43 protein-coding genes and 1 pseudogene are annotated in these 51,168 nt (G+C 41.8%); 16 read left to right on the top strand and 28 right to left on the bottom strand.

Annotated features, from left to right (window positions below; all coding sequences use genetic code 11):
- Nucleotides 1–252: 252 nt before the first annotated feature.
- On the top strand, nt 253–600 hold the full coding sequence (locus VB693_RS09160) for a hypothetical protein (RefSeq protein ID WP_323265988.1): 348 nt from the start codon (nt 253–255) through the stop codon (nt 598–600).
- Nucleotides 601–687: 87 nt separating this feature from the next.
- Here VB693_RS09160 and VB693_RS09155 read toward each other — a convergent pair whose 3' ends face one another.
- Nucleotides 688–1,323: an HAD-IA family hydrolase gene (locus VB693_RS09155; RefSeq protein ID WP_323265987.1), complete on the bottom strand. Its 636-nt coding sequence runs from the start codon at nt 1,321–1,323 to the stop codon at nt 688–690.
- The gene (gene queG, locus VB693_RS09150; RefSeq protein ID WP_323265986.1) at nt 1,298–2,272 is read right to left on the bottom strand and encodes a tRNA epoxyqueuosine(34) reductase QueG; all 975 of its coding nucleotides are present in this window, start codon (nt 2,270–2,272) and stop codon (nt 1,298–1,300) included. Before queG ends, VB693_RS09155 begins: the two co-directional genes overlap by 26 nt.
- Before the next feature lie 188 nt (nt 2,273–2,460).
- Between queG and VB693_RS09145 the strand changes: the two genes are divergently transcribed.
- A complete protein-coding gene (locus tag VB693_RS09145) occupies nt 2,461–2,889 on the top strand; it encodes a nuclear transport factor 2 family protein (RefSeq protein ID WP_323265985.1) in 429 nt (142 codons plus the stop codon).
- 93 nt (nt 2,890–2,982) lie between these two features.
- On the opposite strand, the gene VB693_RS09140 is transcribed toward VB693_RS09145, so the two are convergent.
- The 4 genes from VB693_RS09140 to VB693_RS09125 all read right to left on the bottom strand — a co-directional run bounded on the left by VB693_RS09140 (nt 2,983) and on the right by VB693_RS09125 (nt 7,324).
- Complete coding sequence (locus tag VB693_RS09140) at nt 2,983–3,414, bottom strand: anti-sigma regulatory factor (protein WP_323266030.1); 432 nt, start codon at nt 3,412–3,414, stop codon at nt 2,983–2,985.
- Between the two features lie 3 nt (nt 3,415–3,417).
- Nucleotides 3,418–5,091, bottom strand: coding sequence for a SpoIIE family protein phosphatase (locus VB693_RS09135; protein WP_323265984.1), 1,674 nt, complete (start codon nt 5,089–5,091; stop codon nt 3,418–3,420).
- A gap of 193 nt (nt 5,092–5,284) precedes the next feature.
- The gene (locus VB693_RS09130; protein WP_190697099.1) at nt 5,285–6,004 is read right to left on the bottom strand and encodes a response regulator; all 720 of its coding nucleotides are present in this window, start codon (nt 6,002–6,004) and stop codon (nt 5,285–5,287) included.
- A gap of 81 nt (nt 6,005–6,085) precedes the next feature.
- Nucleotides 6,086–7,324, bottom strand: coding sequence for a transposase (locus VB693_RS09125; RefSeq protein ID WP_323265983.1), 1,239 nt, complete (start codon nt 7,322–7,324; stop codon nt 6,086–6,088).
- A 589-nt stretch (nt 7,325–7,913) separates the two neighbouring features.
- Between VB693_RS09125 and VB693_RS09120 the strand changes: the two genes are divergently transcribed.
- Together VB693_RS09120 and ftsE are read left to right on the top strand one after the other, a co-directional pair.
- On the top strand, nt 7,914–8,666 hold the full coding sequence (locus VB693_RS09120; protein ID WP_323265982.1) for a WecB/TagA/CpsF family glycosyltransferase: 753 nt from the start codon (nt 7,914–7,916) through the stop codon (nt 8,664–8,666).
- Nucleotides 8,667–8,821: 155 nt separating this feature from the next.
- Nucleotides 8,822–9,577, top strand: a complete 756-nt coding sequence (gene ftsE / locus VB693_RS09115; protein ID WP_323265981.1) for a cell division ATP-binding protein FtsE — start codon at nt 8,822–8,824, stop codon at nt 9,575–9,577.
- 54 nt (nt 9,578–9,631) lie between these two features.
- On the opposite strand, the gene VB693_RS09110 is transcribed toward ftsE, so the two are convergent.
- Both VB693_RS09110 and VB693_RS09105 read right to left on the bottom strand, forming a co-directional pair.
- Nucleotides 9,632–10,393: an armadillo-type fold-containing protein gene (locus VB693_RS09110; protein ID WP_323265980.1), complete on the bottom strand. Its 762-nt coding sequence runs from the start codon at nt 10,391–10,393 to the stop codon at nt 9,632–9,634.
- A gap of 275 nt (nt 10,394–10,668) precedes the next feature.
- Nucleotides 10,669–11,271 carry a hypothetical protein gene (locus tag VB693_RS09105; RefSeq protein ID WP_323266029.1) on the bottom strand — a complete coding sequence of 201 codons (603 nt, stop codon included), beginning with the start codon at nt 11,269–11,271 and terminating at the stop codon, nt 10,669–10,671.
- Between the two features lie 579 nt (nt 11,272–11,850).
- Between VB693_RS09105 and VB693_RS09100 the strand changes: the two genes are divergently transcribed.
- Complete coding sequence (locus tag VB693_RS09100; RefSeq protein WP_323265979.1) at nt 11,851–12,753, top strand: alpha/beta hydrolase; 903 nt, start codon at nt 11,851–11,853, stop codon at nt 12,751–12,753.
- A 121-nt stretch (nt 12,754–12,874) separates the two neighbouring features.
- Here VB693_RS09100 and VB693_RS09095 read toward each other — a convergent pair whose 3' ends face one another.
- The gene (locus VB693_RS09095) at nt 12,875–13,918 is read right to left on the bottom strand and encodes an anthranilate phosphoribosyltransferase family protein (RefSeq protein WP_190697116.1); all 1,044 of its coding nucleotides are present in this window, start codon (nt 13,916–13,918) and stop codon (nt 12,875–12,877) included.
- A gap of 84 nt (nt 13,919–14,002) precedes the next feature.
- Nucleotides 14,003–14,944: a LysR family transcriptional regulator gene (locus VB693_RS09090; protein WP_323265978.1), complete on the bottom strand. Its 942-nt coding sequence runs from the start codon at nt 14,942–14,944 to the stop codon at nt 14,003–14,005.
- A 244-nt stretch (nt 14,945–15,188) separates the two neighbouring features.
- Here VB693_RS09090 and VB693_RS09085 point away from each other — a divergent pair, with 244 nt between their 5' ends.
- Nucleotides 15,189–16,916, top strand: a complete 1,728-nt coding sequence (locus VB693_RS09085) for an ABC transporter ATP-binding protein (RefSeq protein ID WP_323265977.1) — start codon at nt 15,189–15,191, stop codon at nt 16,914–16,916.
- A gap of 62 nt (nt 16,917–16,978) precedes the next feature.
- Here the strand turns inward: VB693_RS09085 and VB693_RS09080 are convergent, their stop codons facing one another.
- Together VB693_RS09080 and VB693_RS09075 are read right to left on the bottom strand one after the other, a co-directional pair.
- Complete coding sequence (locus tag VB693_RS09080; protein ID WP_190697121.1) at nt 16,979–17,707, bottom strand: peptidylprolyl isomerase; 729 nt, start codon at nt 17,705–17,707, stop codon at nt 16,979–16,981.
- A 238-nt stretch (nt 17,708–17,945) separates the two neighbouring features.
- Complete coding sequence (locus VB693_RS09075) at nt 17,946–18,320, bottom strand: c-type cytochrome (protein WP_190697123.1); 375 nt, start codon at nt 18,318–18,320, stop codon at nt 17,946–17,948.
- A gap of 210 nt (nt 18,321–18,530) precedes the next feature.
- Here VB693_RS09075 and petG point away from each other — a divergent pair, with 210 nt between their 5' ends.
- Nucleotides 18,531–18,644 carry a cytochrome b6-f complex subunit V gene (gene petG / locus VB693_RS09070; RefSeq protein WP_010995538.1) on the top strand — a complete coding sequence of 38 codons (114 nt, stop codon included), beginning with the start codon at nt 18,531–18,533 and terminating at the stop codon, nt 18,642–18,644.
- A gap of 507 nt (nt 18,645–19,151) precedes the next feature.
- Here the strand turns inward: petG and VB693_RS09065 are convergent.
- The 5 genes from VB693_RS09065 to carA form a co-directional block, all read right to left on the bottom strand.
- Nucleotides 19,152–19,454 carry a DUF1816 domain-containing protein gene (locus tag VB693_RS09065; RefSeq protein WP_323265976.1) on the bottom strand — a complete coding sequence of 101 codons (303 nt, stop codon included), beginning with the start codon at nt 19,452–19,454 and terminating at the stop codon, nt 19,152–19,154.
- A 97-nt stretch (nt 19,455–19,551) separates the two neighbouring features.
- Nucleotides 19,552–20,511 (bottom strand): 23S rRNA (guanosine(2251)-2'-O)-methyltransferase RlmB, encoded by a 960-nt coding sequence (rlmB, locus tag VB693_RS09060; RefSeq protein WP_190697128.1) that lies wholly within the window; start codon nt 20,509–20,511, stop codon nt 19,552–19,554.
- Nucleotides 20,512–20,609: 98 nt separating this feature from the next.
- Nucleotides 20,610–21,089: a Mini-ribonuclease 3 gene (locus tag VB693_RS09055; RefSeq protein WP_323265975.1), complete on the bottom strand. Its 480-nt coding sequence runs from the start codon at nt 21,087–21,089 to the stop codon at nt 20,610–20,612.
- A gap of 480 nt (nt 21,090–21,569) precedes the next feature.
- On the bottom strand, nt 21,570–21,941 hold the full coding sequence (locus tag VB693_RS09050) for an STAS domain-containing protein (protein ID WP_190697503.1): 372 nt from the start codon (nt 21,939–21,941) through the stop codon (nt 21,570–21,572).
- 155 nt (nt 21,942–22,096) lie between these two features.
- Nucleotides 22,097–23,263, bottom strand: a complete 1,167-nt coding sequence (gene carA, locus VB693_RS09045) for a glutamine-hydrolyzing carbamoyl-phosphate synthase small subunit (RefSeq protein WP_323265974.1) — start codon at nt 23,261–23,263, stop codon at nt 22,097–22,099.
- A gap of 316 nt (nt 23,264–23,579) precedes the next feature.
- Between carA and VB693_RS09040 the strand changes: the two genes are divergently transcribed.
- Nucleotides 23,580–24,665, top strand: coding sequence for a retropepsin-like aspartic protease (locus VB693_RS09040; RefSeq protein ID WP_323265973.1), 1,086 nt, complete (start codon nt 23,580–23,582; stop codon nt 24,663–24,665).
- On the opposite strand, the gene trpD is transcribed toward VB693_RS09040, so the two are convergent.
- Complete coding sequence (gene trpD / locus VB693_RS09035) at nt 24,595–25,665, bottom strand: anthranilate phosphoribosyltransferase (protein ID WP_323265972.1); 1,071 nt, start codon at nt 25,663–25,665, stop codon at nt 24,595–24,597. The two genes, VB693_RS09040 and trpD, sit on opposite strands and share 71 nt — an antisense overlap.
- 80 nt (nt 25,666–25,745) lie before the next feature.
- Nucleotides 25,746–26,633 carry a DNA adenine methylase gene (locus tag VB693_RS09030; protein WP_323265971.1) on the bottom strand — a complete coding sequence of 296 codons (888 nt, stop codon included), beginning with the start codon at nt 26,631–26,633 and terminating at the stop codon, nt 25,746–25,748.
- A 58-nt stretch (nt 26,634–26,691) separates the two neighbouring features.
- Here VB693_RS09030 and VB693_RS09025 point away from each other — a divergent pair, with 58 nt between their 5' ends.
- On the top strand, nt 26,692–27,393 hold the full coding sequence (locus VB693_RS09025; protein WP_323265970.1) for a cytochrome b/b6 domain-containing protein: 702 nt from the start codon (nt 26,692–26,694) through the stop codon (nt 27,391–27,393).
- Nucleotides 27,394–27,592: 199 nt separating this feature from the next.
- Here the strand turns inward: VB693_RS09025 and VB693_RS09020 are convergent, their stop codons facing one another.
- The gene (locus VB693_RS09020) at nt 27,593–28,294 is read right to left on the bottom strand and encodes a tetratricopeptide repeat protein (protein ID WP_323265969.1); all 702 of its coding nucleotides are present in this window, start codon (nt 28,292–28,294) and stop codon (nt 27,593–27,595) included.
- A gap of 439 nt (nt 28,295–28,733) precedes the next feature.
- Between VB693_RS09020 and VB693_RS09015 the strand changes: the two genes are divergently transcribed.
- The 3 genes from VB693_RS09015 to VB693_RS09005 all read left to right on the top strand — a co-directional run bounded on the left by VB693_RS09015 (nt 28,734) and on the right by VB693_RS09005 (nt 31,311).
- On the top strand, nt 28,734–29,195 hold the full coding sequence (locus VB693_RS09015) for a hypothetical protein (RefSeq protein ID WP_414577120.1): 462 nt from the start codon (nt 28,734–28,736) through the stop codon (nt 29,193–29,195).
- A gap of 12 nt (nt 29,196–29,207) precedes the next feature.
- Nucleotides 29,208–29,771 (top strand): glutathione S-transferase family protein, encoded by a 564-nt coding sequence (locus tag VB693_RS09010; protein WP_323265967.1) that lies wholly within the window; start codon nt 29,208–29,210, stop codon nt 29,769–29,771.
- A 796-nt stretch (nt 29,772–30,567) separates the two neighbouring features.
- A complete protein-coding gene (locus VB693_RS09005; RefSeq protein ID WP_190697154.1) occupies nt 30,568–31,311 on the top strand; it encodes a response regulator transcription factor in 744 nt (247 codons plus the stop codon).
- 519 nt (nt 31,312–31,830) lie between these two features.
- Here VB693_RS09005 and chlP read toward each other — a convergent pair.
- Entirely contained in the window at nt 31,831–33,051 is a 1,221-nt protein-coding gene (gene chlP / locus VB693_RS09000; protein ID WP_323266028.1) for a geranylgeranyl reductase, read from the bottom strand.
- Between the two features lie 266 nt (nt 33,052–33,317).
- Here chlP and VB693_RS08995 point away from each other — a divergent pair, with 266 nt between their 5' ends.
- The 4 genes from VB693_RS08995 to hetI all read left to right on the top strand — a co-directional run bounded on the left by VB693_RS08995 (nt 33,318) and on the right by hetI (nt 38,613).
- Nucleotides 33,318–34,334: a sulfate/molybdate ABC transporter ATP-binding protein gene (locus VB693_RS08995; RefSeq protein ID WP_323265966.1), complete on the top strand. Its 1,017-nt coding sequence runs from the start codon at nt 33,318–33,320 to the stop codon at nt 34,332–34,334.
- A 1,040-nt stretch (nt 34,335–35,374) separates the two neighbouring features.
- On the top strand, nt 35,375–36,025 hold the full coding sequence (locus tag VB693_RS08990) for a hypothetical protein (protein WP_323265965.1): 651 nt from the start codon (nt 35,375–35,377) through the stop codon (nt 36,023–36,025).
- A 99-nt stretch (nt 36,026–36,124) separates the two neighbouring features.
- Nucleotides 36,125–37,423 carry a hypothetical protein gene (locus tag VB693_RS08985; protein WP_323265964.1) on the top strand — a complete coding sequence of 433 codons (1,299 nt, stop codon included), beginning with the start codon at nt 36,125–36,127 and terminating at the stop codon, nt 37,421–37,423.
- Between the two features lie 452 nt (nt 37,424–37,875).
- Nucleotides 37,876–38,613: a 4'-phosphopantetheinyl transferase HetI gene (gene hetI / locus VB693_RS08980; RefSeq protein WP_323265963.1), complete on the top strand. Its 738-nt coding sequence runs from the start codon at nt 37,876–37,878 to the stop codon at nt 38,611–38,613.
- Nucleotides 38,614–38,655: 42 nt separating this feature from the next.
- On the opposite strand, the gene VB693_RS08975 is transcribed toward hetI, so the two are convergent.
- The 7 genes and pseudogenes from VB693_RS08975 to VB693_RS08945 all read right to left on the bottom strand — a co-directional run.
- Nucleotides 38,656–39,510 (bottom strand): SDR family NAD(P)-dependent oxidoreductase, encoded by an 855-nt coding sequence (locus VB693_RS08975; RefSeq protein ID WP_323265962.1) that lies wholly within the window; start codon nt 39,508–39,510, stop codon nt 38,656–38,658.
- Between the two features lie 512 nt (nt 39,511–40,022).
- Nucleotides 40,023–41,552, bottom strand: a complete 1,530-nt coding sequence (locus VB693_RS08970) for a thioester reductase domain-containing protein (protein ID WP_323265961.1) — start codon at nt 41,550–41,552, stop codon at nt 40,023–40,025.
- Between the two features lie 79 nt (nt 41,553–41,631).
- Nucleotides 41,632–43,287, bottom strand: a complete 1,656-nt coding sequence (locus VB693_RS08965; RefSeq protein WP_323265960.1) for a PfaD family polyunsaturated fatty acid/polyketide biosynthesis protein — start codon at nt 43,285–43,287, stop codon at nt 41,632–41,634.
- Between the two features lie 101 nt (nt 43,288–43,388).
- A complete protein-coding gene (locus tag VB693_RS08960; RefSeq protein WP_323265959.1) occupies nt 43,389–46,739 on the bottom strand; it encodes a type I polyketide synthase in 3,351 nt (1,116 codons plus the stop codon).
- Nucleotides 46,740–46,841: 102 nt separating this feature from the next.
- Nucleotides 46,842–48,191 (bottom strand): polyketide synthase, encoded by a 1,350-nt coding sequence (locus VB693_RS08955; RefSeq protein WP_323265958.1) that lies wholly within the window; start codon nt 48,189–48,191, stop codon nt 46,842–46,844.
- A gap of 216 nt (nt 48,192–48,407) precedes the next feature.
- Nucleotides 48,408–50,141: an SDR family NAD(P)-dependent oxidoreductase gene (locus tag VB693_RS08950; protein WP_323265957.1), complete on the bottom strand. Its 1,734-nt coding sequence runs from the start codon at nt 50,139–50,141 to the stop codon at nt 48,408–48,410.
- A gap of 139 nt (nt 50,142–50,280) precedes the next feature.
- Nucleotides 50,281–51,168, bottom strand: a pseudogene (locus VB693_RS08945) (polyketide synthase); the annotation flags it as partial.

Genomic DNA, 51,168 nt, shown 5'->3' with positions numbered 1-51,168 from the left:
TATCCAAACTGTAGGGTGCATCAGTGCGATAAAACCTAACTATACTCAGAAATTATTCATACTGACGCACCCTACCCAACCATTAATTGCGGATAATTTATTTTTTGGTGTTCCCTAAGCGCAGTAATCGCCATTCGCCATATTTATCTACCCTTTAATAGAGGTAGAAATATTTCCCAAGGGTGTTAAAAACTAGCTAACTCAGTTGTTACGATCACCGCAGCAATAAAAAAATTACTTAAGGTGTTAGTTATGACTGATGAAGTGAAGCCTAATCCTAGTGAAGCTCCTACCCATAATGCACAATTAGTTGCTGAAAGTATAGCTAGTGGTGAAGCAAAAGCACCCCAGGTTGATTTTGAGACTGACTATGCAGCTGCACAGCAATTGAGTGAAGGTGTTGCAGTGGAAGCAGCTACTACACCTGAAGAGAAAAAAGCTGAAAGTGAAGTAACAAAAACACAAATTCCATCCACTGGTAACCCTGATGATTATTTAGAATTAGCCAAGGAAGTAGGAGCTTCAAAGAATGAGGCTGTAACTACAGTCAGTGACGATTTAGTCCAAAAAGCTCTGGAAAAGGGTCAACCTAAGAAATAGTCAATTGGTCGGTAAACTGTCGTCAGCTAAAAACCCGCCTACGCGGGTTTATTTTGTATAGCAAAGATTTCCCATCGTCCAGTGTTTCTAACAATTTTGTACGACTTGCAGCAATTCACTAGGTTTGTGAATTAAAAAATCAGGATTTTGTTTAGCTAGTATTTCCGGAGAATTAAATCCCCAAGTGACGGCAACTACTTTAATATTAGCTTTTTTTGATGCTTCAATATCTCTGGTTTCATCACCTACATAAATAACTGTTTGCGGCTTGAGTTGTTTCTGTTTAAGCACATTATTAATAATGGTGGTTTTGCCGAAAATTGTCACTCCTGAATAGATGAATTCAAATAAATTATCTAATTCATTAATTGTGAGAAAAGCTGTAACGTTATCTTTGGAGTTGGATGTAATAATTCCTAGCTGATAACCATGATATTTTAGTTCTACTAAAGATTCTTTCATCCCAGGAATTGGTTTCAATCCCTGGATTTTATTTTTTAATTCAGCTTTTACCTTTTTAACTAGAAACGGGATTTTAAATAGAGAAACTCCTGAATATTTAATAATTTCTCTCGATGATAAATTTTTCAGGAGGGTTAATTGATCTGGTGTAATTTGAATATAACCAAACTCGATAGCCAAACGATTGGCAATACTTACAAGTGCATCTACAGTATCTGCAATTGTGCCATCAAAATCAAAGATAATTACTTTCTGTGTCATTACATTGCCTAGATGCGTCAAGATTAGCACGGGCATTCCGTTTTAACATTTCTGGCTTAATCCGCCGCAACGCTGATGCCGGAAATCTTCTTTCCCACTCCTCATTTGAGATTTGCGCTAATTCTATCAGCTTCGGGGCGATATTTTCAGGATAGGGCTGAAAATCTACCACATCTGTGTCTTGCGCAAAACGCTGATTCCAAGGACAAACATCTTGGCATATGTCGCAACCAGCTACCCAACCTTGCATATGGGATGCGATCGCCTCTGGTAATTTTTCTGCCCGGTTCTCAATCGTATGATAAGCTATGCAGCGATTAGCATCTACTACAAATGGCTCGGTAATTGCCCCAGTAGGACAAGCCGCCAAACAACGTGTACAACTACCGCAGTGTTCTGTGTGGGGGCGATCGCTTTCTAGTTCCAGATTTGTCAACACCTCACCCAAAAATACCCAAGAACCATACTCTCTAGTGATCACATTGCCATTTTTAGCAATCCAACCAATCCCGGCTCGTTGCGCCCACACTTTATCTTGGATGGGGCCAGTATCTGCATAGTAACGAGCTTGAACCCCTGGATCTAGGGATTGTAACCAAGTAGCCAGGGCTTTGAGTTTCTTGTGCATCACTTTGTGATAGTCTCTCCCCCAGCCATAACGGGAGATTTTGGCGTACTCTTCCCCTTCAGGGCGTTGGTGGGGGGTGTAGTAATTGAGTGCTACACAAATAAGCGATCGCGCTTCTGGCATGACTAAGTTAACATCCTGACGCTTCGGGTTATTCATCCACTCCATATCAGCGTGATAACCCAGCATTACCCATGCTTGCAGCCTCTCTGCTTCTGTATTATTTCCCCTATCTACAGCAGCAATGCCAATCTTGTGAAAACCCAACTCTTTGGCTTTTTCTTTTACCACACTGCTGCTAACTACGGAACAGTAGTTCATTCGTATAACCAAAATGGCCGTCTATCGATTATACCTAACTCGTTCAATGTTCCCATGTAAAAGCTTGGGAATACATTCTGTCTCTGGTGAGATTTATTTATTTGGTAATACACTCCAATAGCAGCTTTTTTTCTGTCTGCTTTTTTATTTTAATTGATCTTCAGCGATCATTATTTTAGGTACTTTTTATGAAAGCTCCTGAATATTCATCTTATACCGCAAAAACTGCACCTGAGATTCCAGGAATTACAGAATCTACAATCATAGAGTATTTCACAACTTTAAACGCTGGAAACTTTACAGCAACTGGGGCTTTATTTGCCGCCGAGGGTGTGATGTATCCACCCTTTGAATCTGGTATTGTGGGGACAGATGCGATCGCGCGTTATTTACAACAAGAAGCCCAAAATATCAAAGCTGACCCTTACCAGGGAATAGCTGAACCCTTAGAAAATGGGCTGATCCAAATACAAGTTAGGGGCAGAACACAGACCTCTTGGTGTAGCGTCAATGTCCTGTGGCTATTTATGCTCAACCAGCAACAGCAAATCCTCGAAACTCATATCAAACTTCTAGCATCGCCTCAAGAGTTACTGGCTTTGCGCCCTGAAAAATAGTCACCACATAGGAAGCAGTAAATTAGGACGGGATTAGGTTGTATGGGAGCAGAGGAGATTTTACACCCATACCCAATTCCCAATTCCCCACAACTATTGAGTATTAGCAAGTTCCGGGATAGTGGCTTCTAATTTTAGACAGTTAGCACCATCAACTTGTAACTGATATTCCACTTTATCCATCAAACGACTCATAATCAGCCACCCGTAACCACCTTCTTGTTTGTCTACAGGATTAGGTGGAAAATAAGTAGACAAATCAAAGCCAGTACCGTAGTCCCAAACCTCCAGAGAAATATCTCGCTCCCTGAGTTCCAAACGCAACAAAATAGGTATATTAGACTGCTCCTTGTGAGCATGACGGACTACATTAGAGTAGGCTTCGACCAATGCTAGACGCAAACGACTGGACTGTCTTGACCAATCAACAGATTCCCCCAATTGGATTTTTAGACATCCCAGTAACCAGTTTTCTACAATATTTAAATAATTCAAGTCACTTGGTACGTGCAACTCACTTTTCATCACTTACAAGACCTCCAGAGAGAGTATAGTTTGATCATCTTCTTGTACGGGGTTATCTGCCTGGATGCAAGCTAGTAAATGGTTCAGAGACAGTGGTTGTGGTTCGTCTTGCAATATTTGCCACAGACCATCTTGTTTCAGCATAGAACGACTTACTGGGAAAACGCCATCCACGGTTTTTGCGGTTGATAAGAATTTATTTGATACCATTGCTTCTGTAATTCCATCACTAGCAAGCAGTAATGTATCTCCAGGGGAGAGAACTAAGCGACCTGACTGGGCTTGCCATTCCGGTAATATTCCGATAGGAATACCTCGGACTTTGAGATAGTTTGGTTCATCTGCTCTTGTCGCTTGTTGTGACCAAACCATTGGATAAATGTGTCCAGCATTCGCATATACCAAATCTCTAGTAGTCGGGGTGAAACAAGCTAAGACAAGAGTAATGAAGCAATTGTTGCTAATTAAGTCAGTACATAAAGCATTATTGAGATTATGTATAACTACATTGGGATCAGCAGGTGTTTCCTGAGATAATTCCCGACGCAATACAGAAATAGCACTAGCCATAAATAAAGCAGCTGGTACACCCTTACCAGAAACATCTCCCACGGCTAACCACAAGTCCCCTTTGGGGTGGACAAAGACTTCAAAAAAATCACCGCCTACTTCTCGTGCTGGGTAGCAGCAAGCTTGTAACTTCCCACCTTTAATATCAGGTAGAGTTTGGCGCAGCAGATTGTTTTGAATTTGGCGAGCAACTTCTAACTCAGCTTTAATTTGCTCTTGCTTTTCCTGGAGACATTGGTAAAGTTTGGCTTGAGAAACAGCTAAAGCAGCTTGTTCTGCGACGCCTGTAATTAGTTGAATTTCTTCATCATGCCAAGGCTCATCTTGACCCCATTGGTATAAGGCCAGCACCGCCAATAGGTCTTGTTGGTAAGATAGGGGGACAACTAAGTAGTTACAAGATTTGTCGTCATATATTTCTTGATAAATTTGACATTCATGAGTTGCTAGCACCTTTTCAATTAAGAAACTGGGGTCAAAAGCATTATCGGGAGTATGGAATACTGGATTTTGATAAGAAAACTCATTTGGTAAGAGAAGATCATCTTCTACTGGTTTAAGTAGACAACAAGTAGCATCAAAGGTTTGTCCAATGGTAGCGACAATCTTTTGCAGCATACTTTCATAATCCAATGACTCTCGAATAGCTGTTGTCACTGCATTAAATAAAGATTCCCGCCGTAAAGCTCGACTTAACTCTTGGGTACGCTTTTTGACTATGCGATATGTTTCAGTAGCCTGCTCAACTAGAACTTTTAACCGTTCTGGATTCCAAGGTTTGGTGATGTACTTGAAGACTTGACCAGAGTTAATGGCATCTACCAAATCTTCGACATCAGTAAAACCAGTTAGTAAAATCCGAATGGTGTCAGGAAATCGCTCTACTGTTTGACTGAGAAATTCCGTACCGTTCATTTCTGGCATTCGTTGGTCGGAGATAATGACCGCCATTTCTCCTTCTTTCTCCAGAATTGCCAATGCGCCACGGGCATTATTGGCTTTGTATACTTGAAAATCTCGCCTAAAAGTGCGGTAGAGTAAATCTAAGTTATCTGGCTCATCGTCTACGACCATGAGCTTAAGTCTTTCTACCTCGGTTTGCGTCATATTTGACTTTTATTTGCAGGTAAATCTGTGGCAAAACAATATAATTTTGATTTTGCCCAACTAAAAATTTACTGAAAAAGTAGTTTTTTCCAGCAAAATCATTTGTTTTTACGAGTATAACTTTACTCTCGATTTTCTGTACCCTTGTATTGAATTTCAAGGGGTGAAATTTGAGAAAATTGAGAGATTAAATTCATCCAACTAATCCAGAACGTAAGGCACGGACAGCAGCTTGGGTACGGTCATCAGCGCACAGCTTATTCAAAATATTGCGGACGTGAGTTTTAACAGTCCCCACGGTGATGTAGAGACGTTCGGCAATAAGTGCATTGCTGCAACCCTCGACAATTAATTGTAAAACCTCTAATTCTCTTTCTGTGAGGGTGTAGGAGTCAGGATTCTCCTGATTATCTGAAGAGTCTGAGCGTGAGCCAAGATATTTGCGGTCTGCTGCCAGATTATCGGGCTGGGGCGGATTTTGTTGTGCTTGTTGTAATACAATGCGAGCGATCGCCGGATCGATCCAAGCATTGCCATCGTGAGTGACTCTCACCGCTTCCAACAAATTATCAAACTTAATATCTTTCATACAGTAGGAATCAGCCCCAGCCGCAAAAGCCGCTAACACCGCTTCTTTATTATCTTGAAGCGTTAAAATTAATACTTTTGTTTCTAGCTCGTCTCCATTCCTAATGGCATTGAACTCCCGTGTAAGTTCAATGCCATCTTTATCCGGTAATCCAATATCGACAATAGCAATATCTGGATGTACCATTTTTAACATTTTCAATCCTTCGACAGCATTAGCCGCTTCTCCGACAATTTCAATTTCTTCATTTTGTAGCAGAGCTGTGCGAATACCCATACGGGTAAGGTCGTGATCTTCAATCAGCACAATCCGAATTTTATTCATAGTCAACTTCTACCCGTTACGCTGCCTTAACTTTAAAACTGAGTTTACTAAAAAAGACTTAATAGATGCAGTGTGAACTACCTACACTGACCTTGCGGTACAGTGTAGGCTTCCCAATTCATTGGGGACTGCCTCAACCTTAGTGGATTTTTTACGTCCTGAAGATTTTGGTCTTACATCCCCTCCAAGGGCAGAGAAGCTCGTTCCTAACTCCAAAAGTCGCAATCCTTCATTTTTAATATTTATCGCAGCGTTAATGTCTCTATCGTGTTGCTTTGTGCAGTGTGGGCAATCTACAAACCTAACACCTAAAGAATCATAGCCTTTCTGTAGCATAGGAATAGGTAGTAGAGTCTCACTACAAAGTTGAGAAGATGGGAAGAAGCGACCTATTTCAATATAGATATGTCCAAAACTCTCAGTTTTGTATTTGAGCATGGTTTGAAACATTCCCCATCCTTGGTCTGATATCGCTTTTGCCAAGTTAGGATTTTTAACCATGTTCTTAACTGCTAGATTTTCTATACAAATAACTTGGTTTTCGTATGCTATTTTGCGAGATAGCTTGTGTAGAAAATCTTCTCTAACTCTAGCTATTTTACTAGAGACTTTTGCAACTAAACGTTTTGCTTTACGACGTTTGTTAGATGTTTTATCAGTTTTTTTAGCGAGTTTTTTCTGTTTGCGTTTTCTATTCTTTTCTAATTTCGCTAATTGTTTTTTTGGAAGGTCATATTTAGAACCTTCGGAAGTTATAGCAAAATTCTTTAACCCTAAATCAACTCCTATAGCCTCTCTAACTGCTACGACCGGGGTATCTTCCTGGTTAAATAGTATAGACGCATAATATTTACCATCTGCATTTCTCGATATTGTGACAGTCGTGAATTTAGCGTCAGGTAGTTGTTTGTGAAACACAGTTTTCATTAACCCCAGATTACCGGGAAACTTAATAACAGAATCCTCTGGCATCAGTTTTATATTTTGGGGGTATTGAATCGATTGCTTACCATGCTTAGGTTTAAAGTTAGGGAATTTAGTACGCCCCTCAAAGAAATTGACAAACGCACTTGAAAGATTGAACGTTACTCGTTGTAAAACTTGGCTGTAAGCTAGTCCCAACCATTCAAATTCTTTTTTTAGTCCCGGAAGCAACTTATCCATAGCTGCTTTAGAAAGCCCTTTGCCTGTTTCTTTGTACGCGGTGGTTGTTGCATTAAGCATATAATTCCACAACCATCTAGTATTACCAAAACATTGAGCTAGATATGATTCTTGCTCATCAGTGGGATAAATCCTAACTTTAATTGCTCTATACATGGTATCGACCTTACCGTGTTCACGTATTCATGGTAACACATATTTTGATGATTGTTTCACCAAAAAACATCATATTTTGCTCGTTTCGTCGTCGTAGTCTTCCCGGTTTTCGCTGCGCTCAAATATGGTCAGACTACACTCCGGGCGAGTACGCCCCGCTTCGCTAACAACTCACGCGCAATTCATCTCGACACTGACCTGAGTACAGGTACAGTGTGAGCCTTCTTGCTGTTCAAGGTAAATAATTGTGTACGCAGATAAATATAGAATGTTTACCATTGAGTGCATTTGTAGGGACATAAGGCACTACGCCTTAACCACGCTATGATACTAGCCTCTTGATTAGTAGAAAGGGGATGATCTTGCTAAGAATTTATCAAAAATCGATGATAAAACTCTGCTGATGAATTATAAGCTGTTTTTATCATCGGCAGTAGGCAAAAAAACTATCTAGCGCATGGGGTCATTTTCACCAGATGGATAGCTTCCCTATTTTTACTTTGGCCAAAAAGTAAGAGACACCCTATTAAAAAATTTGATAAACTATCGTTCTAGATCATCTGGTGTGAGACTAATTCAGATAAAGGCTATGTTTCAAACCCCTAAAGTGTTTTCGGTTTTGGGAATACCTGTTCATGTGATGAATGACTATCCAACTTGGTTGCTAGAATGCTGGCAACACAGCCGAGGGACTCATGTCATCACCCTCAATGCAGAAATGACTATGCAAGCACAGCAAAATCCTACTTTGGCGAAAATCATTCAAAGTGCGGAATTAGTTATTCCAGATGGTGCAGGGGTAGTTCTGTATTTAAGATGGCTACTGTGGCAAAAGATCAACCGTTGTCCAGGTATTGAACTAGCAGAAATGCTGTTGCGTGGGATTGGGCAACAGCAGACAGACAAAACAATATTTTTCTATGGTGGTGCGCCAGGAGTAGCGGCAAAAGCAGCAGAGTTTTGGCAGCAGCAAAATCCTGGTTTGAATATAGCTGGTAGTCATTCTGGCTACCACTCTGCTGAAGAAGAACAGCAACTGCAACAAACTTTAGCGCAATTGCAACCGCAATTAATTTTGGTGGGTTTGGGTGTACCACGTCAAGAATTATGGATTGCCCAAAACCGTCATTTGTGTCCCCAAGCCATTTGGGTGGGTGTCGGCGGCAGTTTTGATATTTGGTCAGGGACAAAATCTCGTGCGCCATCTTGGTTGGGTAATAACAATTTGGAATGGTTGTATCGACTTTATCAAGAACCTTGGCGTTGGCGGCGGATGTTGGCTTTGCCCCAGTTCGCGGTTAAAGCTTTTATTTATCGCTTGACAGCTAAGGGTGCGACTTAAAAATTCAAAATTCAAAATTCAAAAATAAATTTTGAGTGTTTAATTTGTGATTCCTAGGTATTTCCTGGGAATCATTATTTTTAGTCATTAGTTATTGGGTATGGGATTTTCTCCCCAATTCCTAATTCCTAATTCCCAATTCCCCTTTTTTAGCAATGCCCGTATTAACCAATCCAGTCACAACTGAACAACAGAAGGATAGTGAAAAGCAACAGCACGGTGGTGCTGCTGGTAATATGGTGCAACTATGCGCCGTTACGAAAACTTATACTAATGGCTGTCATGCTTTGTTAGATGTCAACTTAGAGGTTAAACAGAAAGAATTCTTGTTTATTACTGGGCCTAGTGGTTCTGGTAAGTCCACACTTTTGAAGCTGCTGTATGGTGAGGAATTACCTACGCAGGGAGAAGTGATTGTCAGTGAATGCAATGTCTCAGCTTTGCGGGGCGATCGCTTATCATTATTACGAAGACGCATTGGGATTGTGTTTCAAGACTATAAACTAATTCCCCAGCGCACAGTGGCGGAAAATGTAACTTTTGTATTACAAGCCCAAGGCTACACCCGCAAAGAAATTCAAAGGCGTTTAGAACCAACATTGAAACTGGTGGGGTTAATTTCTAAAGCCGATTGTTTTCCTCATCAACTTTCGGGCGGAGAACAACAGCGAGTCAGTATTGCAAGGGCAATTGTGGGTACACCGCCTCTAATTTTGGCTGATGAACCCACAGGTAATCTTGATCCTGATAACTCCTGGCAGGTGATGCAAATTCTGCAAAAATTAAATTCTTTTGGGGCTACAGTTATTGTTACTACCCATGATGAACAACTAGTACGTCGGTGTAATAAGCCCGTGCTACAAGTTCGTAATGGTAAACTACATCGCCAATCAGTAGTGAAAAGGGAGTAGGAAGTGGGTATTGCTTCCTTGTCACCTGTCACCTATCACCTGTCACCTACACCCCTACATAGAAACACGTGCCTTGATTTTGGTTGCTAGAGGGATGAGAGGTAAAGGAGTGGATGGTAACTGCGATCGCTCCAAAGTTTGTATACTCTCAAAGGCTGCTTCTCGAATTGCGGTTTCTTCCTCTCGACTCAAGAGGAGATATAAACATCGCAGAACGTCTTGCTGTAATGCCGGATCAGTTTGCTGACGGTTGACTATCTTAGTTAACCGACGGATAGCAATTAAACGCTGAATGGGGTCTTGTTGAGTGAGATTTAGCAACAAATTCTCAAAGCTATCTTCTTCACGATGGCTGTAAAAGTTGACAATTTGCCAGACTAATAAAATTAAAGTTAATAAAGTTCCCAACCCTTGGACAATAGCCCCAGTCGCTATCCAAGGACTGCTGGAGTCAGCCCAAATTGCCGCCGCCATATATGTAATGAGAGTAGCAATACCACCACTGCTGACTGCCAAGACTAATTGACGGTTTGGACTGTTGAAAAACTTTTTAATCTCTCTCCAATGCAGTTGCCAATCCCACTTTTGCATTGAGTAGACCACTAACATAACACTGATACCAACTAGCAGTGCCAATAATAATTTCCAGTTCCACAACAGCATACCAACAAGTAACGTTAGCAAGCCTAGAATTGCTCCTGGCTCTGAGAAACGCTGAATGGTTCGTTGCTTGGTGGCTTTGGTTTTAAACTCTGGAAGCAGCCAGTCGGGTCTCTGGTTGATTAATTGCTGCCAAGAAGATACAGCCTTTGCCACAGTGTTTACCTACCTACTTACAAAATATCTATATAGATTGATTCCACTAGGTATGGGAAAGTTAGACTGTAATTGAAAACTGAAATTTCAGCATATTTCACACTTGCCACTTTCCTACTACTCAGTAATATAAATGGAATATCCATATTACTCTACAAGCATATCTAGGCTGAAGTAGCAAAATCAGGTTTTATTACTGATTTTTTTAAATTTCGCGGGCAGAAAAAATACTAAATAATAGCCCAACACATAAGTATCTGTTGAATCCGTTCTTTTTAAACACAAAAACGGAACTCATCGATGGTGAATTGACCATCAAAGGCGCAGAAGGTAATGGTGTGAATGTTTTTAGCGGCGACAGATAATAATAGATTGGGGGATAAGGATGAATCAGAATTGGCTAGATTCGCCCCTGGTAAGATCGTTTGGCATAATAGTTGGCGATCGCAATTATAGGCAGAAAGCACTAATCGCTGTGAGCTAGTGACACACGTACTTACCCAGTTTACAGGACGAAGGAAACTGGCTTCTAAAAATCCACTTTTGGGTGAACCCATCAATACTGTTACCCCTGACTTCGTTGGGAAGGCTGGATTTGATGGTTGTATGGCTAGGGAATTTTGAAAAATTACACCCCATTGCTCATACTGATGCTCTACAACTTCAAAGCATTTTAAATCTTCTAAATTGAGAGATATACACGTAGGTACATCAAGCGGAATGCTATCAGTTACTTCTTCTAGTTGTCCACGTCTAGCTGAAGCTATAATTTGATTTTGCACACCCAATGTATCAAGTGCAAATGTAGGATTTTCAAATCTTGGTATTTGATCTGATTGAAGAGTCGCCTGCTTGCCCACAATACCCCACCTTACCATTAACCAGAGAAACACTAAATAAGTAAATACACCAACAGATATTTCTCTTAATCTTGATGCTGATGATGTATAGCCACCCTTGGCGAACGTTTTGACTATAGTAATAAGTACAAAACTATCCGTAAGTTTTCTGTAGACTATCACAAAAAACTTATCCCAAAGTATTGTCTAAGTGATACTAGCTACCAAAATAAAATCTAATGAAACCTGGCTATATAGTAGTTATAAGCAAAATCTGCTTTTATACAGGAAAAAAAATTACTGAATCTTTACAAGTAACCTAGTGATTTTACATCTACTTAATCTGACGCAGGCCAGAGGTTTCTAGATTGTTGGTTCAAGGATAATAGGGAGCAGGGGACAGGGGACAGGTGACAGGCGACAGGTGACAGGTGACAGGAAAGCAGGGATAGCAGGAGGGAAAATTCAATGCCCAATGCCGAACCTACTGCGCCTAGTCGTTCGCGTAGCCTCTGTCTACGACACGCTCCGCGTTGGCGTAGCTTGCGCAGCGTCCCGCAGGGAACGGAGAGAACGCAGAGAAGTGCAATGACTAATGACTAATGACTACCCAAAACTATGATTCAACCACAAGGATTTGAGCAACGCTCGATAATTACGTCGCTGGGTAAAATGGTGTACTACACCGCTAATGGTTCACTTTGGCAAGACAATACAACCGCCGCAACAGAACGAGAAACGTTAGTTTTTCTACACGGATTTGGTGGTGGGTCTTCTGCCTATGAGTGGTCAAAAGTTTATCCGGCATTTGCTGCTGAATACCGGATTATTGTCCCTGATTTGATAGGTTGGGGTCGATCTGAACATCCAGCAAGAAATTACACGATTGATGATTATTTAACGACTATTCGCGAGTTTTTGGAGCAGACTTGTACAACTCCAGTCAGGGCGATCGCTTCTTCTCTTACAGCAGCGTTTACAATCCGAGTGGCGATTACCCATCCGAATCTATTTAAATCTTTAATTCTCGTCACACCGGCGGGACTTTCTGACTTTGGCGAAGACTACTCCCGCAGCTTGTTCGCCCAAATCGTCAGCGTTCCTCTTATTGACCGCTTACTATACAGCACTGGAATTGCTACTAGTGGGGGTATTCGTAGTTTCTTAGAACAACGGCAATTTGCCCAAGCTAACCGCATCTACGAAGAAATTGTTGAAGCTTATCTCCAATCTGCTCAACAACACAATGCTGAATATGCAGCATTATCTTTTGTTAGGGGTGATTTGTGTTTTGATTTATCACTCTATATTCAACAATTAGTTACTCCTACCGCCATTATTTGGGGTCAAAAGTCGCAATTCACCGGGCCAGAGATTGGCCGCCGCCTAGCGGAGAAAAATCCCCAAGCTATCAAAGTTTTTCAACCCTTAGAAGATGTAGGGTTAACACCACAGTTAGAATTGCCAGCCGTCACTATTGGACTGATTCGCCGATTTTTGACTTTACTGAGTGGGGAATGAGTGGTGAGTAATGAGTAATGAGTAGCCTACGGCAAGCAAGCTACAAGATCCTACTAATTGTTTTGAATTTTGAATTGGAGCGTAAAGCCTGCGGCGGAGCTTCCGCTTAACGCGTAGCGTCTCATAGAGAAGCGACTTGACTTAGTTCGTGGAGTTTTTTAGCGACTGTGCCAGTAGTTAATAATTCTTGGGCTTTGGCTATACCTGCTTGCATATCAGTACAAATTCCACTGCGCCAGAGATAAAATCCTCCATTCCACAGGGCTGTTTGCATTAGTTCGCTGGGTGTTCCAGTCAACACTTCCTGCATCTGATCTAATAATTCTTCGATAGTGTTTAAGGGTACATTCTTGGTAGTAAAGCCGTAATCATGGGGAGATAGGAGCAATCTTTCTATTTCTGGGGGTGATTTAGATAAAGCGATGATGGCTGTGCGATCGCGTGGTAAATCACTACTCCCTTCTAGTCCCTTCACTAATGTAAACTTTGTCACCCCTCGTAGTCCCAAAGCTACCTGAAACATGGCTTCTGTGGGCGGATGGACAAACCCCGCTATAACATGAGCATCGCCAGCATAGGGACACCAAATTAGTTCCATTGTGGCGAAGGGTGGACGTTTCCCTAGTTGATCACGGTATTCCCAAAGACTCTTCGTCAAGGGAAAATGCTGTGGTGTATAAACAAAGCCGATGCCTGTTTTCTCTAAGACTTCTTGGGTGTTTGCTAGTGATAAGCCTGTCCAATCAACTCCTAAACCTCGCCAAATATCTACTAAGGGTAAACCGTATTTGGTTGGTAGGCGATCGCCGCCGTGCATAATAACTGGTTGTCCGGCTGAGGCTAGTATCAGGGCAGTTACAGGGCTAATGGGTGCTGTACGCGTTCTGCCATCATATGGCTGACCAAAAACTATGACTGGACGTGTAGAGTTGATGGGTTGCAGTTTTGGCCCCAGTTCCTCGTAAGCATCTAGCATTCCCGCTAATTCTTCCCCTGTAGGACGTTTGATGCGGTGGGCAATCAAAAATGCACCTATTTGGGCTGGTGTAGCTTCACCCAATAACATCATCTTGGTAGCCGTGGCTGCTTCAGCACGAGTTAGATTCTCGCCTGTATGGTTGCCACTACCTACTTTTTTCAGCAAATCCCTGAATAAAATACTCATACAAGTCAATAGTCAATGGTCAATAGTCAACAGTCAAGTTGAAGACTGGGGACTTTTGACTGTGGACATTTGACTAATCATACTTTAAGAGGCTGATCGCTGTTGGTCAAACTGTGGGGTAATATTCTCTCGGACTAGCTGCCAAAAGTGCTTGATTGGGGGAATGTGCAGGCGGTCTTGAGTTGTTACCATGACTACGCGGCGAGTCAAGCTAGAATTATCAGATAATGATCCACTCGCTGCTAAAGAACGTACTGCTAGGGTAGGGTCAAGGCGTGCTTCTACTAATGCAGATGTGGGTAGCAAAGCTATTAATTCACCTTGGCGTACTACTCCCCGAAAAGCATCGAGGGTATTCACTTCTAAAGCTGCTTGTAGGTTTGCTTCTAGTCGCTCAAATTTATCTTGGATCAGGCGTTGCATCCCATAACCATCCTTAAATACTACTTGGGGATAACGCACCAACTCCGACCAAGGGACAAATTCATATTGGGCTAGGGGATGATTAGCTGCAATCAATAGTTCAATGGGTTCATCATAAAGGACTTCTACGACCATCTCCCTACCGGTGGTAAGAAAACGATTATTCATGACAATCGCTAAATCTACTAAACCATCTTTGAGGACTTTGAGGGCGCGATCGCTCCCCAAAGATGTCACCCGCAATTGCACATCGGGATAATCACGACAAAATTTTTGTAATACCGGTGGTAAGTAAGAACCACAAACAGAATGAATCGCCGCAATACACAATTCCGGCTGCTTTCCTGCAACTAAATCTGTGATTTCTTGAGTAGCAGTTTCCCATTCTTGACAAATTTTCCGGGCGCGAGGTAACAATCGTTCACCGCCTAAAGTCAGCTTGGACTGATTAGTTCTATGAAACAATTCCACGCCTAAATCAGCCTCCAAAGACTGAATTTGGCGACTGATCGTCGATTGGGTGACACCACATTTCTGGGCTGCTTTTTGGAAACTGCCAGTTTGGGCGATCGCTAGAAACGCTTGCAACTGTTCTAGTCGCATGGGATATGTAGCCTGAATTACATTTATAGCTTTTATTTAAATTAACGGATTTTGATTTTTAATTTGGTAGATTTTGATACAGCTTTTGTGGTCTTTTTCTATATAAGGTGAATTTTGCTTTTCTAGGTAGGAAACCATATCTTTAGTTTTGCCAGCCTGCACTAGTGAAGGAAATTAACTTTGAGAAACTACCCAAAAGCTGCTAGCGTCTAACAAAGGATCATATTTTTGTGGACGTGAGAGCTTGAAAACTCGTTCTAATTACTGGCAACTGCTGCCCTATATTAGACCCCAGTGGCAGAACATTACTAAGGGACTAGTCGGCATTTTGGGATATGTGCTGGCGACATTGACGCTAATTAATTTTGCGGGGAAGTTAGCAACGCCCTTTGGTCAAGGTAATGTCATAGCGATCGCGCAATTAGCAGCAATCTTGGCCTTGGTGTTTCTTGTTCGTGGCGTTTTTCAGTCTGTCCAAGACATTTATATGTCGAAAGCAGCTTTAAGAGTCGCTTTTTATCTCCGCAAACAGATATACACCCACTTACAAAAATTAGATTTAAGCTATTTTGAAACTGCCAAAGCTGGTGATTTATCTTACCGCCTCACCGAAGATATTGACCGGATTGGTGAAGTCATCAATAAACTGTTTCACGACTTTCTCCCCTGTGTGTTGCAGTTGATAGCCATCCCGGTATATATGATTTACCTGAATTGGCAACTCACCTTAGCTACAGTGATAGTCGCACCATTGATGGGTGTGTTAATTGGTTGGTTTGGGGAACGCTTACGTAAATACTCACTTAAAAGTCAAAATCGCGTATCTGATTTATCAGCAATTCTCACCGAAGTTTTTAGTGGTATTCGTCTAATTCGAGCGTTTGCAGCAGAAAATTATGAAATTGCGAGATTTAGCCATGAAGCAGAACGCAGCTTTCAAGCTAAATATTCAGCCGAACGCCTGAAAGCTGTGCAGATCCCCATCATCGGATTTTTAGAAGCCTTGAGTGCTTTATCCTTAATTCTGGTGGGAACGTGGCAAATTCAGCAAAAAAATTTAACGGTAGCAGAGTTTTTTAGTTACCTGGCCGCAGCTGGGTTATTAATCGACCCCATCGGTCATGTCACTAACAACTACAACGAATTTAAGCAAGGGGAAGCCTCTGTAGACAGGATCTTTGAATTGATGGCGATGCAACCAACGGTGACAGAAAAGCCCAAGGCGATCAACTTACCACCTGTTTTGGGTAAAGTCGAATATCGTCACATAACATTTGCTTATAAACCAGGAGAACCCGTCTTAAAAGATATTAGTTTATTAGCAATGCCAGGGGAAGCGATCGCGCTGGTAGGTGCGTCTGGTGCTGGTAAAACCACCTTCGTTAATCTTCTCCCGCGCTTTTATGACCCCACAAATGGGGAAATCTTGATTGATGGTGTAAATATTCGGGATGTCTCTTTAGAGAGTTTGCGGCGACAAATTGGCATAGTTCCCCAAGAAACAATCATGTTTTCTGGGACTGTGGCTCAAAATATCGCTTTTGGAAAAGACTCATTTGACTTAGAAACAGTTGCAGCAGCAGCAAAAATTGCTAACGCCCACCAGTTTATTACCCAGTTACCAGAGGGATATCAAACTTGGGTAGGTGAGAGGGGTGTAAATTTATCTGGTGGACAAAGACAAAGAATTGCGATCGCCCGTGCTGTGTTGCTAAACCCACAAATTTTAATTTTAGATGAGGCCACATCAGCCTTAGATTCCGAGTCAGAAGCTTTGGTACAGGAAGCCTTAGAAAGACTCATGCAGCAAAGGACAGTATTTATTATCGCTCACCGTTTAAGTACAGTCAGAAAGTGCGATCGTATTTTAGTATTAGAACGAGGACAAATTGTAGAGTCAGGCACTCATGAAGAATTATTAGCCCTTGAGCGTCGTTATGCAAGGTTTTATACTCAGCAGTTTAGTCATTAGTCAATGGGGTAAAAGTTCCTCCCCTGCAACCCTACCTTCCTTCTCCTCCATCCAATTACGAATTACGAATTACGAATTACCTCAACTTGCTTTTGCTGTTCCTGCAACCAAGCTTCAAATAATTCATTCAGTAGACGCGCCTTCATCGGATCATCTAGTTGGGCTGGGATAAACTTCTCCACTCGTACAATTACTAACCACTCTGCAATGCGGGCTGGGGATGAGATTTGACCAGGTTGACAATTACTAAGTATTTGTACCATTGCTGGATGAAGTGTATTCAGTTCCACAGGCCCCACTAAGCCACCTGTTTGAGCTTCTGGCCCTTGTGAATACTTCTGTGCTACATCTGCAAAAGACTGTTCTTTAGCTTGAATCCGAAAGTAGAGTTCTTGAGCTAGTCCAGCATCTTGAGTCCGGAGAAGGGAATAAATTACTTTATCTAGTTTTCCCTTTAACTGGAAAAAATGAGATTCTAGTTTGTTACCCCAAGTAACTTGCTTAAATTTCTCTAGTTTTAATTTACGAGAAATCATATTATCTAATTGCTCAGAAATCAAACCTTGTTGCGTCATCCATGCTTGAATATCAGCTGCTTGTGTTAACTGCCTTTCGGCATAAAAACGCTGTTTAGCTTGGGCTACTTCTTCAGGCTGACATTCTATCTCTACTATGGCCTCATCAATAATTAATTCCCTTAGTAATTGTGGCAGCAGTTGATAATTTGCTAGTAAGGGAATAATTTCACTAGCTTGGATTTGACGGTTGCCGATTTGAAGCACTTCAGTCATAATCTATTTGGTTTGGCTCTCTAGGGTGATAGATCCTGAGTTAGTATCCTGCACAGGATGGCTATATGACTCTTTTTCACAGTTTTAAGGTTTTAATAGCAAAAACATACTATTCATGTAAAGTTTACTCGAATACTATACGTAATTTAACTGAAGAGTAAAAATAAACTTCTCACAAAAAACAGTAGGCGATCAAGAAGATGATTCACCTACTGCTTAGTATGGACTGAATACCAAATTATAAACTTTCTAAATAACTCAAAAGATCCGCCATTTCTTGAGTATTAGGCTGAAATTTTGGCATTGGTGGTGTTTTACCACTAATGACTTGATCAATTAGTCGATACTTGGATTTGTGTTTAGAAACACCTTGCAAGCTTGGGCCTACTCGTCCATCTGCTTCTAAACCATGACAGCCAGCACAATTGATTTGAAAGATAGCGTGTCCTTGTATTTGGTCTCCTTGCAAAGCCAGAACACTCTTGACGTATGGGTCAGAGGCTTGAAGCATCTGAACACCAAAAATGCCCAAAAAGACTGCTAGCAGTGTCGCCAGAGCCAGTAAAGCGCACTGCTGAATCAGAGTTTCAGGTTTGGTAATCTGGTTATCCAAAAGTTGTGCTGTAAAAGTCTAGTTGTTTTCAAAAATTTTCATTTCCTACACATAGCTTAAAAGTTCTTGATGCTGACTGCAAGCATATCTGAGACTTTTTTGCTGACTGGTGATTGCCTAAAATGTTTGTAGAAAGCGGGATTCATCCCCAATTTGGTAAAATCATAAGCGGGAAATGAATGTTGAATAATCGTAAACAGGAGACTTAAAGTGGTTGAACCCTTGCTATCAGGTATTGTTCTTGGTTTGATTGTAGTTACCCTCGCTGGGTTATTTTACGCTGCCTATAAGCAATACAAGCGTCCCAATGAATTGGGTGGTTGATTTAGTGCTGTTAGCGTAGCCCGTGCTGAGTTTTATTCAGTGCTGAGTGGGTTATAAGGTGGATGAGGAAGCAAGGGGAGGATCTTAATTTAAATACATAATTAATTAATCTCCTACCTTGCGGGTACTCCTAATGAAAACGAGGAAAGTAGCCGTTATTCGGATCTCAATCCCCCTCATCCTCCTTATCTATAAGTTTGTGTAAACTGCGTGCATCTGAAAACTACACGCCGCTTTTTAAAGCAATTCGCAATTACGTTTTGTAACGGGGATTTGACCCCGACACAAAACTCTCCGCTTGTAGAGGCAGGGTAATTAACCCCCACTACCTTATTAATGGCTAAGGCTAAGTAGGTCGGCGTAAATAATTATCTTTGGGATAAGGCAGGTGGCATGGGGAACAAGGGTTTGAGCCTTATTTACTTCTTTCACACAGTTTGGTTTTATTATGCCGACTTACTTAAGTGCTAACGACTATTGAGTCTGGAATTTTGATTATTGCCTAAATTAAATCTGACCGCTAAAGGCAGGCGTTACTTTACGGTCAATGCGTTCCCCCAGGTCATCAGCAATAGTTAAATTATCCGGCTTGCATCGCTTGACATTTACTAATATTCCTTGCGCTCCTTCTGCTTCTAAATCTTCTACGTAGCCTTTGGTTGCTACTTTGGCATCAGTGGAATTGAGAAAAGGGCCAAAATAATAGGTGCAACGGGGATGTTGAGTTTCAATTTCTACCCACCAAGCCAAACCAAGGCTATTGTAAGTATTAATTACGGTTTCTTTCAGGTTATGCCAAATTGTTGTCATGGTTGCCGCCAATTTATCAAAGTGGTACTGAATGTTAAATGTTTGGTATCGTCGTTTATTCTGTTTACATTTCTTTATACTCTTTTACGCATAATTTTCAAAGAGGTTTTGGTAATTTATCTAGGTATAAAGTATTTACAGCACGTTGACGAAAAATCTCATACAGTGCCATTCCTGATGCTACAGAGGCATTTAGACTGGGGGTCTTACCCAGCAGGGGAATTGATACCAACACATCACACGATCGCTGTGTCAACATACTAAGACCTTCGCCTTCCGAGCCTACGACTAAAACGATAGGGCCACGGAAGCTGACGGTGTGGAGAGGTTCGCTACCATCTGCCGCAGTACCATAAATCCAAAAGCCGGCCTCTTTTAATTCTTCTAAGGTGCGACTGAGGTTAATTACTCTAGCTACAGGGAAGTTTTCTAAAGCACCTGCTGCGACTTTTACTACAGTAGATGTAATTCCGGATGCTCTTCTTTGAGGGATGATGAGACCTTGAGAGCCTATAGCCTCGGCAGTACGAATAATTGCACCCAGGTTATGGGGATCGGTGATGCCGTCAGCTACTACTATAACGGGATCATTTACTGACTTAGCCTGCTCTATCAATTCATGTAATTCGATGTATGAATAGGGAGCTATTTGTGCGGCGATTCCTTGGTGGTTGGCTTGGTCTGTGATTTGATCTAGCCGCTTGGGTTCTACTTCATCAATGACTGTACCGTTTTCTTTGGCTTTGAGAATTAAATTATGAAATCGGGGATCGTAACGCAGACGCGAAGTCACCCAAATGCGGTTTAGTTCCCGTTGATTTTCTAAAGCACTTAAGACTGGATGACGACCATAGATCATGTCGTTATCGCTATCTCTTTCTTCTATTGGTTTGGGAGATACCGATGGAGGGGTAAAGATACGGCGTGGATGTGGCTGATTCTCTACTTTTCTAGGACTGCGAGTCGAATTAGTCACAACACGCTTACCTTTAAGTTTGAGGACTGGCCCGCGATTAGCTTCGGGTGCAGTTTTGATTTTTTTAGGTTTATTGTTCATGGGAGTTTGGGATAGAACGCATGAATAGACATACCGATTCCTGAATACACTGAACCATTACGTAATGATTTTCCAATCATGGAGATTAAAGCGGTTATTTATTTCTCTAGATGGATTTTTTGCAATAGTTCGGTTAAACGTGGCAAATCGGTGAGATACAAGTAGCCAATTAAAGTTTCTAGACTAGTTGCTTGTTGATATATTTCGGGATTAACCCTTTTAGGTCGTCCTGTGGCGGCGTTACGGCCTCGCCGGACTATTTCTAATTCGGATGTTGTCAAGTAAGGAGTTAGCGATCGCAAATGTAGCGCCTGTGTTTCTGCTCTTACCTGTGCTACTACCAGTCTATGATAAGCTTCTGGCCTTTGTAGTGGTAGCAGGTAATACATTCTAGCATAAAGCTCGTAGATTGCATCCCCCAAATATGCTAAAGCTGCGGGGGAAATTTGCTGTATTTGCCCCTGAGAAATCTGTTGTGTAAATTGCGCTGTGTTTGCTAAGAGTAATTGATGCCAAGATGTATCCGTCAGGGGATCTTCATCTTTGCTATCTAAAAACTCTTCCTCCTTTGACTTCACAAATTAACTGTTCCTTATCGGGCTAAATATCTAAATATATGGTAAATATCTGCAAAAAATAGCTCTATTCTCTGAGAACCATGCTGTGTTTATATACCCAGCATAATTAACACTATCAGAATTATTTACTAATTTTATCTTTTTGCCAGCGATTTTGCATGGATTGAGAATTGGACATTGGGCATTGCGAAAAATCAATTCAAAATTTCATAACTCCGGCTTCCTGTCTCCGGTTGATCCCAAGTACAAATACTTGCACAAACATATTTAAGGTAATAATCCCATTATTTATAGCAATTTTTATTAGTGTGAGGTAAATCTAAATTTTCTTATCTGTCACCTGTCACCTGTCGCCTATCGCCTGTCACCTAATTTGGTGGCTTTTCCCTCTCCCACAGGGAGAGGTTATTGCCAGCCTGTAAAACTAAGCTATCCCATACATTGTTCGGAATAGCTTAATTGCTTGATTCGGTCAAGCGATCACGACTGCTTGATGTTGTCTAGAGCTGCTTCAACAGAGGTTTGCAGCGAGAGAAACTTCTCTAAGCGCACAAGCTTGACCGTTTGAGTTACACGGGCATTGGTGACTATTTGCAAAGTTCCTTCGGCGGTTTGAGCTTGCTTGGCTAGCTGTACCAAAGCACCCAAGCCAGAACTATCAACAAAGTCAATTTGCGAAAGATCCAGAATAATGTGCTTTGGCCCTTCTTCAATTTTGTTGCCAAGAACCTTGCGAAATGTCGGTTCAGAAAAGGCATCTAACAAACCTGTGAGGCGGAATAGCTGATAATTATCCCGTGCTTCACGAGTACCTCTCAGGCTGACGGTTAGATTTAGTGGTTCAGCAATAATTCCCTCCTCATGGTTAAACTAAACGCTCAAGTATAGATGTTTTTTAGGCTTGTTGTCTACAGGTCTTTGGAGTAGTGAGTGCTGAGTAAGATTACCCGCTTGCAACTCTTGACTTGGAACTCTTGACTCGGAACTAACTTTTTCCCCAGTTTTTTTTAACTCACTTCGGCTGTAGTTGCTTGACGTGCTGTTTGCATGGATTGGACAAACTGCTCAAACAAGTAATCAGCGTCGTGGGGGCCTGGACTGGCTTCTGGGTGGTACTGCACTGAAAAAATGGGTAGAGATTTGTGCCGTAATCCAGCGACGGTGCGATCGTTTAAGTTGAGGTGGCTAATTTCCACAACTGCCTCAGGTAAAGAATCTGGGTCGATCGCAAAGCTGTGGTTTTGGCTGGTAATTTCTATCCTTTGTGTTAATCCCGCAGGCTGATTTAAACCCCGATGCCCGAATTTTAGCTTGAAGGTTTCTGCTCCCAAGGCGTGACCGAGAATTTGGTGTCCCATACAAATGCCAAAAATGGGTTTTTGACTTTCGAGTAGGGTTTTAGCCGTAGCAATCCCTTCAGAAACTGCTGACGGATCACCAGGCCCATTCGAGAGGAAGATACCATCAGGATTGTATTTGAGAATTTCTGCTGCTGGTGTATCGGCAGGTACAACAATTACTCGACAACCATAACTAGCCAAACGACGTAAGATATTGCGTTTCACACCAAAGTCTAGGGCGACAACCGTTAAGGATTCCTGGTTATTAACCGCAGTTTCTGGCTTAAATTCCCAAGCGGGGGTTGTGGGATCTGACCATTCGTAAACTTGGGGTGTGGTGACTTGCCGAACTAGATTTAAGCCTGCCATGTTAGGGGCTGCTTGTACCTGCTCTAATAACTCTGCTTCATCCAAAATTTCTGTAGAGATCCCACCGTTCATTGCTCCATACATCCGAATTTTGCGGGTAAGGGCGCGGGTATCTAGGCCGTAGATACCTGGAATGTGGTGTTGTTGGAGATAGTCAGGTAGGGATTGTGTAGATCGCCAGTTGCTGGGTTTATGACAAATATTACGGGCGATCGCACCGCGTATTTGTGGTTTGTCCGATTCTTCGTCTTCGGGATTAACGCCAGTATTGCCCAACTCAGGATAAGTGAATACGACAATTTGGCCGCAGTAACTGGGATCAGTCAAGACTTCTTGATATCCAGTCATGCCAGTGTTAAACACGACTTCTCCGATGGTGGTTGCCGTCGCACCAAAAGACCAGCCACGGTAAACAGTTCCATCTGCTAAGACAAGTAGAGCAGGTATTGCGTCAGACAGGGGCATAAGCGATAAATAGGGGATTGGGGATTGGGAATTGGGAACTGGGCATTGGCTATTTCCTCTTTTTTGCCCCTCTGCTGCTCTGCTATTTCCTGGTGTCTTGTTAATAGTGAGCAGTCTTGAGTCCCCAATTTAGTTAATACTGCGACTGTTAATTATCCCATGAGTTGGCGAATTGAACCTTACCAAGGAAATTAATTAAAAATTAAAATGAAGGAATAATTCTGAAATTCTGGGTTTTAAATTCTTCAATAGGAAATTAAATCTACAATGGGAGTTGGTGGCAGGAGTCCTGGGACAATTAAAATCGAAATTAATTATGCTTCAGCCCTTTTTTTCTCGTGCAACCCTAATTGTTCTCTCTGGTGCGATCGCAGTTGTGAGTGTTGGTTGTAGTGCAGGTAAGCCAAAGACGGGTATTCTTCGCAATCAACAGTCTGTAGTGACTGATGATTTAGCCGTAGTACAATCTTCTGTTGAAACTACGCCAGCACCAAATATGCCAGCATCAATAGACCTGCCATCATCGGTCTTAGAACCTAGTCCTTTTGAACTGGGATTAGATAAGGCAGCAGGTGCGACCAGTATCAGTCAATCGGCTCAATCACCAGATGATTGGTATTTGGTGGCGAGTCAGTATCATGATGCGATCGCTTTGATGCAGAAAGTCAAACGGCCAAGCTCAGAGTTTGCGATCGCGCAGACGAAAATTTCTGAGTACGAAGGACACATGAAGTATGCTATTAGGCAAGCTAATACTGTGGTTCGTCCATCGCCTAAGTCGGTAGCTGTAGCGTCTCAAAAGCAAAAGGTGGCTGTTTCTCGTCCGTCCTCGCCCCCACCTGAGACTTCAACATCATCCCGATTTACTATTCCTGTTCCTCCCCCCGGAACGACAGAACTACCACCAGAACCAAGGAATTTTCCGTTATCAGCCGCTATTTCCCCAGAAAAAGTATATTCTGCCCCCATTAGACGGCGGGTTGGGGGTACGCCTGTAGTGAGTGTGACTTTTAATGGTCAACAGCAATTTGACATGATTGTTGATACAGGCGCAAGTGGAACTGTGATTACCCAAGAAATGGCGCGTGCTTTGGGAGTTGTGGCGGTGGGGAAAGCTAAAGCTAACACCGCTAGTTCTAAGGCTGTGGAATTTGCGATTGGTTATCTGGATTCGATGACTTTGGCGGGTGTGAGAGTGAATCGCGTTCCTGTGGCGATCGCTGGGGCAGAACTGGAAACAGGGTTACTGGGACATGACTTTTTCGGTAATTATGACGTCACCATTAAACGCAACGTGGTAGAGTTCCGCCCACAATCGCACTCAGATGCTACTAATTCTGTAGGAATTCAACTAACTGTGCCAACTTTGCCCACGCAGTACCAGTCTGTAGAATCTCCTTAGCCACTGTTACACCTTGGGCATGATCCATCAATGGGATCGCACCGGCTACTTGTAGTGCTAATGAAGCATTGAGGGCTACAGCATCTTGTTGTGCTTGAGTTCCTTTCCCCTGTAGCACCGCCTTTAAAATCACAGCATTTTCTTGGACATCGCCACCTTTGAGGGCTGTAATTGGTGCTGGTGTGACACCGACTTCTTGGGGATTCACTGTAGTTAACTTGACTTCACCACCAGATAACACCGCCAAATCTGTTAAATCACCTAACCCAGCCTCATCAAGTCTTTCTCTTCCGTGGAGGACAATCGCCTTTTCTTTACCCAAATTGTGTAAAGCTTGGGCAACAGTTTCTAGAAGTTTGGGTGTAAATAACCCTACGACTTGCCCAGTCGGACGCAGGGGGTTTACCAAAGGGCCTAGCAAATTAAACACCGTGCGGATTCTTAAAGTCCGACGCAATTGTGCCACTGCTTTAAGTGCGGGATGCCAACCGGGGGCAAACAAGAAAGTGATCCCGATTTCTGGGAGTGCCGCTTGCACTTTTTCGCTATCAGCAGCTAAATTCACACCTAAAGCCTCTAAGACATCAGCACTACCTGTCAAACTCGATGCAGAACGATTACCATGTTTGGCGACAGGTACACCATAAGCAGCCACGACAAAAGCCACGGCTGTCGAAATATTGAAAGTTGAAGAACCATCTCCACCAGTACCACAAGTATCGATAATAGTCCTGAGTGTGGGGGAAGTTTTCCCAGTCCCCATTTTCGATTGAGATTGTAAAACCTCCGCCATACCTGTTAACTCGTCGGCGGAAACACCCTTAAAGTTGAGTGCTGTTAAGATTGCGCCAGATAATTCTGGGGGGACTGCTTCAGTCAGCCAACCCTGCATTAATTCGGCAGCTTGGGCGCGACTGAGAGATTGACCATCAATTAACTGTTGCAGGAGAAGATACCAGCTGGTTGAGGATTCCGGGGAGGCGTTAGCAGAAATTGTCATATTAAATTGATAACTGTTAGGGATAATTACATCAATTGTGTATGGCAGTTATCCTACCGAAAAATTGGACGCGCTCAAAGTTAAGTCAAAATATCAAGTTCCAATTGTAAATCTGAATTGTTAATGCTATTTTTATTGACGCTTTTCTCACTATTGAGTTTAATTTCATAGTTATTGATGAATAACTCTTTGCCCTTGGCTGCTCGCCCTTGCTTATAGTTATTCATACCATATTGTAATTCCCATTCGTAAATATGAGCATATTTAAAGTTATCTCTAATTTGCGGTGAATCATCATAAGTGATTAACCATTTATGGAGACATGGTTGTAAAATTTCAGCAAATCTGTGATGGTCAAAAGATGTATGTAAATCACCATCTTTGCCATAGAGTTTAGATTTGGTAGCACTAAAATATGGTGGATCTAAAAATAAAAATACATTTTCATCCTCTGCATTTATTAGTTTGCTGTAATCCAAATTAGTAATTTTAATATCTGGGGTTAAAATACTTGCTAATTTTTCTAAACGTTCTATAGAAGAATAAGTAAACCTTTTATGAAAAGCTTCTTGAGAAAATCCCCCTGATTCTACAGTTCCTGAGAAGGTAATTCTATTGAGTACGAAAAAGCGGACGGCTCTTTCTAAATCAGATAAACTATTAACATCAACGCTCGTTAATTCTGTAAATAATAATTTACCATCTGTATATTTATCTTTAATTTGATGCACTTCTGCAACTAATCGAGATATATCAGATTGAGCAATTTTCCAGAATAGAAATAATTCTTGATTTAAATCATTAATCCAAAACTTCAGATGAGGCAACTTTTGTTTTAAGTAAATAAAGACTGAACCACCGCCTATAAATGGTTCTCGAAATTCAGCAAAACTTTCTGGTAGGTATTCAATTATCTGATTGATGGCTTTTGATTTACCGCCAGGATATCGGAGAGGGCTTTTAAGCATATATTTACAAATATTCAAATAAATGTATATTAATTTTATTGGTGTTTAAATACTTTATATGTCTCGTTCTGCTCCCTACCAACCTTTGTTGTTACGTATCCTGCATGGTGTAAGTGGCATTTTAGCGATCGCTGCCATGATTACAGGATTTCTGGTTTACAATACCTTCGATGGCAGATTTGGTAAAATCCTCATTCCTCGCATCGATGCCATTATAGATATTCACGGTACATTTGCAGTTTTTTTCTTGGTGGTTTTCCCGGCGATCGCCCTCTATAGTTTTCATGCGGGAAATAAACGACTATTACAACAAGATTCCTTACAAAACTTAACTCAGATAGGTAGACCGATTTGGTGGGTAAGTTTGCAGAGAATTACTAATACTCTGATGTTGATAGCCTCTGTTTTCGCTTTAATTTCTGGCAGAATGATGAAGGAAGAATGGCTGCCTACCGGAGAGTTAAATCACAGTTGGTATTATCTGCATTTGATTGCTTGGGTCGTGATGCTTTGCTGTTTAGCTATTCATGTTTTGATGTCTAGTAAAGTGGGTGGTTTACCTTTACTAGTCTCAATGTTTTTGTTAAAGGTACGCGCAGAAGATACCCCTAGTCATTGGTTGAATGGTTTGCGTAGTTGGTGGGGTAATTTCTCGGCTAATTTGGGGATACAGAATAATTTACTTTTGAGGGTTGTAGAGGTAATGGTTTTAGGGGGAATGATTGCGGCGGTTATTTTACCTTTACTTGCTGGTGGTTGAACATAATATTTTTAAACTCAGAGTGGCGCAGAGAGTTTATGAAAAGTTAATTTATAGAAAAGTACAGGAGGATTTGCAGTTTTTGGTGATTGAATCAAAAAAAGTAAATATACATAAATAATGATATTTAATTTGAGATTTTTAATTTTACATAGTCTCAAAGGGCAAAAGTAAAAACCTTTATCTATAAGATTTTTACTTATTTCATAGGATGTGCGGGCAATAATTCACTAAGCCAATTTTCTATTTGTAATCGCAAACGATAGCCAGGAACATCTTTTTTATTCGCCAGGACAGGTAATTGAGTCAGGGCGCGACGGTAGTCAGCGATCGCACAATTCCAATCACCCCAAATATGATAAGTTCTAGCCCTTTCAGCCCAAATATGGCCTTCTAGCTGACCAAATAGCAACGCATTATCAAAATTCTCAATTGCCTGGTCGTATTGTCCCAAATCGCGTAAAGTAATCCCACGGTTAATCCAGGCTCTTACATGGCCTGGATGAAAATCAATGGCGCAATCATAGTCAGCCAGTGCAGCCATTAATTCCCCACAAGCAGCATAATAATTGGCGCGATTATTGTAAGCACTAGCCAAATGAGGATTTAATTGCAGTGCTTTGTTGTAGTCGCGGAGTGCTTTGTGCAGTTCTCCACTTTGGAAGTAAATTAACCCCCGGTTGTTGTAATCCACAGCATTGTGTGGATGGCGTTTAATTAATTCGGTTAAAAGAGCGATCGCTTCAGTATAATTCCCCTGTTGAGCTGCACTCAAAGCGCAAGAACGTAAGTAACTGTCACCATTAGCCCCATTTTCTTTGTCAGGAAATGTATTATTAACAACAGAATTATAACAGTTGTTTTGCTGTTCTCCAGCAGCTAGAAATGATTGAATATTCATGTTTTTGCCTAAATGCTCCTTGAAATAAAGTTAGAATTTTTACTGTTGCGGTATCAGTGATTGTGTATCACTTGTGCAGGTGTCTATAATTACTTATTTACAATGACGAAATCACATTTCAGGAACTGCAACCAGTAAAAAATACACTTCATACAGACAATTAATGCTCCAACCTAGTTACAGATACTTCTTCCCCAGGTTAAATTCCTGAAACGAAACATCAAATATTAATCTCTACGAACATTCCAGGAGTTAGAGAGACAAATTGGTAAAATGCCAAAGACAGAGGAGGGGAGACAAGGTAGACAAGGTAGAATTTTTCTCCCAATCCCCAATCCCCAGTCTTTCAATTTTGGATTTGCAATTTTGGATTTTAGATTATTCAATCCAAAATCTAAAATCTAAAATTCCCAGTCCCCAGTCCCCAGTCCTATTTCTCATGACAACAATGACTTACCAAAATGCACCTGATTTAGCGGCTGATGATTATGTTGTGATTGGTCTAGCAACCTGCTTCATCAAAGAAGATGGAGAAGTTCATGAAGTCGAAGTCCTAGAACCCATCCCTTCAGCAGCTTTAGAAGCAATTTTCAAAGGTATTCCTACATCCTATAAATTAGCTTGTGCAACCAATGTGGGCGCAGTTGTAAACGATGAACAGCCAACCTTCCCCACAGGGTTTCCTGATTCGGCTCAATTTGCAGATGAATTTGTGTCACGGGTATTTGCAGCAGCTCGCACTTACAAGCGGCGTGAAAGCGCACAAGCTTTGATCCCCGTAGGTTCAACCTACGCTGATTTTCAATATTCCGTAGATCGCAAGCGCATACTAAACGCCGCTAGATTAGTAACAAAAGAAGATAATGTGAAACAGCATTCTCACACTCACAAAGTTCTTTAGTCTCAGGTAGTTATGTTGAAACTGTATGGTGGTGCGCGTAGTCGGGCTACGATCGTGCAATGGTATTTAGAGGAACTAGAAGTTCCCTACGAGTTTGTCATGCTAGATATGCAGGCGGGAGAACATCTCCAGCCTGAATTCTTGAAAATTAACCCCATCGGCAAAGTACCAGCCATAGTAGATGGAGACTTTGTGCTATGGGAATCCGGAGCAATTTTACTTTATCTGGCCGATAAGTATGGCAAACACCCAGTTTCGCCACAGGAGCAGGCGATCATTAATCAATGGGTAATATTTGCAAATGCTACTTTGGGAAATGGTATTTTTATTGAAGCCAACCAGGAACGGGAAACGCCCCGGTTGTTGACTCCCCTGAATGAAATTTTTGCCCGACAACCTTTTTTACTAGGAGAGGAATTCAGCGTTGCTGATGTCGCGGTGGGGTCTCTCTTGGCTTACATTCCCATAATGCTGAAGCTGGATTTGAGTGCTTACCCAGCCGTTGAGCAATATATCCAGCGCATGATAGAAAGGCCAGCATATCAAAAAGCGATCGCCACGAGGAGTAATTCGTAACGATGCTCCCCCCGCTTCGCTCTAAGCAAAGCTATGCCGCAGGCTTTACGTAATTCGTGTGTGCTTGATGGCTCAGGACAAACGAAGAACTTCACCCTGCTTGCGCAGGGCTGTTTCATTTCCTAAAAGACTATAATTTAAAAGCATATCAGTCAAAAATTCATTAGTCCATAACCGTGGAATTGTCTACAGGATGCTACGATAATAATGTATTAATTGTAGCGAATTATACTAAAATAATATTTTTAAAACTTATACCAATTTGAAAAAAGAATGCGACAGATGGATTCCCAGAATTGAGACACACAAAGCAATTCCCAATCCAAAATCTAAAATCCAAAATGGTATTAGCTATACCTGTGGTTCTAGCCACTGTAAAAACTGATGCCAAGCCACCAAAGATCAGCATCTTGACCTTGACCGCGCCAATTAAATTGGCAATCTAGCGATGAATCGGTACATCTTGCCCACCCATCAACACCGTTTTTTGGTATGGTGGCTCTGGATGACGAATTGTGTTTTGCCAATAACGTCTGCCCCATATAGCCGTGTAGACTGTAGCGATCGCCTACAGCTGAGTGTTACGCCATCGCACCATTTTGGAGAAACCAAGCCAGTTTGTAGGGAGCGTCACATATCATAGCGAAAATTTCAGGTAATTTATTCGTGATTTCTCAATTTTGTCAGTTTTAAGGTTTATGTTAGATTTAAAATCTTTTTTATAATCAAGACAGAAATCTTTGTATCTACCAAAGGTTCTTATTTATCCTTAATCAGTAGTAATAATTTTTTAAGAATGCCGAGGATTCTTGTCATAGACGATGACCCAGCAATTTCAGAACTCGTTGCCGTCAACTTGGAAATGGCTGGCTACGATGTGAGTCAAGCCGAAGATGGAATTAAAGGTCAAGCCCTAGCTCTCCAGCTACAACCAGACTTGATCATGCTTGATCTCATGTTACCAAGGGTAGATGGTTTTACAGTTTGCCAGCGTCTGCGCCGGGACGAACGCACAGCCGAAATACCCGTCTTGATGCTGACTGCCCTCAGTCAAACTCAAGATAAGGTAGAAGGCTTTAATGCCGGTGCTGATGACTATCTGACCAAGCCCTTTGAGGTGGAAGAGATGCTGGCACGAGTGCGAGCATTATTGCGGCGTACTGACCGCATTCCCCAAGCAGCAAAGCACAGCGAAATTTTGAACTATGGGTCTCTGACTCTAGTTCCAGAGCGATTTGAGGCTATCTGGTTTCATCAAACCGTGAAACTCACTCATTTGGAATTTGAACTGCTGCACTGTTTGCTGCAACGTCATGGTCAAACTGTGTCCCCTAGTGAAATCCTCAGAGAAGTTTGGGGCTACGATCCTGATGATGATATCGAAACTATTCGCGTGCATATCCGGCATTTGCGGACAAAGTTAGAACCAGATCCCCGCCACCCTCGCTATATCAAAACCGTGTATGGTGCGGGATACTGCCTGGAATTGCCTAGTATTCCACCATCAAATGAGGGTGCTACCACATCAGTAGTTGAGTGAAATCTTGCTCAAGTCCCTTAATGATGGGACACACTGAGGAAGATACAGTTTGCAATGTAGGGTATCACAGGAAATTCTACTCTTCAAGCAGTCGCGCTGCGCGTGTCTAGATTTCGCTTCGCTAATTTACCCTACAGGTAAGCTTTGCCCGCAAATTGACATGACACATACATCGCTACAAATCATCGCTAAACTTTCCTAAAATAAATAGCACTCCCTGTTGGCAGAATCTAGGGAGTGCTATTTAAATAGTGCTGAGTTGTGAGTGCTGAGTGCTGAGTGCTGAGTGCTGAGTTGTGAGATGCGAGTTGTGAGATGCGAGTTGTGAGTCAGGGTAAACTCACTCGTTACTCATAACGTATAACGTTTCCTAATGACATGAGGTAGATAATATTTCCCTCCTCGCCTGCGGGGATAGGGTTCTTCTACTTAGCTCAACCAATAAACGCTATATTAATCAGCACTCAACACTCACAACTCAGCACTCAGCACTATTTAAATAGCACTCATTACTCCTGATTAGGGTGCTAAAGCGTTACCGCGAATTAAGCTACCAATTGTCTTGGCGGTGATTTTTAACTGGGTAAATGGGTTAGCGGGAACGACTGTTTTATACAGATAGCTATCAAAGGTGAGTTTTTGTACATCCAAGTCACCACACATTTCTACAAATGCTTCGCGGGTAGCATCGGAACGATAGAAGACTGTTTGTAGAATGTCTAACACTTTGTAAGTCAGACCGTATTTTTTATCCCAACGTTGGATATAAAGCTTGATTTCGTTCTCTGTAGGAATACGACTACCATTTTGGGAAATTTCCACAATGGTTTCTGCACACATCCGTCCAGATTTAGCTGCAAAGTAAATACCTTCACCGGAAGACTTGGTAACGTAGCCAGCAGCATCTCCGACTAAAGCAATACGACCAACTACACGCCGGGGACGGGGATGTTCGGGAATGGGGTGGGCTTCTACTTTGATGATTTTACCGCCTGCTAGTTTTTCGCTGGCACGGGCGCGGATACCAGCTTGTAACTGTTTGATACTGGCTTTGTTGACGTGCATTGTGCCAGTACCGACGGCTACGTGGTCATATTTGGGGAAAACCCAAGCGTAGAAGTCTGTAGAAACGTCATTACCGACATACATTTCGGCCAGGTCATTGTAGTATGCCATTTTATCTTGGGGTAAGCGAATCCGCTCTTGAAACGCGATCGCATAGTTATAATCCCCTGCATCCATTTCTTTGGCAATACGGGAATTTGCCCCATCTGCTCCGATAATTAAATCGACCTTCAGGGTTCGGGTAATCCCTTGTACACCACCTTCACTATGATCAACATAGTGAATAGTATATGGATCGGTGTTATTTGATGGTATATCTACTTTATGAACAGTGGCATTAATTAAATTTGCCCCCAGTTTTGCCGCCCGATCCCGCAAGAAGCCATCTAGCACTTCGCGGCGGCACATTCCTATATATTCATCTTGTTTTATTAAATTGATATCAACCTCACGATTGGAAGGTGAAATCATTTTCATCTTCCGCACCTGGCGATCAATAATCTCTGGTGGTAAATCAAACTCACTTACCATACACAGAGGTATAGCACCTCCGCAGGGCTTGGCGTTATCTAGCTTACGCTCGAATAGATAGGTCTCAATCCCAGCCTTTGCTAGTGTTTCAGCAGCAGAGGAACCAGCTGGGCCTGATCCAACAACAGCAACCCGTAGTGTCAAAGGTTTTCTCCCAATCTTCACATTTACCGAAAGCATCGTACCACGGTCTTTTGGCTGATTTCTCGCTCTACCTCCAGGTTTTGACAGAAATGCAACATTCCTTAATATTTCGACACGGTAACTCAGTGCGGGACTTGGGACTAGGGAGAAGAACTAATGACTAATGACTAAATATTTTTAATCTAAGTGCAACAAGATATGGTATATATTAAATTACGGTAAGCCTAGCAATAAGCCGTAGTTAGAGTGGCAGAGGTACAGCACTTGTGGGCATAGTAGTTGAGAATGTATCCAAGCAGTTCGGAAGTTTTCAAGCTGTCGATCAAGTCAGCTTAGAAATCGACAGTGGCTCATTAGTAGCTTTATTAGGTCCATCGGGGTCTGGTAAGTCTACGCTGCTCCGTTTAATAGCTGGTTTAGAAATGCCAGATAGCGGCAAAATTTTGCTTACAGGTCAGGATGCCACAAATCAGAGTGTGCAGGATCGGAATATTGGGTTTGTGTTTCAGCACTATGCTCTATTTAAGCATCTGACAGTCCGGCAAAATATTGCTTTTGGTTTAGAAATTCGCAAGACCCCCGCTAAAAAAGTGAAAGGTCGAGTAGAACAATTGCTAGAATTGGTGCAATTAAGTGGATTAGGCGATCGCTATCCGTCACAACTGTCTGGTGGTCAAAGACAGCGCGTGGCTTTAGCCAGAGCATTAGCCGTAGAACCCAGTGTATTACTATTAGATGAACCCTTTGGGGCATTGGATGCCAAAGTTCGCAAAGATTTGCGTGCCTGGTTACGTCGCCTCCATGATGAAGTTCATGTAACAACTGTCTTTGTCACCCACGACCAAGAAGAAGCGATGGAAGTTTCTGATGAAGTTGTGGTGATGAACCAAGGACGTGTAGAACAAGTGGGGACACCGGCAGAAATTTACGATAATCCTGCCAGTGCTTTTGTCATGAGTTTTATCGGACCCGTGAACGTGTTACCCAGCACATCGAAGATTTTCCAAAGCAGTGGGTTTGATTCGTCACACCCTGATGTATTTTTACGCCCCCAAGATGTAGTCATTGAAAAGCAAGCCAATGGTACTACTGCACCTGCGACAGTCAGTCGCTTAATTCACTTGGGTTGGGAAATTCAGGTAGAGTTGACCTTAGATGATGGTCAAGTTGTAAATGCTCACTTGACGCGCGATCGCTTTAACGAATTACAGTTAGAAGCACAGCAGAAAGTATATGTCAAACCCAAGGATGCTAAATCCTTCCCCTTGTACTATTCCATATAGAGTAGACATCTCCAAAAAAAGTAGAGACGCAGCAATGCTACGTCTCTACTTTTTTGTGGATAACGTTTTTTCTATTCAGTGAAAAATATTTTTATTGCTGTCACGTAAGTTGGGTGTACGGACAATAGTGACATTAAGCTTTAACAGGGATTTACATAACTATATGACTTTATAGGTATATACTTAATAATATATTTTAATATTTGTCAATACTTCATATTGTTTCAGCTTGTAATTTTAAAGAGAAGAAAAATTTCTAGTGTGCGATTTTTAAAGTTGTCTATGCTACCCATCTCGCCCAAATAGGTAATGGTAAAATTACTGCACACTAACTAAAAAACATATTGAATTGGTCAGCAAGTGACCGTGATTACACAGGTACTTGGCTGCAATAACTCTTGAATTTGTCAGAAAATCACAAGAGTGCTAAGTATTTTAGGCAGCAACCAAGAAATATTAGTGGTGTGAATAACTCAAAGTATCATCAATGAAAAATTTCCTTAGTAAACATTCGTAAACTAAAGAAATTTTTAAATAATATTACGTAGTGGTGGAGAGGTAAGGAACACTGTTATAAATAGCAAGCAAATATAAAAAACTATTAAGTATAACCAACTTAAAGTTATTGGTATGAGACAAGTATCACTCTAATCCTTAAGTAAACACTAATCACACAATTTTTTTGGAGAACCCATTAAAGAAAGTTATAGCTATTAAAAAATAGTTGTGACATTTACAAGTAGAAAAACGAGTTAATTATCATTTACCCCTGGAAATTCATGTATGAAGTCATGCAACATTGGCTGATAGATTATGCTGACTTGAAAATATTTAGCATTATCTTAAGGCAGTAAATAAATCAGACAAAAATGCTAAATATAGGGCAATTTTGCTTTGTTTTGGGAGATAGATTATTCATGCTTTTCACTATGAACAACGTAATAAAAAAAAGCCAAAAAATAACTTAGCATTCACGTTAAGCTATAAAATTTTGATATCCAGTTACAAACTTGAATAACAGCATCAACGAGGACACAAAAATGAGTCAAATTATTCATCTAAATAGATTAATTGCCTTCACTGCTATTGCTTGTATATCTATGTTTAATGGCAAGCAGTTACACGTCAATGCGGAAGAAGTACCTAATACTCCTCAAGCAACAACCACCCAAAAGATTTGCTCTTTAGATCCTGTCGAGGATTTGTTACCAGCTCTACCCAATCAAAAAACCAGTTCGCTGTTTTCTTACCTTGCAGAACAAGGTTTTTCACGTAGTGAAGATGGGTCTTGGGTGTGCTATGTAAATGATCCTAACAAAGAGGGACGCTACTACACATTGTTTAAAGTTAAAGAGCAGGGCGGCAAGTTAATTGGTAGTTCTTTTTTAGATAATAGCAGTCTGATTTTAGGGCAAGATAGCCGCAGTTTAGACTTCTTTATGACTTTGATTGAGCGTCACACTAATGTCACGCAGGAAAATAAACCAAGTATACGCAGATATTTAGAAGCTTTTATCACTCTAGTCAAGGATGAAAAAATCAAACCCTCTCGTCGTGGTTTTCTCTTTGATCAGCCAAACCGCGCATTAATTATGTACCACCCACTAACAACAGGAGGACTCAAAGGAACAGCAATTACTATTAATATCCAATTACCTAAAAATATCAGTTCTTCTTCCCCTCAAAACTGATTATCTATATCTCACACTGAGATTTCCCAGCCTCATTAACATTAATTGCTCCTACCAAGCATTCAAATATTCTGTGTCATCTACCGGAGAAGGGTCTTGTTGAAATCGACTATCAAAAATATCACACTTGTCTGTTCGTCTTTAGTCACCGCACTGATTCTTAGCCAGACAGCTAATGCACAGCAGCAAGGACTAAATGTGGGTGCGCCGGTAAAGATTCCACAAGGACTAGAAAAACAGTATTTGCAGTATCAGCTGCAAAATAACGGTGCTGGTTTGCGTCAAATGCGAGTTATGCCTGCATGTGTTGTAGGCGAGGGTTTGCGCTGTGGTAAAACTGGGACGGTACTAGAGAAAATTATCGAGTCTAACGGTGGGCTGACTTATCAACAGATGTTGATGAAAGCAGCTGGTGGGGAAGATAACTTCAATAGATTTGCGACTTATTACGGTAACAATCGCAATCTGATAGAACAACCCATACCATATACATCCCTTTGGAGGAACGGGTCTAACCGCTTTCTTGATTCAGTCACATACACTTTGGGAGAGCCTCTGAGTCGTAATCGTGTAGCAGGTCTAGGAGATGTCACCAGCAAGTTCTATTGGTCGCCATTAAGAGGACAAGATCCTTATAGAGCGTTTGCGGACATGAAATATGCCTTCGGGCGTGTCATGGTAGAAGAGGCAGCCAAAATTCCTGATCTCAAGCAACAGATAATTCAGATGAATCTAGAGCCTGATGTGATGAGATTTTATCAGAACAACATTGCCAGAGCCATCAGTGCAATGAATGGGGGAAGAGACGAAGAATTCAAAGCAAGTATTTTGAGGCTACTTTCACAACCCTACTCTCAAGTAGACATCAATAATGGTGACTACGGACGTGTAGTTCTTGATGAGATGCCAGGCGGTTTAGTTGATTCAGGTGACGTGCTAACAGGTAATATATTTGATGATTCAGTCATAGAACCATTAGGCAACGTAATAACCGATGACATATCAGTCCTTGATGGCTCTCAATACTTTTCAACTGCATCAGATGGTTTTGGTAGAATTCTTCCCTGGTTATTACCTCTTGCATTATTAGCGTTATTACTGGCATCAATTGGGGATCGAAATGGTTCATCAAGTCGTGCTGTTGCTCAGTCTGTTCCTGAAATTCCTGGGATACCAACACCACAACTTCCTGATAATGTATGTCCTGATTTGAATATTGGTGGTGGTGGTTCTGGGAATAGTGGTCAAGTGGGCGAAGTACAATGTGACATTCCCATTACCCAGACTCCAGAGGTGAAGAAGGTAGTAGAACCTTCTGCTTTGAAAGCTATGATTTTATTAACTTTAATCTTGTGCCTAGTCAATTACAAAAAAAGGCGTAGACAACAGTTAATGTAAAAATCTGATATAGAATTTTTAGACCGCGTGGAAATGAACTTTATTTGATGAGTGTCTCTTGAAAATATATAAATATTTGAAGGCAATATTAATTTAAAATTATGAGTAGAGAAGAATTACAATAATAGTTTAATAAAAATCCCTCAGTAGTCAGCTGAGAGATTACACGTTTTATTACTTTTCACACGAAATTTATCCCACTTCCATAGCATACCTATACTTTTCAAAATAAGTGTGCCAAAATGCCTATTGGTCATTAGTTATTAGTTATTAGTTATTCTCTTCTCCTGTGTCACCGTTTAGCTGACGCAGCTCGACTAAGCTTCCCCGCAGGACACGTCACGGCGTTTCCTCTATCCCCAATCCCCAGGAGTTATTTAATTAATTTTGACTTTTGACTTACCCTTCGGGTACTCCTGTGGAGAACTCGTAGAGTAGCCGCTTTCGCGTCTATGACTTTTGACTTGATTTATCCCCAGTCCCCAATGACCTGGTTACCTGCACCCAAAGATTTAAATTTATTACCAGATGAGGTTCATGTTTGGCGATTTCATCTTGATGGAACAGAGTCAGAGTTAGAGCATTTAGCATTAACCCTATCTAGCGATGAACTGACTCGCGCTAACAGATTTTATTTTCCTGAACATCGGCAGCGTTTTATTGCCGGGCGTGGTATGCTCAGGCAGATATTAGGCAGCTATTTGGGAATTGACCCAGAACAAGTCAAATTTGATTATGAAGCCCGTGGTAAACCAGTGTTAGCAGAGGGCTTACAGCATAGTGGTTTATTATTTAACCTGTCGCACTCCCAAAATTTAGCTTTGTGTGCGGTGAATTATACTCGTCAAATTGGTGTAGATTTAGAGTGTATTCGCCCGATGTCCGATGTTGAAGCGTTAGCTCAAAGGTTTTTTCTAGCAAAAGAATATGATTTAATGCGATCGCTACCTGACGATCAAAAACAAAAAGTTTTTTTCCGTTACTGGACTTGTAAAGAAGCTTATTTAAAAGCCACTGGTGATGGACTAGCACAATTAGAGCAGATTGAAGTAGCACTAACTCCCACAGAACCAGCTAGGTTACAGACATCGCCAGCTTGGAGTCTCCTAGAGCTAGTGCCTGATTATAATTATGTTGCTGCTCTTGCTGTGGCGGGTTGTGGCTGGGAGCTAAAGTGTTGGCAATATTAACCATCTAAGCCATTTCCCCGAATCAGCCGAATGTCATTATTATTAACGTCCAATAGCAGCATACCTAAAATTACGCCTATTTTCTGCTCGTCTTTGGTTGAAATTCACTATACCCAACCAGCGATAAAGCGTATCAACCACAGTGGGAGCAATTTGTCCCATAGCTAACATCAGTTTTGTCAAACCTTCCATAATCGGATTGTGATTGACAATGATTTGAGTTTGCTTGCCTTTAATTGCACGCATTACTGCATTTGCCACCCCTTTAGGCGTACTCATACCCGCTAACTTGGGTGCAGACACACACGGATCAATAGTCATACCAGTTTCAGAAATATATTCTGGGCAAACGACGGAAATATTCACATCGCGGCCAGCTAACTCTTGACGGACAGCATCAGCCCACATAATCAAACCTGCTTTACTGGCGGAATAAATGCTATTAAAAGCAACACCTTTCTTACCGGCCAGCGAAGCAATGTTAACAATGCGGCCGCTACCTCGTTCCATCATGTTGGGGAGCAATAAACGAGTTAATTCCATAGCAGCCAATAGATTAGTTTTGAAGACAGACTGAATTTCTGATAGCGAATAATCTGCAAAAGCACTATTAATTTCTATGCCAGCATTGTTGATTAAAATATCAACATGGCCGACAATTGCGTGAACCTGCTGAATTAGAGATGATAATTGTGCTACATTGGTGATATCGAAGGGAATAGGGATAGCCCGACCACCTGTGGCATTGATTGCTTGACAAGTTGGCTCTAATCCTGAAGGGAAACGAGAAACACACACTACTGTTGCCTGCTCTTTAGCCAGAGCGTGAGCAATGTGTAAACCAAGACCGCGAGAGGCATCGGTCAAAAGCACTGTCTTACCTGTGAGAGTTGTCATTATAACCTGCTAGTACCTGTATTCTGATTGGCAGGATTCACGCATGATACAGTTGGTAAACTCTGTGCAGCCTAATTCAGACAGAGACACATACAGTTCAAACCATCAGAACAACTACCCACCCATCTACAACTAAATGCGATAAAGACAGCTACACTTCATACTTGCTTAGAGAACTTAAGCTGGGAGACTGCACTCATGTGGCAGAAAATTTAGGAGAATAGACCTATAACAGTGTTGATCGCCTTCTGTTGCAGAACAGGCATACAGTCAAGGATTTGTTCAATGAGGTTTAACTTTATATCAACTTCATTTATAGCATTTATTTTATGAAGCTAGTGTTAATAGCAAACTATTTATAGGTGACAGGGGACAGGGAGTAGTGTTAGACAATCACAAGAAAAACCCAGCCTCTTGTCGAAACTGGGTCGTGGACGCATAAAATTTAATTTTTTTTAACCTCTCCGCGTACCTCCGCGTTTACCTCCGCGCCACTCTGCGTTTAAACTTTCCTAAGCCAGAGCCAAAAAACCACTCTGAAGTAAATACGCGATGTAGGTCATGAATAACTTAGAATCAATTGGCGCACAAGCAACATCACTACCAGCCAAAGCCTTCACAGTTGCTTCACAGCTAATGTGAGGTCTTCTAGCTTTCAGGTACAAATCAGGAATAGTGAGTTGCTCATCAGACCAACGCTCTAAGAGGAAAGGACGTAAAGTGTATAAAGGATTATCTGTAGAAGTGGCACTTTCAATTAACTTTGCTTGCCATTCTTCGTAGGGAATGATGTTAATGTCATAACCAAAAGAGCGTACCCAGTCAACTAAGACATTCAAACCTACGGGTTCGGGATGTTGTAAGTGGAAAGCTTGACCGATCGCATCCTTTTGCATCGAGAGATGTACAATCGCTTTGCTGACATAATCTACAGGGGACATATCTAACATATATTCCACTTCCGGGAAATATCCCATTTGCAGACAACCCTTAACCATCAAATTGATAAAGTCGTGGGTGTTACCGATACCTGTCTCACTGTCGGCGGAGATTAAGGGGGGTCTATGAATAGTAACAGGCAAACCGCGATCGCTCGCAATCTTAACCAACTTTTCTGCAACCCATTTAGTTTGGGAGTAACCTAGATAAATACCTTCCCAGTGGCTGAAATCATCATCTTCTTTTACTATCTGACCAGCATAGACAGGAGATTCAAACACCGCCACACTAGAAACATAATGCACAGGCTTCACTTTCACCTGACAAGCCAAGCGCAAAACTTCTTGAGTTCCCAAAACGTTAGCAGCTTTTAATGCTGAGTAAGGGAAAACATAATTTAACAACGCACCACTATGATAAATAGTGTCAATTTCCGCCGCTAAAGTTTGAAATTGAGTGGAACTTAAACCTAACAACGGCTCAGATAAATCACCAAGGACAGGAATAACTCTAGACTTACTCCCATCCTGACAAATTCCATAGCGTTCTAAATTCTTTTGTAGCTTGCTGTCACCTTCGTCCAGGTTAGCAGCACGCACCAAACAATAGATATCAGCCTGAGTTTGCTTGAGCAATTCCCGAATAATAAAAGCACCTAAAAAGCCGCTAGAACCAGTTAAAAATACTTTCTTCGGTTGAGTTACAGGTAAAGCAACAGGAATAGCACCACCAGGATGAATTGTAGGGTCAAGAACAGCTTCAGCCTGTAAGTTCAAAGTGGGGGTATCAGAGAGGCTAGAAGTATTTTTTGGACGTACAATACCTGTGTCTTGTACATCTGATTTTTCTTCCACTTCTTCAGCTAAACGCTGTGATAATGATTCAATAGTGGGATAATGCCACAACAACAAAGGAGATGGTTGAAAGCCTAATAATTTCTCAAGTTGACTTACCATAGTCATGGCTTGAGCAGAATCCAAACCATAGCTTTCTAAATTAATACTGGGGTCAATTTCATCAGCTTCTACTGCTAGTAACTCAGCCAGATGAGACACCATCCAAGCTTGAATCTCTGCTGCACTATAAGATTGTGTTACACTCATTTTCAACTCTCCAAATATTTTACTCAGCACCGGCTAAACGCCGCGCTACCGCTAACATTACTCAGCACTCATTAATCTCTTAACGAACTGGACGATATTGCATATAGAAATCAGGGATTTGCATTCCTTGCAATTTCAAACTTTGAATGCGATATAAAAATGCTGCTCCCGTCATAATGTGATCAGCAACATCAACAACATGACGATTATGTGCTTCAGCTAAATAAGAACCCCGCACCCAATCATTAAAACTTCCCATTGCTGGGCCACACCAAATCTGATAATCTACTTCTCTACCTTTTTCACCCGTAATAGACCAACGAGAAGATAACCCTAAATACCATTTAAAAATTACAGCCATTTTCAGTTTAGGGTTATTAACTGCCTTGCCTAATTTTTCGGGATTTTTTTGTGATAAATAAGCAGCAGTCCCTTCCCAAGCCTCAGCAATTGTTTTGCGGAAAACCTGTTTTTCTAACTTCTCTCTTTCTGCTAGAGGAATTTCTTCAATTGAGTTATAAGTGCGGTACAATTCATACAGTTTTTGCGCTCGCATGGGGAACATTGTCGCCCGTTTGAGAACTTGTACCTTCACCCCCATTTCAAACATATCGCCTGCGGGGGCCATAGTTACATCAGCCATTTCCGCTTGTGCTAATAGTTTCTTGGTATGCTCACAAGCACCAGATTCCACACAACCTTGATTGACTGAACCAGTAACTACATAAGCAGCACCCATCATAAAAGCTGCTAAGGCTGATTCTGGGGTAGCAATTCCGCCGGCTGCGCCGATTCTAATCGGTTGGGGATAATGATATTGAGCTTGAATTTCATCCCTTAAAGCAATTAGAGAAGGAAGCAAACAAACCAAGGGACGATTATCAGTATGTCCCCCAGAATCAGCTTCGACAGTAATATCATCAGCCATTGGAACTTTCGCTGCAAGTTTAGCTTGCAACTCAGTAATTAAACCTTGTTCCAGCAATTCTTGCAGGATTCTCGGTGGTGCTGGCTGCATAAATTTACTCGCTACTTCACGGCGAGAAATTTTAGCAATGACTTTATTTTTGATTTCAATTTGATTTGCATTATTTAAACTTAGCCCTGCAACTCGGTAATAAACGATGTTGGGAGTTAAGTCTAAAAATGCCGAAGCTTCGACAACTTTCACCGCATATTTCAAATATAAATCCACAGCCCGGCGTTCGACTGCCATATCATTTGGACTGTGAATTAAATTGAATGCGTAGGGACTATGAGGTAAAGCTTGTTGAATTTTATTAATGGCTGCTTCTATGGCATCTGGTGTTAAACCACCTGCACCAAAGGAACTCAAAATGTTATTTCTACCTAATGCAATGACCATTTCTGCTGACGCAATACCGCCAGCCATTGCACCAGTCATATAGGCATATTTTACGCCATAAGCTGAGAGAAAACTAGGGTCGCCTAACTGTTGACTGGGGATGGGCGCAATTGATGTTAATAGTTCTAATTGTCCTAATACGCCATGTTCGGATGGTGCTAAATAACCATCATTAGTTACACCAACTTTGCCTGCGACTTTGACAACGTAGCAAGGTTTATCTAAAGCCAGTAATTTAGTTTTGATATCTGTTCGTTCAAAAGCTACACAATCTAAAGAACCTTTCCAGACTAGATTGTGATTGTAAGTATGGCTAGAAAAGCCCAGACCATTATCATGTTTATTTATAATTGTATCCACGGTCGTCACAGTCGTTCCCTCGCACGATATGCAATTAATTCCAGTCTGGTTTGTAGTAAGGACTTTAGTCCTTCTTCTTTAAGGACTGAAGTCCTTACTACGAACTTTAATTACTTAGCTTCTTCATTCAATAAATCTTCGGCACAGACCATTTGTAATTGAATGATTTCACTCAGTTGCTTACTAAAATCTTGTCTGGCTTTTAAGAAATCCGTGTGATTTTTAGTTATGCGTGCGTTGTTTGCATTCAGCTTTTGATACTGAACCTTGTTTAATTCCAACATATTGATGATGGTGGTGAATTCGTCGTCGGTGACAGGTGAATAAGAAACTCTTTGAGGCGTTGCAGAGTCAGAAGTAGTTGACTCAAAAGATTGTACTTGTTCTTCAGTTTTAAAATCGTGTTCCATGATATTTTTCATGGAATCTTCTTTTGGCTCAACTGAGGGTTTAGATATGGGTACAGCAGGACTTTCACTATTAGTAATAGACTGAAGAAAATTCAGCGAATTTATACCTAGAGAATCACTAAATAGTGGTTGTTTTGGCTGTCGTTTTTCAGCTATAGCTTGGAAGAGTTGACGATTTTCTTCAGTCAAGATTTTCTCAGTAATTGAATCACCACCTAGTGTAATAGTCCGCAGCATGGCTTTATTTGATTTGGTGGTGGCTGTGACTGGGCTATATAGTGGTGATAAATCTAAATTCACCCGATGACTCAGAAGTTTCCCTAACGCTTTGACAATCGAACTATGGTCATCCATCCCGCGACGATTCAGGGATACGGTGATGTGTTCTTGGTCTTCGAGGATTTTATCTATCCAGCGTGAACAGACACTACCCGCACCAGCTTCGATAAATATTTTCGTCCCGTCTTCGTAGATGCGGTTAACTAATTTGGGGAAATCAAGTTCTTGAGACAAGCCTGTGGCAATACTACGCGCAATTACTCCACTCTCTAACGTGATAGTCTGATACTCGGCAGCCGAATAAAATACAACGCCGGGAATTTCCTGACTTGGCAAAGTATTTAATTTTACCAATTCATCAAACTCCGATCGCATGGTTTGACAATGAATCACATGATCGAAGGGCGCAGGGAAAGCATTACAGCCGATAGTTTTAATCACCCTTTGACAAGCGGCTGGTTCACCTGCAATTAATACTTCTTCTGGGGTATTAATCTGTGTCAGATAAACACGGGTTTCATTTCTGATCGCATCCCGCACTTGCACAGGACTAGCCATCAGCACATAATTACCCCACAGATTATCCCCTAAAGCCGTGGTAGATTTTGGTAATCCCCAATACTCACGCACCGCATTTTTTGGGCCAGATAAGCGATCGCCAAATAAGGCTGATGAGTTGAAAGAACTACTACCCTCATAGAAATTACTCCACACCCCTTGAGCAACCATCATGCTGGTTTCACCCAAGCTATAGCCAAACACATATTTGGGTTGGACTTGAAAATCATCCCGAATGACTGTGGTGATCAGTCTGGTGAAGAACATTTCCGCTTCAAACATCGCTAGAGAGTCTTCTAGCAATTTTTTCTCTAGCTTCTCTAATTCTCTGGTGGTAAATTTGCTCAAGCTACGGGGAAACACAAGTCTTTCCACATCAGCCGCACGTTTGTAAATGCTCTGCACAAAGGGGTTATCGTGCAGTTTGGGGAACAGTCGGAAAAGATTACGTCCAATCCCGACATAGGAATTTACCGCCGCCGGATACACATAAGCTACCTCACCCTTTTTACCCAGGGGATTGGCTGTAAAGTAACTACCTACAGGTGTTTGCCAATCTATCCCCCTATCAAAAGCCCCATTAATCCCTTTCCGCGCTGATTCAATTTCTCGGAGGAGTTCTTTCTTATTCCGTCCAGTAATCGATATGGCGTACTGTGCTTGGGATTGCTGCTGATAGACATTAAAGGCTTGGCTAGCACTCTCAGATAAAGAATCACTCTCTTGAATACTCTTTTGCAAGCTGTCTAAAGCCGACATTAAGCCAGCACGGTCATCAGCCGCCACGGGGAACAGATAAAAGGGTGTTTGCTGTAAATACCGATTAGGACGCTCTTGTTCTTTGACTTCTTCCGACAAAATCACATGAGCATAACTACCATCAGAACCCATCCCATTAATTGCGGCGATGCGTCGAGGAGCGTTCTTGCTGAGAAACCAAGGTCTAGATTCTGTCGCCACATAGAAAGGACTACCTTCAAAGGCTTCGGGAGTCTTCACCCCAGACCAGTTAGGAGTAGCAGGGATGTATCTGTAATAGAGACACAGAGCCGTTTTAATTAAACTAGCAATCCCAGAAGCGACAAAAGTATGTCCGATATTGGCTTTCACACTCCCAATTGCACAGTGCAAGCCATTTCCCACCGATGGATAAGCTTTAGTTAAACCAGCAATTTCCGCTTCGTCTTCCTGGGGAATCCCACTGGCACAAACTTCTACATAGTTTACTTGTTCGGGTTGGATAAGAGCGGTTTTTAGGGCTTTTTGACAACCTTCATCTATATTTGAGTGGGATTGACCGATGCTAATAGCATCAATTACAGCATAAATGCGATCGCTATTTTCTAGTGCTTGCTCATGACGTTTGAGAACAACTACACCCGCACCTTCTCCTGGTGTCCAGCCGTTGGCTTTTTGGTCATAGCTAAGAGTATTAGCACCAGTATTTATCTTTTCTGATTGACTACGTAATAATACGTTTTCAACACCACCAGCTAAATCTACCGCACCAACAACTACAGCATCTACTTCTTCTGTCATCAGCAGCATTTGCGCCACTTCCAAGGCCTTGAATGCAGAAGTTTCTACAGATGTGAGAGTGAAGGAAGGCCCTGTAAAATTCCACAACGAGGAAATCCGATTGGCTGTAATGTTACCGATGTAGCTTAAATACTCACCAATCTCTACTTGATGGTGAACGCTATCTTTAACGATGGTTTCTAGTTGGGCGATTTTGTCTGGTGGTAGGGTAATTTCTGCGGCATTCAGGCCGTCTTTAACTTGCCAAGAAGAATCCCAGCGTTGTTGTAGTTGGTGTACAGATAACTCTGTTTCTGTGGCGATAATGACGGCTACACTACCCCCTTCTGGAATCTTCGCATCTTTGAGGGCGCGATCGGCGACGGTTAATAATAGTAGTTGTTGGGGGTTGAGTTTTTCGACTTCGTTGGGAGGAATCTTATAAGCGAGGGTATCAATATCAAATTCTTTGATATATGCGCCTACGGGGGCTTTACCTTCTATTAATCCGTACCTTTGTAGCAATTCTTGTTGTATTTCAATGCCGTACCATCTCTTCGGCGGTAGGGGGATGAAATGCTGTTTACCGTCGTAGATACTGCGTTCAAAGGCATCTAGGCTATTGCACTCACCGAAGAAGGCATCCATGCCGACAATAGCGATTTTGCCTGTGTTGTTATTTTCTTGTTCAAACATCACTTTACTAGCCTATCAATGTTGAATTTATGGATAAATAAGTTCGTAGTAAGGGCTAAAGCCCTTATTTCCTAAGCATTGAAGTGCTTACTACAAACTTTGTTATTTCTCTAAAATCAAATGGGAGTTTGTACCACCGAAACCAAAGGCACTTAATGCTATGTGTTTGGTTGGGTTGTTTTGCGGCCAAGGTGTCGGAGTCCGCACGATGTTTTGGGGAGAAATGATGTTATTTTCTGAACTAATAGGATCATTGATGTTGATCGTGGGGGGAATTACATCATGATTTAGGCTGTAAATTGCTTTGGTTAAACTCACCATACCGGCGGCTACTAATAAGTGACCGACATTCGCTTTGGCTGAACCAACTAAAGGTGCTGCTTGGTGTTTTCCAAAGAAGGTTTCTATTGATTTAAATTCGGTGGTGTCTCCTAGTAATGTGCCGGTAGCATGACACTCCATATAATCAATAGCTTTGGGGTTAAGTTCGGCTTCTTGATAGGCTCTTTCAAAGGCTAGGACTTGTCCTTTTGTATTGGGACTTAGTAAATGCTTTCCTTTACCATCGTTAGAAAGACCATTACCGCAAATTGTTGCTAGGATTTTATCACCGTCTCTAACAGCATCACTGTACCGTTTCAGCATTACCATCCCGATACCTTCGGATGTAACTAATCCTCTTGATGTTTTATCTAGAGGTGAGCTAACACCGTTTTCTGGATAGCCTTGGATGCCGGAAAATAGCATTCTTAAAAATAAAGGATCTGAGCAACTGATCGCTCCAGATAACATCACATCAGCTTTGTGTGATTGTAAGTAATAAGATGCTAACTTAATTGCATAGAAGGCGGAAGAACAAGCTGCATCTATACAGAAGTGAGTACCGGAAAGTGAGAAGGCTTTGGCAACTAATGCAGCAGGTAAACCGGAAATCATGGCGTTTTCTGTAGCGGCTTTAGTAGCTGTAGGGATAGCCGCTAGATGGAAATCTTTGTCTTGTAAAAGTTCTGCTACTGCTGGCTCAATTGTTTGGCGATAAATTGGGGCGATAAGTTGATTAGAAAGCTTTGTCGGGAAGGAAAGAGTCCCTAAAATTACTCCACATTTAGCCAGGACTTCTTGATTTCCCCAATAACCACTATGCACAATTGCTTGTTTGGCTGCATATAGTGACCATTTGAAGGTGTTATCTAAGCTTTCCACATATTCTGATGGCAGATTGTATTCACCGGCATCAAATTTGAAATTGCGGATAAATCCACCTTTGAGGAAATAAAATTTTTCCGGCTTTCCTTTTGCTGGGTCGTAAAATATTGTGGGATCTAAACCCATTTCTTCGACAGTAATTGATGATGTGGAATCTTTCTGCTCGTTAAGATTCTGCCAAAATTGATCGGGATTGTTAGCATCGGGAAAGAGGCATGATAATCCGATAATGGCGATTTTTTCCACTGTTGATATCCTCGTTTGGGTAAGGTTATTGAGATTTACTTGATTCCCCGAACTGGATAGGATTTAATGCTTTGTTGAGTCTCTTACCTCTGTGTTCTCTGTGCCTTTGTGGTGAGATAAAGAATTTTGAAACCACAGAGACACGGAGACACGGAGAAAGAAGAAGAGATTTTACTAGTTGGATTTACGGCAATTGAAAGTATGCCTTAGTACGGTCTACTTGGGTTTATGTAGGTTCATTGGTGCAATTACTGCTTTTGCTCCTAGGATGCGGGAATATATTTTTCCTTCTCTATCATGGAGGATGTAGTTGGCGGTTACACCTGTTGTTGTTTTGTGGATAATGTCACAAGAAACGTAGAAGGGTTCGTTGCAAGGAATGGCTCTAAATTGTTCTGAATATGTTAGTTTTCCAGGTAAGCAAACTTCTTGGTGAAGATGGCTTAACCATATCCATAAGGGTTGGGTGCTTAAGTCTGTGGTGTAGGGATTATGCCATTTGACGGGGAATTGCCCTTGGACTTCTAGTGATATTTCTGACCAGAAACATTCGGTGGTAATTTTATCTTGGCTAATGTTGATAACTCTGGTAATTTGTTGAAATGCTGCACCATGAAATAGGGATGAATCTCCATTTTGATAAAAATCTTTACCTGTTTTGGTAATGATGTTGTCTTCGGTGAGATCCATGTTTTCGTAAATCGGTGCTGCTGGTAATTGCCGCACAGTTGTAATGTTGGCGCAGAAATGATAGAAGGTTTTACCTTGAGGGTTTTTACTCAGAATTGTGGTTTTAAATTCGATAGATTCAGAACCATCTTTGGCGACTTCTTGAATTTCTAAAATATATTCTTTAGCTAGGGTGTCATTGAAGGTAATACCCTTGAGAACTTTGAACTCTTTGCAAGTTAAATAACGATAACCTGGATAACATTCTTCGCAAGCATGAATCATCCAGGACATGGCACAGGTGGCTGGTAGTACAGGAATACCAGCAATCACATGATCGAGCAAAAAGGGATTTGCATCTACTGTTATACGGCGACGGATGCGATAGCTGCGGAGTTGAGGGTCTAGAGTTCTGGGTGGGGGTGTGATGGGACTACCAATGACTACTTGTGTAGAATCACGATGGCTGGGGTGAAGTTCGTTGACTAGCATTTGTGTCCCCGCATCCACAGGGATAATCTCAATTCCCCGTTCTGCAAAGGCTTTTTTGAGTTCTGGTGTCACCATACCGCTATCCCATCCGCCCCAGTTGATAGCGACAACATGACAATCGGGATTGTATTGTTTGATTAAATGGGCTGACTTGTTGAGAATTTCATTAGCGATCGCATAATCCGATTGCCCCATGTTCCCATAAAATCCAGCCACGGAGGAAAACAACACTAAATGCTCTAGTTGTTTTGCATCCACACAAGACAGCAGATTTTCTAAACCTTGCACCTTAGCGGTGTAAACCTTCTCAAAATCTTGGTCTGTCTTCTTCTCAATTAACTTATCAGCTAAATTCCCCGCACCGTGAATGATACCTGTAATTTTCCCCACCCGTTCAGCCACAGCCGCTAACTTTTGCTGTAACTCCGTCACATTAGTCACATCAACGCTCAAATATTCAACCTGCGAACCTGTTTCTTGAATCGCCGCTAAGGTTGCTTTAATTTCCCGACTAGAAACAATTTTGTTATATACTTTCTGCACACTCATCGGTGTAGGCTTCTCCCCTTGAGCCAGCAGATGCTGCATAATGCGTTTTTTTAATACAGCCTCTTCAAAACAATCCTGAGCAAAATCCGGCTCACCTTCTAAAACTTGCGATCGCCCAAGGAGAATAAACTGACAAGGCTGGTGCTGCGCTAACTTAGTTACACATTGCGCCGTAATACCCTTAGCACCACCACTAACAACAAAAACCGATGAAGGACGAACCTGAGTAAGTGTAGTCATATTATTAAAAATCTTAGCTTTGAAATGATGGGGAATTGGGTACTGGGGATGAGGGACTAAGTAAATTCTCTTGGCGTACCTCCGCGTTTACCTCTGCGCTCCTCTGCGTTTAAACTTTCACCCTCAATCCCCACTCCCTTTACTCAAAAGAACTAATCAAAGTAACCCGTCCTTGAGAACCGTAAGCAACCTCACCGATGTAAAGATTAGAGTCGTGCAGTTCGGCAATAATATTTTGTGCTGACGCTTGCGGATCTAAACTGGGGCTGAGGTCAATTCCTCTAGTAAATACATTCGGCCATTCCCATCTCAGGGTCTTAACTAAACCGAATAAACCAGCGCCGATCGCACCAAAGTTAACATTATGCTCTAATCCAAAGCTTCCATCTAAGCGAGTCACCGTGCAGAAACAACTACGGTCATAGCGTCCGGCTTCTGTCAAGGATTTTTTCAGGTGTTTCGCCATGAAGAAGACGTGTTTGACGATCGCCTTTTCTTCTGGGATAAAAGGTATTGTCCCGGTGTTATCTACCTGAAATCCTGGGTGGAGGTGAATGAAAGCCCCAATCGTGCCGTAGTTAGTCGCGATCGCCGATAATTTTCCTTGGAGTAGTTCTTCACTCATATCTGCAAGGGTGACTTGATGTACACCTGCGGGTAATGGCGAACGCTGGGGAACTATCGATTGGGGGAAGCTCAAAACTACTACTTTCCAGCCGCTTTCTGTTAAGGTTTGCGCTACTTGGGAGGTAGTCCCAGAGCCATCATCGGTAATTAAACAGATGTGTCCCTCTGGTAATGTGAACTCTAAACTATCCGGTGCTGGTAGGTATTTGAGCTTGGCTGGACGACGTTTAACACCGTCGATTATTTGGACTGGTTGCCAGTTAAGCTCAGACTGAGACTTTTTTTTTTCACCTCCCATCAGTTTCTGGAGGTAGTCAACAATTTGACCGATGGTGCGGAGGTCGCCTAAGTCTTCGAGGTTGGGTTGTGGCAGGTTGGGATATACTTCTTGTAATCCGCC

It is taken from the genome of Anabaena sp. UHCC 0399, from assembly GCF_034931465.1.
Lineage (GTDB): Bacteria > Cyanobacteriota > Cyanobacteriia > Cyanobacteriales > Nostocaceae > Trichormus > Trichormus minutissimus.
The sequence above is the reverse complement of the archived record's forward strand: the minus strand, read 5'-3'. Positions and strand labels throughout refer to the sequence as shown.

Coding starts and splice junctions, on each gene's coding strand:
- VB693_RS09160 (WP_323265988.1), top strand. CDS start 253: ATGACTGATGAAGTGAAGCCTAATCCTAGTGAAGCTCCTACCCATAAT.
- VB693_RS09155 (WP_323265987.1), bottom strand. CDS start 1,323: ATGACACAGAAAGTAATTATCTTTGATTTTGATGGCACAATTGCAGAT.
- queG (WP_323265986.1), bottom strand. CDS start 2,272: ATGAACTACTGTTCCGTAGTTAGCAGCAGTGTGGTAAAAGAAAAAGCC.
- VB693_RS09145 (WP_323265985.1), top strand. CDS start 2,461: ATGAAAGCTCCTGAATATTCATCTTATACCGCAAAAACTGCACCTGAG.
- VB693_RS09140 (WP_323266030.1), bottom strand. CDS start 3,414: ATGAAAAGTGAGTTGCACGTACCAAGTGACTTGAATTATTTAAATATT.
- VB693_RS09135 (WP_323265984.1), bottom strand. CDS start 5,091: ATGACGCAAACCGAGGTAGAAAGACTTAAGCTCATGGTCGTAGACGAT.
- VB693_RS09130 (WP_190697099.1), bottom strand. CDS start 6,004: ATGAATAAAATTCGGATTGTGCTGATTGAAGATCACGACCTTACCCGT.
- VB693_RS09125 (WP_323265983.1), bottom strand. CDS start 7,324: ATGTATAGAGCAATTAAAGTTAGGATTTATCCCACTGATGAGCAAGAA.
- VB693_RS09120 (WP_323265982.1), top strand. CDS start 7,914: ATGTTTCAAACCCCTAAAGTGTTTTCGGTTTTGGGAATACCTGTTCAT.
- ftsE (WP_323265981.1), top strand. CDS start 8,822: ATGCCCGTATTAACCAATCCAGTCACAACTGAACAACAGAAGGATAGT.
- VB693_RS09105 (WP_323266029.1), bottom strand. CDS start 11,271: ATGGTAAGGTGGGGTATTGTGGGCAAGCAGGCGACTCTTCAATCAGAT.
- VB693_RS09100 (WP_323265979.1), top strand. CDS start 11,851: ATGATTCAACCACAAGGATTTGAGCAACGCTCGATAATTACGTCGCTG.
- VB693_RS09095 (WP_190697116.1), bottom strand. CDS start 13,918: ATGAGTATTTTATTCAGGGATTTGCTGAAAAAAGTAGGTAGTGGCAAC.
- VB693_RS09090 (WP_323265978.1), bottom strand. CDS start 14,944: ATGCGACTAGAACAGTTGCAAGCGTTTCTAGCGATCGCCCAAACTGGC.
- VB693_RS09080 (WP_190697121.1), bottom strand. CDS start 17,707: ATGACTGAAGTGCTTCAAATCGGCAACCGTCAAATCCAAGCTAGTGAA.
- VB693_RS09065 (WP_323265976.1), bottom strand. CDS start 19,454: ATGACAACAATTTGGCATAACCTGAAAGAAACCGTAATTAATACTTAC.
- rlmB (WP_190697128.1), bottom strand. CDS start 20,511: ATGAACAATAAACCTAAAAAAATCAAAACTGCACCCGAAGCTAATCGC.
- carA (WP_323265974.1), bottom strand. CDS start 23,263: ATGCCCCTGTCTGACGCAATACCTGCTCTACTTGTCTTAGCAGATGGA.
- VB693_RS09040 (WP_323265973.1), top strand. CDS start 23,580: ATGCTTCAGCCCTTTTTTTCTCGTGCAACCCTAATTGTTCTCTCTGGT.
- trpD (WP_323265972.1), bottom strand. CDS start 25,665: ATGACAATTTCTGCTAACGCCTCCCCGGAATCCTCAACCAGCTGGTAT.
- VB693_RS09030 (WP_323265971.1), bottom strand. CDS start 26,633: ATGCTTAAAAGCCCTCTCCGATATCCTGGCGGTAAATCAAAAGCCATC.
- VB693_RS09025 (WP_323265970.1), top strand. CDS start 26,692: ATGTCTCGTTCTGCTCCCTACCAACCTTTGTTGTTACGTATCCTGCAT.
- VB693_RS09020 (WP_323265969.1), bottom strand. CDS start 28,294: ATGAATATTCAATCATTTCTAGCTGCTGGAGAACAGCAAAACAACTGT.
- VB693_RS09015 (WP_414577120.1), top strand. CDS start 28,734: ATGACAACAATGACTTACCAAAATGCACCTGATTTAGCGGCTGATGAT.
- VB693_RS09010 (WP_323265967.1), top strand. CDS start 29,208: ATGTTGAAACTGTATGGTGGTGCGCGTAGTCGGGCTACGATCGTGCAA.
- VB693_RS09005 (WP_190697154.1), top strand. CDS start 30,568: ATGCCGAGGATTCTTGTCATAGACGATGACCCAGCAATTTCAGAACTC.
- VB693_RS08990 (WP_323265965.1), top strand. CDS start 35,375: ATGAGTCAAATTATTCATCTAAATAGATTAATTGCCTTCACTGCTATT.
- hetI (WP_323265963.1), top strand. CDS start 37,876: ATGACTTTTGACTTGATTTATCCCCAGTCCCCAATGACCTGGTTACCT.
- VB693_RS08975 (WP_323265962.1), bottom strand. CDS start 39,510: ATGACAACTCTCACAGGTAAGACAGTGCTTTTGACCGATGCCTCTCGC.
- VB693_RS08970 (WP_323265961.1), bottom strand. CDS start 41,552: ATGAGTGTAACACAATCTTATAGTGCAGCAGAGATTCAAGCTTGGATG.
- VB693_RS08960 (WP_323265959.1), bottom strand. CDS start 46,739: ATGTTTGAACAAGAAAATAACAACACAGGCAAAATCGCTATTGTCGGC.
- VB693_RS08950 (WP_323265957.1), bottom strand. CDS start 50,141: ATGACTACACTTACTCAGGTTCGTCCTTCATCGGTTTTTGTTGTTAGT.